The organism is Marivirga tractuosa DSM 4126, from assembly GCF_000183425.1.
GTDB classification, from domain to species: domain Bacteria; phylum Bacteroidota; class Bacteroidia; order Cytophagales; family Cyclobacteriaceae; genus Marivirga; species Marivirga tractuosa.
Window position 1 is genome coordinate 461,371 of sequence record NC_014759.1, and the last position, 57,671, is coordinate 519,041.

At 36.6% G+C, this 57,671-nt stretch carries 38 protein-coding genes (2 of these 38 only partly in view); 18 read left to right on the forward strand and 20 right to left on the reverse strand.

Going from position 1 to position 57,671, the window contains the following annotated elements; translation table 11 throughout:
• The 6 genes from FTRAC_RS01820 to FTRAC_RS19065 form a co-directional block, all read left to right on the forward strand.
• Positions 1-1,016 carry the 3' portion of a PD40 domain-containing protein gene (locus FTRAC_RS01820; RefSeq protein WP_013452519.1) on the forward strand. The gene continues 643 nt to the left of window position 1, outside the view, so the window shows 1,016 of its 1,659 coding nt (coding positions 644-1,659); its start codon lies off the left edge, out of view; its stop codon occupies positions 1,014-1,016.
• A complete protein-coding gene (locus FTRAC_RS01825; RefSeq protein WP_013452520.1) occupies positions 1,009-3,093 on the forward strand; it encodes a sensor histidine kinase in 2,085 nt (694 codons plus the stop codon). Before FTRAC_RS01820 ends, FTRAC_RS01825 begins: the two co-directional genes overlap by 8 nt.
• Positions 3,094-3,247: 154 nt before the next feature.
• Positions 3,248-3,499, forward strand: a complete 252-nt coding sequence (locus FTRAC_RS01830; protein ID WP_013452521.1) for a hypothetical protein — start codon at positions 3,248-3,250, stop codon at positions 3,497-3,499.
• Between the two features lies 1 nt (position 3,500).
• Positions 3,501-4,736 carry an NAD(P)/FAD-dependent oxidoreductase gene (locus FTRAC_RS01835; protein WP_013452522.1) on the forward strand — a complete coding sequence of 412 codons (1,236 nt, stop codon included), beginning with the start codon at positions 3,501-3,503 and terminating at the stop codon, positions 4,734-4,736.
• Positions 4,737-4,838: 102 nt separating this feature from the next.
• The gene (locus FTRAC_RS01840; protein WP_013452523.1) at positions 4,839-8,114 is read left to right on the forward strand and encodes a WD40/YVTN/BNR-like repeat-containing protein; all 3,276 of its coding nucleotides are present in this window, start codon (positions 4,839-4,841) and stop codon (positions 8,112-8,114) included.
• Positions 8,115-8,394: 280 nt separating this feature from the next.
• The gene (locus tag FTRAC_RS19065) at positions 8,395-9,051 is read left to right on the forward strand and encodes a hypothetical protein (RefSeq protein ID WP_013452524.1); all 657 of its coding nucleotides are present in this window, start codon (positions 8,395-8,397) and stop codon (positions 9,049-9,051) included.
• A gap of 172 nt (positions 9,052-9,223) precedes the next feature.
• Here FTRAC_RS19065 and FTRAC_RS01850 read toward each other — a convergent pair whose 3' ends face one another.
• The 3 genes from FTRAC_RS01850 to FTRAC_RS01860 form a co-directional block, all read right to left on the reverse strand.
• The gene (locus FTRAC_RS01850) at positions 9,224-9,802 is read right to left on the reverse strand and encodes a fasciclin domain-containing protein (protein ID WP_013452525.1); all 579 of its coding nucleotides are present in this window, start codon (positions 9,800-9,802) and stop codon (positions 9,224-9,226) included.
• A gap of 513 nt (positions 9,803-10,315) precedes the next feature.
• Entirely contained in the window at positions 10,316-13,441 is a 3,126-nt protein-coding gene (locus FTRAC_RS01855; RefSeq protein ID WP_013452526.1) for a DNA polymerase III subunit alpha, read from the reverse strand.
• Between the two features lie 20 nt (positions 13,442-13,461).
• A complete protein-coding gene (locus FTRAC_RS01860; protein WP_013452527.1) occupies positions 13,462-14,601 on the reverse strand; it encodes a DNA polymerase Y family protein in 1,140 nt (379 codons plus the stop codon).
• A gap of 155 nt (positions 14,602-14,756) precedes the next feature.
• Here FTRAC_RS01860 and FTRAC_RS01865 point away from each other — a divergent pair, with 155 nt between their 5' ends.
• The 4 genes from FTRAC_RS01865 to FTRAC_RS01880 all read left to right on the forward strand — a co-directional run bounded on the left by FTRAC_RS01865 (position 14,757) and on the right by FTRAC_RS01880 (position 18,898).
• Complete coding sequence (locus FTRAC_RS01865) at positions 14,757-15,728, forward strand: phosphotransferase (protein ID WP_013452528.1); 972 nt, start codon at positions 14,757-14,759, stop codon at positions 15,726-15,728.
• On the forward strand, positions 15,728-16,609 hold the full coding sequence (locus tag FTRAC_RS01870) for a 3'(2'),5'-bisphosphate nucleotidase CysQ family protein (RefSeq protein ID WP_013452529.1): 882 nt from the start codon (positions 15,728-15,730) through the stop codon (positions 16,607-16,609). Before FTRAC_RS01865 ends, FTRAC_RS01870 begins: the two co-directional genes overlap by 1 nt.
• Before the next feature lie 80 nt (positions 16,610-16,689).
• Entirely contained in the window at positions 16,690-18,246 is a 1,557-nt protein-coding gene (locus FTRAC_RS01875) for an SDR family NAD(P)-dependent oxidoreductase (RefSeq protein ID WP_013452530.1), read from the forward strand.
• Between the two features lie 139 nt (positions 18,247-18,385).
• A complete protein-coding gene (locus FTRAC_RS01880; protein WP_013452531.1) occupies positions 18,386-18,898 on the forward strand; it encodes a ribonuclease HI in 513 nt (170 codons plus the stop codon).
• 29 nt (positions 18,899-18,927) lie between these two features.
• Here the strand turns inward: FTRAC_RS01880 and FTRAC_RS01885 are convergent, their stop codons facing one another.
• From FTRAC_RS01885 to FTRAC_RS01895, 3 genes are all read right to left on the reverse strand, one after another.
• Complete coding sequence (locus FTRAC_RS01885) at positions 18,928-20,049, reverse strand: amidohydrolase family protein (RefSeq protein ID WP_013452532.1); 1,122 nt, start codon at positions 20,047-20,049, stop codon at positions 18,928-18,930.
• Between the two features lie 2 nt (positions 20,050-20,051).
• Positions 20,052-20,603 carry a DUF2911 domain-containing protein gene (locus FTRAC_RS01890; RefSeq protein ID WP_013452533.1) on the reverse strand — a complete coding sequence of 184 codons (552 nt, stop codon included), beginning with the start codon at positions 20,601-20,603 and terminating at the stop codon, positions 20,052-20,054.
• 96 nt (positions 20,604-20,699) lie between these two features.
• The gene (locus tag FTRAC_RS01895) at positions 20,700-22,718 is read right to left on the reverse strand and encodes an OmpA family protein (RefSeq protein ID WP_013452534.1); all 2,019 of its coding nucleotides are present in this window, start codon (positions 22,716-22,718) and stop codon (positions 20,700-20,702) included.
• A gap of 406 nt (positions 22,719-23,124) precedes the next feature.
• Here FTRAC_RS01895 and FTRAC_RS01900 point away from each other — a divergent pair, with 406 nt between their 5' ends.
• From FTRAC_RS01900 to FTRAC_RS01910, 3 genes are all read left to right on the forward strand, one after another.
• Positions 23,125-24,075 carry a DUF429 domain-containing protein gene (locus FTRAC_RS01900; RefSeq protein ID WP_013452535.1) on the forward strand — a complete coding sequence of 317 codons (951 nt, stop codon included), beginning with the start codon at positions 23,125-23,127 and terminating at the stop codon, positions 24,073-24,075.
• 135 nt (positions 24,076-24,210) lie between these two features.
• Positions 24,211-24,480 carry a hypothetical protein gene (locus FTRAC_RS01905; RefSeq protein ID WP_013452536.1) on the forward strand — a complete coding sequence of 90 codons (270 nt, stop codon included), beginning with the start codon at positions 24,211-24,213 and terminating at the stop codon, positions 24,478-24,480.
• 351 nt (positions 24,481-24,831) lie between these two features.
• Complete coding sequence (locus FTRAC_RS01910) at positions 24,832-27,039, forward strand: DNA cytosine methyltransferase (protein ID WP_013452537.1); 2,208 nt, start codon at positions 24,832-24,834, stop codon at positions 27,037-27,039.
• 5 nt (positions 27,040-27,044) lie between these two features.
• Here FTRAC_RS01910 and FTRAC_RS01915 read toward each other — a convergent pair whose 3' ends face one another.
• From FTRAC_RS01915 to greB, 3 genes are all read right to left on the reverse strand, one after another.
• On the reverse strand, positions 27,045-27,989 hold the full coding sequence (locus tag FTRAC_RS01915) for a hypothetical protein (protein WP_013452538.1): 945 nt from the start codon (positions 27,987-27,989) through the stop codon (positions 27,045-27,047).
• 184 nt (positions 27,990-28,173) lie between these two features.
• Positions 28,174-30,768, reverse strand: a complete 2,595-nt coding sequence (locus FTRAC_RS01920; protein WP_013452539.1) for a DEAD/DEAH box helicase — start codon at positions 30,766-30,768, stop codon at positions 28,174-28,176.
• A gap of 272 nt (positions 30,769-31,040) precedes the next feature.
• Positions 31,041-31,478, reverse strand: coding sequence for a transcription elongation factor GreB (gene greB, locus FTRAC_RS01925; RefSeq protein ID WP_013452541.1), 438 nt, complete (start codon positions 31,476-31,478; stop codon positions 31,041-31,043).
• A 719-nt stretch (positions 31,479-32,197) separates the two neighbouring features.
• Between greB and FTRAC_RS01930 the strand changes: the two genes are divergently transcribed.
• On the forward strand, positions 32,198-32,644 hold the full coding sequence (locus FTRAC_RS01930; RefSeq protein ID WP_013452542.1) for a TlpA family protein disulfide reductase: 447 nt from the start codon (positions 32,198-32,200) through the stop codon (positions 32,642-32,644).
• A 169-nt stretch (positions 32,645-32,813) separates the two neighbouring features.
• Entirely contained in the window at positions 32,814-33,776 is a 963-nt protein-coding gene (locus tag FTRAC_RS01935; RefSeq protein ID WP_013452543.1) for an NAD(P)-dependent alcohol dehydrogenase, read from the forward strand.
• Between the two features lie 23 nt (positions 33,777-33,799).
• Here FTRAC_RS01935 and pbpC read toward each other — a convergent pair whose 3' ends face one another.
• The 3 genes from pbpC to FTRAC_RS01950 form a co-directional block, all read right to left on the reverse strand.
• The gene (pbpC, locus tag FTRAC_RS01940) at positions 33,800-36,139 is read right to left on the reverse strand and encodes a penicillin-binding protein 1C (protein WP_013452544.1); all 2,340 of its coding nucleotides are present in this window, start codon (positions 36,137-36,139) and stop codon (positions 33,800-33,802) included.
• Positions 36,140-36,520: 381 nt separating this feature from the next.
• The gene (locus tag FTRAC_RS01945; protein ID WP_013452545.1) at positions 36,521-36,892 is read right to left on the reverse strand and encodes an endonuclease domain-containing protein; all 372 of its coding nucleotides are present in this window, start codon (positions 36,890-36,892) and stop codon (positions 36,521-36,523) included.
• 80 nt (positions 36,893-36,972) lie between these two features.
• Positions 36,973-42,477, reverse strand: coding sequence for an alpha-2-macroglobulin family protein (locus FTRAC_RS01950; protein ID WP_013452546.1), 5,505 nt, complete (start codon positions 42,475-42,477; stop codon positions 36,973-36,975).
• A 169-nt stretch (positions 42,478-42,646) separates the two neighbouring features.
• On the opposite strand from FTRAC_RS01950, the gene FTRAC_RS01955 reads away from it, so the two are divergent.
• On the forward strand, positions 42,647-42,988 hold the full coding sequence (locus FTRAC_RS01955; RefSeq protein WP_041650138.1) for a phage holin family protein: 342 nt from the start codon (positions 42,647-42,649) through the stop codon (positions 42,986-42,988).
• A 79-nt stretch (positions 42,989-43,067) separates the two neighbouring features.
• Here FTRAC_RS01955 and FTRAC_RS01960 read toward each other — a convergent pair whose 3' ends face one another.
• Complete coding sequence (locus tag FTRAC_RS01960) at positions 43,068-45,101, reverse strand: carboxy terminal-processing peptidase (RefSeq protein ID WP_013452548.1); 2,034 nt, start codon at positions 45,099-45,101, stop codon at positions 43,068-43,070.
• 72 nt (positions 45,102-45,173) lie between these two features.
• Positions 45,174-46,499, reverse strand: a complete 1,326-nt coding sequence (locus FTRAC_RS01965) for a serine hydrolase domain-containing protein (RefSeq protein ID WP_148230029.1) — start codon at positions 46,497-46,499, stop codon at positions 45,174-45,176.
• Positions 46,500-46,705: 206 nt separating this feature from the next.
• Here FTRAC_RS01965 and FTRAC_RS01970 point away from each other — a divergent pair, with 206 nt between their 5' ends.
• A complete protein-coding gene (locus FTRAC_RS01970) occupies positions 46,706-47,896 on the forward strand; it encodes a lycopene cyclase family protein (protein WP_013452550.1) in 1,191 nt (396 codons plus the stop codon).
• Positions 47,897-48,549: 653 nt separating this feature from the next.
• Positions 48,550-48,918 (forward strand): hypothetical protein, encoded by a 369-nt coding sequence (locus tag FTRAC_RS01975; protein ID WP_049783999.1) that lies wholly within the window; start codon positions 48,550-48,552, stop codon positions 48,916-48,918.
• Between the two features lie 120 nt (positions 48,919-49,038).
• Here the strand turns inward: FTRAC_RS01975 and FTRAC_RS01980 are convergent, their stop codons facing one another.
• The 6 genes from FTRAC_RS01980 to FTRAC_RS02005 all read right to left on the reverse strand — a co-directional run.
• Complete coding sequence (locus FTRAC_RS01980) at positions 49,039-50,331, reverse strand: sensor histidine kinase (protein ID WP_013452551.1); 1,293 nt, start codon at positions 50,329-50,331, stop codon at positions 49,039-49,041.
• Positions 50,332-50,673: 342 nt separating this feature from the next.
• Positions 50,674-52,005 carry a signal recognition particle protein gene (gene ffh / locus FTRAC_RS01985; RefSeq protein ID WP_013452552.1) on the reverse strand — a complete coding sequence of 444 codons (1,332 nt, stop codon included), beginning with the start codon at positions 52,003-52,005 and terminating at the stop codon, positions 50,674-50,676.
• A gap of 371 nt (positions 52,006-52,376) precedes the next feature.
• Positions 52,377-53,393 (reverse strand): tetratricopeptide repeat protein, encoded by a 1,017-nt coding sequence (locus tag FTRAC_RS01990; protein ID WP_041649415.1) that lies wholly within the window; start codon positions 53,391-53,393, stop codon positions 52,377-52,379.
• A 128-nt stretch (positions 53,394-53,521) separates the two neighbouring features.
• Positions 53,522-55,972 carry a TonB-dependent receptor domain-containing protein gene (locus FTRAC_RS01995; protein WP_013452554.1) on the reverse strand — a complete coding sequence of 817 codons (2,451 nt, stop codon included), beginning with the start codon at positions 55,970-55,972 and terminating at the stop codon, positions 53,522-53,524.
• A gap of 224 nt (positions 55,973-56,196) precedes the next feature.
• Entirely contained in the window at positions 56,197-57,453 is a 1,257-nt protein-coding gene (locus FTRAC_RS02000; RefSeq protein WP_013452555.1) for a sensor histidine kinase, read from the reverse strand.
• Position 57,454: 1 nt separating this feature from the next.
• Positions 57,455-57,671 carry the end of a response regulator transcription factor gene (locus tag FTRAC_RS02005; protein WP_013452556.1) on the reverse strand. 461 nt of this gene lie beyond the right edge of the window, so the window shows 217 of its 678 coding nt (coding positions 462-678); its start codon lies beyond the right edge, outside the window — the gene reads right to left on this strand; its stop codon occupies positions 57,455-57,457.

A 57,671-nucleotide genomic window follows, 5' to 3' on the forward strand; every position in this document is an offset into this window, starting at 1 on the left:
ATCTGCGAAAATGGTCAACTTATGAAGACCCTTTTTCCATTGTGGCCTTAAACTATGAAAACCCAAGTCCGGCTGGACATGGTTTAAGAACATCATTTCATATTGCTGCCATCAGCTTATTCAATAATAGAAAAGAAATGGTTTATGCTGCTTCTTCTAAATTGAAAAATGAAGAGGGAAATTATCCTTTGCAACTCTATTTTGCTCAAAATAAAAGAGGTAGATGGATCAAGAACAGTGCATTTGAACATAATGACCCTAATTTTGATTTAACCGAGCCTACCATCAGTCCTGATGGAAAAACCCTAATTTTTAGTGCAAATTTCAAAGAGGGATTTGGGGGGAAAGATTTGTATAGATCAGTGAAAACAGAGGAAGGCTGGAGCTTTCCTGAAAATCTGGGAACTGTTATCAATACACAAACGGATGAGCGATATCCCTACCTTCATAATTCAAATCTTTATTTTGCTTCCAATGGACACCCTGGATTAGGTGGCTTTGATGTTTATAAGGCCAAAATGATCAATGATAGGTATCAAGATCTGGAAAACATTGGATATCCAATAAATTCTACCTTCGATGAATTGTCATTTAATATTGACAGTCTTGGTCAACAAGGCTTTTTGAGTTCAAACCGGAAAAATCAGGGCTTTGATTTTGATATTTATGAGTTTGCATTGGATTTGCAAATTTATCCTCTAGAAGTAGAAGGTGTAGTAAAATTTATAGAGCATAATTGGATGGATTCCACTGAATTAAAGGTACTTTCCGATGTTCAAATGGAATTAATTGACAGAACAGGTAATGTCCTCAAGGTAGTGACCCAAACTGATCAAAATGGACGATTTAAATTAAAGGTTCCGTATTACAGCAAATATAAAATTCGTATAAAGGGAAATGATTTAGATGGATTTGTAAGTTTTGAAGTCCCAAAATTTGCAAAACAAGATTTAAGTTACGAAATAGTAGTGGTGAATGATGACTTTAAAAACAGTTTGAGGGAAGAAAATGAATAAGTTGCACTTCGGAATCTCTAAATTTTTCTCCAACTATATTTTTGTACTTACATTAATTGTAGCAACATGTTATAATATTTTTATTAATACTGCAGTTGCACAAAACAATCAAGTTGTACAAGTAAAAGCATTCTCCGAAAACCTAAACCCTTATCCTAATCTCAGCCTTTCGATCAATAAAGGTGATTATGTAGATCTTAACGAGAGTGGGGTAGCGTTTGTCAGCTTGTTATCAACTGATATACCCATTCAATCTATCAAACTAAAAGATGAAAGCCTAGAAGTAGCCTCTTGGAATTTAAGCAAAGGCATATTGGAAATTACTATTAGAAAAAAGAGTTATATAGAAAAGAGAATTAAGGTAGTGGATAAAAACGGGATAGGAGTAGCTAATATAGAGGTTCAGTATTCTGGTAATAAAAACATTTCAAAGAAGACAGATGGAGATGGGGTAATTAGTATTCCACTAGCCTTGAATGAGAAAATTCAAAAAACCGAGCAATTTAAAATTCCTGGATATAGTATTAGAGAGTTTAAAAATCAAGACATCGCCATTATTACTGTCGAAAAGATTCAATTAAAAGTTCAAGAGCCCAAATTACCAACTGTTGAATTAAAATCTGATCAGATAGAAAAAGATAATAAGACAGATGTATTACTTCAAAAAATTGATACGATTACTTCAATCAGAGTCTTTTATGATATATTAAACAAAGTAAGTAAAGACCACATAAATCAAGAAGAGCAAACAAAATTAGACCAAAAATTTGATGAATTATTGAATGAATTACAAGCTGGGAATCTGTCAGAGTCCAATGATTTCTTGGACCAAATTTCCGACAGTACAGGAGTAGAAAAAGACATTGATAGAATCTTTCAGCAAGTGAAAAGAGACAATGCCAGCATGTCCCAAAAGAGGATTGTTTTAGAGGAGAAAATTCAATTGGTTATTGATAAGCTCAATGTCGGATTTGAGAATATGACCGAAGAATCAAAGACCAATTTACTGAACGAAATCCAGGAGCTTGAAAATATATTGGAAAACAATAAAAGTGAATTTAATGAAAGTCTTAATTCTTATTTGACTGTGATTAATGAACTAAAAAGAAGATTTTTTGATCTGCAAGAATTAGAAAATAAGCTGTCAGAAAGTGAACGTGAAAGAATACGAGAAAGAAGAATATATCAACAGAGGCTAATCCTAACGATTGCGGTTGCCCTGATCTTCGCCTTATTAATTGTCCTGCTTTTCTATTTCCGTTCTAAACTGAAAAAACAGCAAAGAGAATTGATCGAGGCCAATACAGTGGTAAAGCTCACCAATGAGAACTTGGAAAATATAGTAATGGAGCGTACCTACCTATTGAATAAAACATTTAGAGAACTTGATACAGTATTGTACAAAGCATCTCATGATTTGCGCGCACCACTTAGTTCAATTGCCGGCATAAGTGACCTCATTAGCCGAGAGACTAATAATAAAGAGCTTACAGGCCTTTTGGTGAAAACCAATAGAAGTATGGATAAACTACTTAAGAAATTGAGTACCATTAGTGAAATACATCAACCTGGGGACTTTGAGGAGATTGACCTTGAATTCATTTGCAATGATGTAATTTCTGCATTTAAGACGGTTATACTAGATCGTGGTATTGAGCTTAAGGTAAATATTGCGTTAGAAAATAAGGTGCTTAGTATTTACAAGTTGATTGAGGTAATTGTCTATCATTTATTGGAAAATGCATTATTTTTCTGCTGGATAAATAATGAACAAACTGGCAAGGTGGAATTGGATGTTCATATGATTAATGATATGATTGAAATTAATATCAAAGATAATGGAATAGGAGTTGAAAGAGATATCCAACATAAAATATTTGAGATGTTTTATGTTGGAAACGAGCTTTCAAATGGGAATGGGCTAGGGCTTTATATAGTTCAAAAGTCTGTAGATTTATTAAATGGAAAAGTAACAGTTTCATCAGAAGACAAACAGAATACTATTTTTAGTGTACAATTACCGGTCAAAGGAGGAGGGAGTAATACGTTGGAGTTTTTGAGCAGTCTTAATGCTTAGTAATATCCAAAGGTCTTTTGTGAGGTTTTTATAGCTGTTCTTAGAAAATTTACTTTGTCAATAAACCAGAAATTCAGAATAAAATTCACTATTCCAACTGATTCCTCAACATATACAGTTATTTTTAAATCTTGAAGATAATCAATTTAGTAGTATGTTTGAAGGTTACGATTTCCCTAAATCTCTAGATGAAGAAAAGTTTGAAGCTTGGCTTCAATCAGGCAGAAACAGTAAAATAGGATACAAATACATGCTGATCATCTGGGACAACTATGATGATGATTACCAAGCCGTTTATGTAGAAGAAAGAGAAAGTATTCAAAGATATGAACGCTATGAAAGTTCTACGGGTAGGGAATCCTTAGTGGCAGCTTATGATTTGTATTCGGAAAGTAGGGTAAGTTAGTATGAAAGATGTAAGCTTTGATTTTGATCTGATCATTGTTGGTGCTGGACCTGCTGGTTTTGCATGTGCCTATGAGCTAAAAAATCCGAATTTGAAAATTGCTATTTTAGATCAAGGCACATTCCCACGTGATAAAATCTGTGGAGATGCCCTAAGTGCTGATGTAGTCAATCAGCTCTATAGAATGGATCAGGCATTAGGAGAGAAGTTTGAAAACTTTGCTCAAAAAATAGATTCTCATGGCGTTCGATTTGTTGCCCCAAATCACACTTCTTTAGATATCAATTACCAAAATCCTAATCATGGAAATGCAGCAGGCTATATAAGCAAACGATTAGATTTTGATTATTTCCTCATTCAAAAGATTGAAAATCAACCAAATGTTAAAATTTTTCAGACTGAAAAAGTATTAGACATTTCAAGATCACTCGATGGAATTGAAGTAAAAACCAATAAAAGACAGCTGACGGCTCAAATGATAATTGGTGCTGATGGAGCTCATTCTATAGTGAATAGAAAATTGGGTAATATTAAAATAGAGAAAGACCACTATTGTGCAGGGATTAGACAATATTATGAAGGCGTTACGGGTTTTCATAAGGATCAACATATAGAACTTCATTTTTACAAAGAACTCTTGCCCGGCTATTTTTGGATATTTCCTTTGCCCAACGGACAAGCTAACGTAGGATTAGGCATGCTTTCCAGCGAAGTAAGTAAAAAGAAAATCGATTTGAAAAAGGCTTTGGCTGATCTTATTTTATCCAAACCACATTTAAAAGACCGCTTTAAGAATTCAATAGCTTTGGAAAAACCACAAGGCTTTGGTTTACCCATTGGCTCCAAAAAGAGACCTATTTCAGGGGAGCGCTTTTTATTGTTGGGTGATGCTGCGAGTTTAATTGATCCTTTTACTGGAGAAGGAATAGGAAACGCCTTAAGAAGCGGAAGAATTGCTTCAGAGTATATTGTTAAAGCATTTGAAAAACAGGACTTTACTTCTCATTCGCTCAAGCTATATGATAATATGGTTTACCACAAGATGTGGAATGAATTACGGATAAGCAGACAAATGCAAAAGCTATTGCGTTATCCTAAACTCTTCAATTTTGTAGTGAATAAAGCTAATAGTAATTCCTCAGTCCGAACCTTGCTTACCTCTATGTTAGATAATGTGGATTTGAAAAGAGAATTGGTGAAGCCAGGTTTTTATGTGAAGCTTTTGTTTGGAGGGTAGTAAGAATTTCGGATTGCTTACACAAACATCTTTAATATTAAATTATAATAAATTTTACTATACTTGTAAGCAATTGATTATTAATTCCTAAACCATATAAAAATGCCTACATCTATTCCTAAAGTTCTGCTACTATTATGCCTAACGCTTGTTGTAAACATTTCATCTAATGCACAGTCAACTTTAAATGATATACACAAAGAAGCAGCTAAAGGCTTAAAACTTCGTGAAATTGGACCCTCCGTAATGGGTGGAAGAATTTCAGATATTATTGTAAATCCTCAGGATAAAAACAACTGGTATGTTGCGGTCGGTTCGGGTGGATTGTGGAAAACGACTAATAGCGGTATCACCTGGCAAGCCGTATTTGATGATCAACCCTCATACTCCATAGGATGTGTTGCGATGGATCCTAACAACCCCAATGTGATTTGGGTAGGAACAGGTGAAAATGTAAGTGGTCGGCATGTCGGCTATGGAGATGGCGTCTACAAAAGTTTAAATGGGGGCCAGACCTGGCAACGAATGGGGCTGGAGAAATCCGAACATATCGGTAGAATTTTAATTGACCCACGAAACAGTGATATCGTGTTTGTGGCAGCAGAAGGCCCACTTTGGTCTTCTGGTGGAGATCGAGGACTTTACAGGTCAAACGATGGTGGAAAAACATGGAATCAAACATTAAAAATTGGTGAGAATACAGGAATTACTGATATAGAATTTGACCCTTCCAATCCAGATGTGCTATATGCTGCAGCTTATGAGCGCAGAAGACGTACATGGTCATTTCTAGCAGGAGGAGCAAAATCAGGAATATATAAGTCTACTGATAATGGCATTAGCTGGAAACAAGTGAAGACAGGTTTACCTTCTGGTGATAAAGGTAAAATTGGATTGGCTGTTACTCCTGCTGACCCACAAGTTGTATATGCCACAATTGAAGCTAATGATAAGGAAAAAGGGTTCTACCGTTCAGATGACAAGGGAGAAAGTTGGACCAAAAGGAATAGTTATATTTCTGGAGGTACCGGTCCACATTATTATCAAGAAATTGAGGCTTCTCCCGTAAATCCTGACTTAGTTTACCAGATGGATGTGTTTTTGCATGTGACTAAGGATGGCGGAAAGACATTTGACTATCTTGGAACTGGTAGAGAAAAGCACAGTGATAATCATGCGCTATGGATTGATCCAGATAATGGAAAACACCTCATTGCTGGTTCTGATGGAGGCTTATATGAAACCTTTGATCAAGGATTAGGCTGGAGACATTTTTCAAATTTACCCATCTCACAGTTTTATAAGATCGCACTAGATAATGCAGAGCCCTTTTTCAATGTGGTGGTAGGAGCTCAGGATTTAGGTACCCTAATTGGCCCATCGAGAACCACCAATGTAGAGGGGGTTCGTAATCAAGACTGGTATGTGCCTTTAGGTGCTGATGGCTATGATTGCGCATTTGATCCTGTAGATCCGAATATAGTCTATATGGAGATTCAGAATGGACTTTTGTTTCGTTTGGACAGACGCACAGAAGAAGTAATGATGATTCAGCCGCAGCCAGCGCCTGGCGATGCTCCAGAGCGTTACAATTGGGATAGCCCTGTGCTCATCAGCCCACATGACCATAAAACATTATACTTTGGCTCACAGCGATTATGGAAAAGTAATGACAGGGGGAATTCATGGACTTCCGTAAGTGGTGATTTAACCACCAACGTAAATCGCTACAAATTAAAAATGAAGGACAATGTACCCAGCGTAGATGCATTATATGACAATGGCGCCATGTCTAATTTTGCTACACTCACTTCCATTTCAGAATCTCCATTAAAAGAAGGATTACTGTATACCGGATCGGATGATGGGCTTATTCATATTAGTGATGATGGTGGGCAAAATTGGCGAAAAGCTCAAAGTCTTCCCAAAGTTCCTGAATTATCATTTATAAACGATGTTGAAGCATCAAAACATGATGAAAATGTAGTTTTTGCTGCTGCAGATGCTCATAAGACAGGTGATTACACTACTTATTTGTTTACAAGCAATGATAAGGGAAAGTCGTGGCAATCAATAAAGGGTGATTTACCAGCTAATACCATCGTTTGGATGATTAAACAAGACCATATTGATCGAAACCTTTTATTCATTGGAACAGAATATGGTATATATTATTCACCAAATAAGGGGACAAATTGGATCAAACTTGGAGCAGGAGTACCAACTATTCCTTTTAGAGATATAGAACTACATGAACGTGATAATGATCTTGTAGGTGCTTCATTTGGTAGAGGGGTTTTTGTACTTGACGATTATTCAAGTTTAAGAGAAGCATCAAAAGTAACAAATAGCAATACTAATTCATTATTTCCAGTGAGAGATGCATGGTGGTATGTACCGAACGTACCAATGCAAGCCAAGGGCAATCCTACTGCTGGCTCTTCAAAATATACTGCTCCAAATCCACCATATGGGGCATTGTTAACATATTATATTGCTGATATCCCAAAGACTACACAACAGAAAAGGCGAGAGAAAGAAAAAGAATTGCAAGAGCAAGGAGCAGATATCCCTTTTCCAGGTTGGGACAAGCTGAAATCAGAATCCTTGGAAGACGAGCCTAAAGTAATGGTTTTAATCACTGATAAAAATGGTAATGCAGTACGGTGGTTGAAAGGAAATGCAAGCAAAGGCCTTCATCGCATAAATTGGGATTTGAGATTGCCAGCTCCAAATCCAATAAACCTTACTACACCATCATTTCAACCACCATGGGCTGGTTCACCAGAAGGGCCAATGGTAGCACCAGGTCAATACAATGCTCAACTGTATGTGATAGAAGATGGAGAGCTAAAAGTACAAGGAGAACCACAGCAATTCATGGTTAAACCTACACCTGCAGTAAAAGCTGATATTAACTATGAGGAGCTTGCAGCTTTTACACAAAAAACTGCGGATCTATCTAAAAGGGTAAGAGCTGCTGGAAATAAATTGGGCGAAATTAGTAATCAATTAAAGCATATGGAGGAAGCCTTAGTACAGACATCCGATTTGGATCCTGAGTTATTTGAGCAGTTGAAAAGCTTGAAAATTACAACAGCCAGTTTACGTGAAGCTCTTTATGGAAATGCAATAAGATCAAGTAAAGATGAACCTAATGAGCCTCATGTCAGCAGTAGAATAGGAAGTGTAATGTATGGGCATTGGAATACAACTCAGCTACCAACTGAAACACAGAAAAAAAGTATTGAATTGGCTGCAAAAGAGCTTGAACAATTTTATGAGAGTTTCCAGACCTTTTCAAGTGAATTATCTTCATTTGAAAAGGCTCTCCAAAAAGCAGGAGCACCTTATACACCGGGAAGAAAAATTGATTAGATTTTTCTGCTAGCTCATGCCTGACGATGTTGATGGAAAGTAACTATAAACCTGCAGTTCCTAAACGCTATTTAGTTTAGGAACTGCAGATAATTTCACAGGAGTTTAATCTTATAGAATGCTTTTAATAAATAAAATTACATTGAAAAATTAATTTCAAATCTAATTAAGCTTTCAAAGGAAATAATTTTCTAATTTAGTTAATGCTAAAAGTCAGTTTTTATCGGACAATGCGTTTTTCAAAACGCTCTAATTGTATCTAATCAATCACAACACAATCATGGCAGAAGCAAGTATACATTTATCTTATCTGCGCCTCAGGAGACTGATCGGCATTTGCGGATTGGCTTTACCAATATCGGCTGTTATCGTTACAGGAAATATTTTACCTTCAATCAGTCACTATTTCTATTCTACTGCTAACATATTGTTTGTAGGTATATTGTCAATTTTAGGCGTATTTTTGATCTCCTATAGAGGATATGATCAAGAAGAAGAATTAATTTCAGATAATCTGGCCACGACCATCGGTGGCATGGCTATCTTGTTAGTAGTCATTATTCCAGGTAAATATGTATGGACAGACTTTCCTCTTGATTGGAATTATAGTGCTAATTGCCCTACATTTTATTGCACGGACGAAGGCTCTGTTTTTAGAGTAATTCATTTTGTGGCAGCTGGTGTTTTCTTTCTCGCAATGAGCTGGTTAAGCATTTTTAATTTTACCAAAAGTAGCAATGCTAAAGCCAATAAAGTCTACGTAATTTGTGGAATAGGCATCTTTGTCATTATCTTAATTACTGTACTAGTAGAATTGATTCTAAAACTTAATACCTCTGAGTATTTTATTTTTATAGTAGAGTGCTTGATGTTACTGCTGTTTGCTATTAGTTGGTTGGTGAAAGGAAAAGCTTTGAGGAACGGGATTGAAAAGTGATGATTTTTAAATATGTGCGAGACTTTTTTGGGGAATACTAATTTCTAAACACACTCCATTTATTTAATTAAGAATACAAAATAGGTAAGTTAAGTAGGATTTCAATTAGGATTAGGTGGAAATAAAAAAGCTCCACTAGGGAGCCCTTCTAATTACAAACTTTCGGAATTAATTACTTTTTAGGAGGCATTATTACAGCATCAATCACATGTACCACCCCATTAGAAGCTTTTACATCAGCAGTTACCACATTGGCTCCATTTACTTTAACACCATCAGCCGTTTTGATAGTAACTTCAGCACCATTGACTGTCTTAGCTTTCATGCCGTCAGACAAATCTGTTGACATTACTTTTCCTGCTACTACGTGGTAAGTTAAAATAGAGGCAAGCTTCTCTTTGTTTTCAGGCTTCAATAAGTCTTCAAGCGTCCCTTCTGGTAATGCTTCAAATGCTGCATTTGTTGGAGCAAAAACCGTAAAAGGGCCGTCTCCTTGCAAAGTTTCTACTAATCCCCCAGCTTTAACTGCCGATACTAGTGTTGAAAGTGACTCAGTCTCCATAGCTAAAGCCACGATGTCTTTTGACTCTTCTTCAGCAGTAGCTTCTTTCTCTGCAGTCATCTCTTCTACAGCCATTTCTTCAGTGGTAGTCTCATTTTCATCTGTTTCTGCAGTTTTCGACTCTCCACCGCCACAAGATGCGAAAGTAAAGACAAAAGCTAGTGCGATTAAATAATTTAATTTTTTCATAGGAATAATTTTAGTTAGTGAAGCATATAAAACTGTACTGATATCAATTTGTTTAGAATATTAAATTATCCCTTTTCATAGTATCGTTTTTTCATCTTTTAAACAGGGCTTGCTTAAAAAGTCTCAAGTGCCTCATATACGGGCTAAGTGAAGGAGTATTGTAATACTTCGAGCTTTAGCCCGAGAAGTACCTGCCAGAGGCAGACAGGGATGAGGTGCTTGAGGCTAGAGCACTTGTAAATCAAATATTGATTTACAAGTGCAAACAATATGTAGTTTTAACTTAAAAAAGCTTGCACTTGCTGAAAAACTATTACTCAATAATCATTGACAAAATACCTTAAATACTCATTTTTATTACGTATTCTGTTTTTAAGCAGGCCCTAAATAACTAGGAAAAATTGGACCCCTTTGATTTGAAATAAATGGATAAATCTTTTTCTTTTTGTCAGGCTCTTCATAAAGTAGTGAAGGGAGCCATCAAAAATATAGGATACAATGCTGTTAATCCTTTTATCTCCTTCCCCCAATAGACAACTGATTTTCCGTTCCTTTTTTCTCATCGTACTTGCCCGATACTGGTTTTCTTCCATACAGCTCATCCAATTCTTCCTGATTAGGATAGGGCGCTCGGGAAGTGTAGCTATGGGCCACACGCATATTATTCCAAATATGATTATCCGGTCTGCTTTCATCACTATAACGAGGATCTGGAATCATCGGAAGTTTTTCCATTTTCTGAATTTCAACGCTAGGAAAATCATAATCCACCACCACTTTTCCCAGCAATAAATAGCAACCTAATCCTGTGAAAGGATGTTTTTTGAGTGATGCAGGAAAATGCACGGTATCAAAGTAGCCCCCATAAACATCTATCCAGGTTCCAAAATTCATTTTTGTCTTCCCGTCTTTATTCACAATAGGCACATCTTTAATGGAGATTAAATAGCCCAGCATTTTCACTGTTTTATCTTTGTTCTGGTATAATTCAGAGGCAAATACAGATCCTCGATAATTAGTTTTAAGCAGATTAAAAGGAGAAACAGAAACGGGATAGCCCAAGCCTTCCATTTCATCAAAAGCATCTTCAAACATATCTCCCTCATCAATTTCATAGCTAATCTCTTTAGGCTTGAGATCAAAAAGCTGTAAGTCTTCAGTCTTTGCTGGCTCATGCGAGAAAAACTGTTTTGCTTCAATAATCAATTGCCCTTTACTTCTGGAGATACTTCTTAATGCTCCCGTATAAATGGCATAACTCACATCATCAAAGTTCAAGTCTGTTCTATCCAACAAATCGGATAAGGAGGAAAAAGTACCTGTTTTCTCTCTTGTATTGACTATGGACTCAATTCCGCGCTTGGAAAGATGCATGACTTGATCCAATCCCAAATGGATAGTAGTTTCCTTCAAACTTGCATTGGCATAACTATAGTTAACATCTGGAGCTTCAATATGTGCTCCCAGCATTCTTGCTTCATTAATATAAACCTCAGGCCTATAAAACCCCCCATTATTATTAATAACTGCTGTGATGAATTCCAATGGATAGTAAGCCTTCAGAAATAAGCTCTGATAACTTTCCACTGCATAAGAAGCACTATGGCTTTTACAGAAGCTATAACCAGCAAAGGAAGCAATTTGTCTATATACTTCTTCTACCATCTCTTTTGGATAACCAAGTGCCGCACAATTGCTGAAAAACTGGTTTTTCACTTTATCCATTTCCCTTTGAGATCGGGACTTGCCCGACATGCCACGTCTCAGTACATCTGCATCATTTAAATCAAGCTTGGCGAAATGATGGGCTATTTTGATCACATCTTCCTGATAGACCATCACACCATAAGTATCTTTCAGCTGCTCTTCAAATACCGGATGGAAATACTTGATTCTGGAAGGATCTCTATGTCTTTCCACATACTCTCGCATCATACCACTTTGTGCCACTCCAGGGCGAATAATGCTACTGGCGGCCACCAGGGTTTCATAGCTATTACATTTCAATCTCCTCAGCAAACCGCGCATAGCTGGGCTTTCTATATAAAAACAGCCTAGGGTTTTTCCCGTGCGTAGTAATTCATTACATTTTTCGTCTTTTTTGAAGCTTTTAGTGTCTGCAATATCAATATCGATGCCTTTATTTTCCTTTACAATCTCTACTGCTTCTTTAATATGGCCCAACCCCCTTTGTGAAAGAATATCAATCTTTTCCAAATGAAAAGCTTCTGCCATGTACATATCTATTTCGCAGGTAGGCACTCCTTTAGGATAAATATTCATGGCCGTATAATTGGCAATCGGCTCTTCTGTAATATAAATTCCGCAAGAATGCATAGACAGCTGATTCGGAAAACCACTTAACATTTTGCCGTAATGTTGGATGTTCTTGACCAAATTATCCGATGGCAGATGATCTGGCGAAGTGCGTGAAAGTTGGTCGAGCTCTTCTTTTGGCAATCCGAATACTTTTCCCAATTCGCGCACGGTAGAGCGATGTTTGAAATCCGTTACCGTTCCGCAAAATCCGGTATGCTCTCTTCCGAATCTTTTGAAAATATAATCGATGATATCGTCCCGATCTGTCCAGCTCCAATCGATGTCAAAATCGGGCGGACTCGTCCGTTTGTTGTTCAAAAAACGAGCAAAGTAAAGGTTGAGCTCCAGGGGATCTACTTCCGTGATTTTCAAGCAGTAAGCTACTAGCGAGTTAGCGCCACTTCCTCTACCTACATGAAAATAGCCTTTGCTTAAACTATGGCGGATGATGTCCCAGGTGGTAAGGAAATAACAACCAAACTGCATTTTATGAATAATTTCCAGTTCATCGTACAAGCGCTGCTTAGCTGCTTTATTGTTGGCAGAAAAGCGGTCTTTAAAACCCTCCAATGCCAATGTTTCCAGAAGGATTTTATCTTCATAATAACTGGAAGTGTAGCACTTTTTATTTTTGGGCGATTTGAAATCAAAAGCAAAGCTACACTGATCAAAGAGGAGTTCTGTATTTCTGATGATATGTGGATAATCTTTATAAAGTAGCTTCAACTCTTTAATTGGGATCATAAATTCTCCCTTAGCTGCCTGCTGATTTTCCTTCAGATGGCTTAATAAGATGTTTTCATCAATGCACCGCAGTAGTTTGTGTAGATTAAATTCCTGTTTTGTAGAAAAAGTGACAGGGTAGAGGCATACCAACTTATCCGCTTTATGAGCAAATGCGGGCTTGTATCTTTTCAGTTCTGCAGGCCTGATGCCAATATATTCATGCTTTTGCAGGATTTGAGGAACATTATGAGTAGGATAAATAACGCAAACATGATTAAAATGAGGCGATTGCAAGGGCAGGGGCATCTCCGATAAATTGGTTTTGGTCAATAGCTCATTGATTTCCCTGAAACCTGCCAGATCTTGAGCAATCGCAACATAAAGCAAGGTGTCATTTTTCCTAATCTCTACACCTGCTAGTGGTTTTATGCCTGCTTCAACGCATTTACTGGCAAATTCTGTTACTCCAGTGGTACTGTTGATATCCGTAAGTGCTAAACTCTCCACTCCATTAAGCACAGCCTGGTTTACCAGTGCTTCCACTGACAGAGTACCATATCGCAAGGAATAGAAAGAGTGACAATTTAAATACATACTGTGATTTCAATTAAAAATTATAGACTTAATGCTCTGTGTACTATAGCTGGATTATCATAGCGATTCTTAAGCTTATCCATGGCCTGATACAGCTCAATCGTTTTTAGATTATCTGTAAATAGATTGATCTGGTGACTACCATGCACCAAATGTGAGAATTTGACTCCTATTAGCCTGATGAGCATTCGCCTGTGATAAAGCTTTTTAAACAGCTCAAAAGCAATGGCCATCAACATTTCATCATTAGCACAAAAAGGAATTCTCTTTTGCATGGTTTCCGTATCATGATTGGAATACCGAATCCGAACCGAAACGCAAGCACACATTTGATTGAGCTTGCGCAATTGAAAGCCAAGGTATTCTACCAACCTCAATAAAGTAGCCTTGAGCAATTTCATATCCTGTGTATCTTGATCGAAAGTAAAATCCTTTCCGATTGATTTTTCAGCAGAATAGGGGACTACCGGAGTGGGGTCTATTCCATTGGCTTTTTTCCAGATTCCAATGCCATTCTTTCCCAGTAGCTCTTTCATAGCTTCCGGAGGCAATGACCTGATATGCTTAATGAACTTGATCCTGATTCTTCTTAATAATTTAAAAGTAGTAGTTCCCACGGCCGGCAGTCGTCTGATGGACTGAGGATCTAAAAAAGGCTGTACAAAATCTCCTATGACCTCATATCCGCCCAAAGGCCTTGCATGAGCTGTACAGATTTTAGCTACGGTCTTATTGACGCTTAAACCATAAAGCAAAGAAAGTCCTGTTTCAGATTTAACCTTATTCACAAGCTCGCGAGTAAACTTAGAGGAGCCATAGAATCTGTCCATACCCGTCATATCCACATAAAACTCATCAATCGTGGCTCTTTCGTGTAGCGGCACGTGTTCCGTCAGTATTTCATTCACGATGTCAGAATATTTAGTAAACAGATCAAAATCTCCCTTTAACAATACTGCGTCAGGACATCTTTGTAGCGCTACACGAGTAGGCATACCTTTTTGTACACCATATTTTTTAGCCTCAGCAGAAGCAGAAGCAACTATTCCACGGTTATTTAGCCCCCCAATGATCAAAGGCTTACCTTTGAGATCGGGAAGCTTCAATAAGGTGCAATTGATAAAAAACGCATCTAAATCTATGTGAGCAATCTGTCTCATTAAATACTAAATTATTTAGCAAATATAATATAAATACTAATTTTATTAGCTAATGTTTTGCTAAATAATTTTTATTGTTGGATTGCGAAGAGGAAATTTTTCCAATCTCATAAACCCTTGTCGATTTCACCAAAAAAAGCCAACTTTGAGCTTCTATGTTAGAGGTGACAAAGGAAATATTAGCGATTACAAAGGCTTTAAAGATTATTCGTTCGGAATCTGTACAAACGCTCTGGAGTGGCTATGGAGAAATCAAACGATACTTTTTGGAAGGAGGGAAGGACCCTAGCATAATTGTCAAGCATATTCAATTACCGGATGCCTGCCAGCACCCCAAAGGTTGGAATACGCCATTATCACATCAGCGAAAGCTTAAATCTTATCAAGTAGAACGCCAATGGTATCAGTCATACGCTCATAAAACAGATGCAGATTGCAGAGTTCCTCAAAGCTATCATGCTGTTGAAGCAGAAAATGAGCTTTTATTGATCATGGAAGACTTGGATGCTAGCGGTTACCCCATTCGCCTACATCATGATAAAGTGAGTCTGAATCATGCTAAAAGTTGCTTAAGCTGGTTGGCATACTTTCATGGGAAGTTTATGAATAGTAAAGCCGATGGTCTCTGGCCAGTAGGCACTTACTGGCATTTAGAGACTCGGCCACACGAATGGGAGAGGATGGAAAACACCTCCTTAAAAAATGCTGCAAGCGCTATAGATAAAAAGCTTCAAAACGCTAAATATCAAACGATTATACATGGAGATGCCAAGTTAGCTAATTTCTGTTTTGCTGAAGATGGCACTGTAGCAGCTGTTGACTTTCAATATGTAGGGCAGGGGTGTGGAATGAAAGACGTTGCATATTTTATTAGTAGTTGTTTTGAGGAAGAAGAATGTAAGCAATTTGAAGAAGAACTGCTTCAGCACTACTTTGAGAAACTTGAAGAAGCAGTTGGTAATACCGTGGATTTACAGAAAGTTAAAGAGGAGTGGAGTACACTTTATCGATATGCATGGGCGGACTTCTACAGATTTTTAGATGGTTGGAGTCCCGGCCATTGGAAGATGCACGAGTATAGCAAAAGACTAACGGAAGAGGTTTTAAAAGAATTAAAGTTCATATAATGCTAAAAGCTAAAAATCTATCTGCGCTATGTCAGATTGCAGAGAAGGCAGCAATAGAGGCAGGAGAATATATTCAATCGCAGTTTGATCAACATTATCAAAAGGAACAGAAAACTGGAGGTGATTCTATGGCCTCGCAAATTGTAACTGAGGTAGATTATAAAGCTCAGGAAATCATTCTTCAACATTTGAATGACAATATTAAGCAATATGATCTGGGGGTATTGACTGAAGAAGCCTCAGATGATGCCTCTCGATTGGAAAAAGACTATTTTTGGTGTATTGATCCAATGGACGGAACTTTAGCTTTTACGGAAGGAAGAACAGGCTATGCCGTATCCATTGCTTTGGTAGCAAAATCTGGAGATCCTTTGATTGGAGTAGTCTATTTACCCGATTTAGATGATGTTTATGCGGCAATTAAAGGAAAAGGATTACAATTAAATAATGAAGTATTCAAACGAAAAGCGCTTGACGCTGAACTTTTACAAGTTTATATGGATCGCAGTCTTCTCGCAGCAACTTATTTTGATTCCCTAAAGAAAGAAATTCAAAATTGGGCAGAAGAGAAAGAAAAAGAACTTGTTTACCAAGTGGGTTATGGAGCCGTACGAAATGCCATAGGAGTGTTACATTCTGCTTCGGCTTGTTACTTCAAGTTTCCTAAAGATCAAGAAGGAGGCGGCAGTATTTGGGATTTTGCGGCCACTCGTCTATTCTTTGAGGAACTAGGTCTCATTGTTGCGGATAGTTTTGGAAAACAACTCCATCTTAATAATCCTGAATCAAGCTTTATGAATAAAACAGGTGTACTCTATGCCACCGATAGTGCTTTATTTGATTTTGTTATCAGACTGGGGTATCAATTCAATGAGCTTTAATTATAAAGCTTTTTTATATTTAGCCAAAGATAAAAATTAGTGAAGATTGATGACTACTTTTGCGCCTTCAAAATTCTTATATGACAGAAATTCAGGAAGAAGGCAAACCCACCGCTTTCAGTGACGAACAAATTGATCAATGCATCTCGCTTTTGGAGACATTGAATTTGAATACCAATCAGATATTTGACATCCCTAAAGAGAAGAGAACAGCCTTACTTATGGCTGCTGGCTTATTTTCTAGGCCTAGCAGAGAAGAATTTCGAAGAAGAAAGAAAGAAGCAAGGAAGTCTGAAAGAAGAAAAATCAAAGAAAAGGATAAAGCCGCTAGAAATGGGACAGGCATAAGAAGCGCTAGAGAAGCCTTAGTCTTTGAAGCTCCAAAAATGATCTCTTTGACAGGTGAGATTCCCAAATCGGATGTGAAATTGTCAAAGTCACGTGAGTGCTATGTTTGTAAGGATCAATACGACATGTTGCATCATTTTTATGATACGATGTGCCCAAGTTGCGGTGATTTCAATTATGCGAAGCGCTACCAAACTGCAGACTTAACTGGTCAAGTAGCCTTAATCACCGGTTCACGCTTGAAAATCGGCTATCACATTACCTTAATGATGCTGAGAGCTGGCGCCACCGTTATTGCAACTACTCGCTTCCCAGTCGATTCCGCCTTACGTTTTGCAAAAGAAGAGGATTATCATAAATGGGGTGACCGATTGAAAATTCATGGCTTAGATTTAAGGCATATTCCGAGTGTGGAGATTTTCTGCAATTTCATTGAGCAGCAATACGATCGACTAGATGTATTGATAAATAATGCCGCACAGACAGTTAGACGTCCTGCTGGTTTTTATGCGCATTTGATGCCCAATGAAGAAAAAGCCATTTCTGAATTGCCAGCATTTGCACAGGAATTGCTTTCTGACCACCAAGCGTGTGTCAAAGAACTTCAAGAACTCAGTGAAGGTGTTGCTGATGGACAAAAGAACCTACCTGTAAGTTGGCATGGAAAAAGACTAGGAGTGGGGCTCAGTAACTCCGCTAAGCTATCTCAAATCCCTTACAGTATAGATAATTCTTTAAGTGCCGAGGAAGTATTTCCTGAAGGTAAATTAGATGCAGATTTACAGCAAGTGGATCTAAGAAAAACCAATAGCTGGAGATTGAAGCTAGGCGAGATCAACACCATTGAAATGGTAGAAGTACAATTGGTGAACGCTGTAGCTCCTTTTGTATTATGCAATCGATTAGCCGATTTGATGAAGAAAGATGATACTGGGAAGAAACATATTATCAATGTATCGGCTATGGAAGGAAAATTCCATCGTTATCATAAGGAAGATCGTCATCCGCATACGAATATGGCGAAAGCAGCTTTAAATATGATGACGCATACTGCAGCCTCTGATTTTGCTAAATATGGAATTTACATGAATGCAGTAGATACCGGCTGGGTAACGGATGAAGATCCTGCTGAATTGGCGAAAAAGAAAGAAAAGGAGCATGATTTTCAACCGCCTTTAGATATTGTAGATGGTGCGGCTCGTGTGATGGATCCTTTATTCGATGGCATTAATACTGGAAAGCATTGGTGTGGAAAGTTTCTGAAAGATTATAGACCTATTGATTGGTAGCCCCAGCCCCAGCCCCCTGTCCCCCAAAGGGGGAACTATCACACAGATTATAAATTGAAGGAAATAACTAGATATGTCTCTCTTTTGTTAATTTATAATAAGAAAATTTGCTTGTGAAAATTAAAAATATCAAGATAAAATGAAGGGGGAAATCTGTGCGTCTTCCCCGCCAACTGGCGGGGTTAGGGGGCTCTTTATTGACGGAAGCGTAAACAACCATCTCAAAGTGGGCTATGGTGCTGCTTTATTGCTTAGTGAAAATGAATATTCTCTACTCAACCTAAAGGAGAGAATTGTGATTCAAAAGTTTGTAGATACTTCTTCTACGAAATTGGAGCTGCAAACTTTTATTTGGGCAATAGAAGAACTGGTGGATAGCGCACAGAAAGTCGTGATTTACACTGATTCTCAAAATATTATAGGTTTACCAGGCAGACGTAAAACCTTAGAAGAGAATGATTTTCATTCTAAAAAAGGAAAGCTTTTAAATCATCATGCACTTTATCTTGAATTTTTTGAAGTTTTAGATAGCATTGATTGTGAATTTGTCAAGGTCAAGGGGCACAAAGTTGGCAGAGATAAGGACTTTATTGATGATATCTTTAGCATGGTAGATCGTGCCGCTCGAAAAGCCATCAGAGACCTTAATTAAATGAACTTGAGATCGAAAATTTAGATGTACTATTCAAATAATGTTCTATCCAATCCAGGAATAAGATTCAGCGAATTCTCATAGTACACTTTTCTCAATACAGAGTCGGGTAAGCCTAAGCCATACATTTTCCAATGGGCATGGCGTTTTCTGTAATAATCAAAATACTCATCTTGGGTTTCCAGCACTCTGAAATAAGTATAATATTCCTCTTTGTTGTAGGCGTCTTTTCCCATCAATACACGATCTTGATAGTCAATCATGAATTTTCTAGCTGTAATCGGTTGGCGACCCAGTTCTGCCAATACTGCGCCAAGCTCAGTATAAACATTGGGTAATTCATCCAGCAAATCACCCAGTCGCTCCAAATCATTGCCAAACCAACCCAAGTGAGCGGCTATAAATTTAGTATTCGGATGATTTCGAAAGATATTATGCTGCTCAGCCATCACTTCTTCAAAAGAGGGTTTTTTTTGAGGATCTTTATAGCGACTCGGATATTGCTTTAGCTCTAGCCAGCGTTCATTATTTTTATCTTTAGGTAACCAAAAAGCAGCCGGTTCTCCAGTATGAATCAAAACCGGAATCCCTAATTCTCCGCATTTCTCCCAGATAGGCGCGAGGCGCGGATCATCCACTTTGATGCGATTTCCTTCATTATCTCTATCGGTAAGTCCTAGACTTTTATATACTTTGAGGCCTTTTGCACCCATTTTTACGGATTCTTCCATAATGGCAAGGGTTTCAATCGGCCAGCCTTCATCATCCAGTTTCTCAAAATCAAGATTCATAAAGAGTACGAATCGATTACCGTACTTTTCATTTACATTTTCCATTGACCATTCTAAATAGCTTCCTCTAAATCCACTCAAATTCACCATTATGGCCATATTCAAGTCATCCATATCGGCCACCAGCTTATCCAGATCCTGAATGGGCATCGTCCATTGATGATTGTGTACATCTATAAAAGGAAACTTAGCTTGCTTAAGGAGATGCTGCTTGACTTTGAGTGTAGATACTGGTTCGTATTCTTCAACATCCATCACATTCAGACGATATTGAATTTTACCAATGAGCCAGTAGGTGAGACCCAGAAAGATTAAAATAGAAATGGGCCATAAGACCCATTTCTTTGCTGAAAATGCCATAATTATTGTAGGGCTACTGGTACTTTAAACATGGTGTCAGCCCACTTGAAGACGATAACCGCTCCTTGAGCTGCTGAATTCACTTCAATGGTGAAAGTCTCTACTGTGGAAGCAGGTTGTTCAACTGGGGCTTCAATAGTTACCACATCCAAATCATAATCTGGTTCTGCTGCTCCAAAGAAAACATCTGTTTCGCTATTTAAGGTAAGCTCGAAAGTATCAGGGCCTGGAACAGCATACATACGGTAAGTTCCCGCATCCACAGCTTGACCAGCAAAAACAACATCTTTATTAAAACTGATTTCCGTGGCTGCATTAGCACCCAATCTCCAGTATTTACCATAAGGTTGTAAAGCTTCCTCGCTTTCTTCACCGAATATCAATCGCCCTTTTTTGGAAGGCTGACTATAATCAATGGTGATTTCCAGTCCGTCTTCATTATAACTAGTTGTGGCAGGTGGACTTACGGGTGGGGCAAAAAATAGGCCGTACACTGACCAAATAACAAACAGGAGTACTAAGCCTCCTAATCCAATTAAAATTTTCTTTTTCATATCTTTTCTTTTAAATGCTGAATTACACTTTTTTTTAGGGAAGATATTCAAAAAGTTGATTGAATGCACTCTTTTTTAAAAGAAAAGCTTTAAATCTTATAAAGACAATATAGTATATTCCACTCGTCTATTCTGCCTTCGCTCTATTTCTGTTCTACCGTCCGTTACAGGTTTGGACGAGCCATAGCCTTTGGTTTTAATTCTTTTCTGGTCTATACCAGCTTGCACTATATAAGCTTTCACAGCATCCGCTCTATCTTGTGATAAAATCCTGTTTAGCCTTGGGGAACCTCTTCGCTCGGTATGCCCTCCAATTTCTATTTGCATAGTTTCGGAAGATCGCAAAAGCCTTATTAATCGGTCCAATTCAGGATGTGAGGCTTCTAGAATTTCATAGCTCCCTTGCGCAAAATAAACATTATTCAAACTAATAAAGGAACCTTCGCTTAGTGGACTCAAATAGATGTCTCGGGTAATTTCTTGATAATTCTCTTTCTGCTGCAAATCGATATTGTCATGGGTCGACAAATAACCCTCTAGCTGCGTATAATAGCCATAGTGTTTACCGTAGGGAAGAATGATTTGGTAGGTCCCATCGCTTGCTTTAGACTTTACGGCATTCTGTCTTCTTCCTTTCGGTAAAGATTCAAAATAGAGCTGTGCATGTAAAGGTTCTTTTGTGGCAGCATCTAACACCTTGCCTTTTATCAAAACTACAGGATCGGGTTTTAGCGCCTCGGGTAGTTTTATTCTGTAGATATCTATTTGAGCAAGGCTATCGTTAGCGGACACCATATAAGCCCAGTTTCCATGGGCTGGAATCGTAAAATAACCGTCCCATTTCGGGGTGTTAATTTCAGAACCTAAATTAATGGGCTCACTCCATTCATATCCTTCATCATCCAACATACGGCTCATAAAGATATCCATATCACCATAACCAGAATGGCCTTCACTAGAGAAATAGAGTGTTTTACCATCAGCCGCTAGAAAGGGCGTAATTTCATTTCCGAAGCTGTTGACTACTTTCCCTAAAGTTCTGGCTCCTGACCAACTTTTGCTGTAGGATCTTGCAGTAGATAGGTATAAGTCGTTCATTCCCTCATTATATCCGGTTTTTATGGATAATATCATGCTTTTACCTGTGGCCGAAAGACTCGTTTCAGCAGAATTAGAAGAATTCATATAACTAGATATTTCAATTTTTTCAGGAATAGACCACTGTTCACCATCCCAATTCGATACAGAAAAGCCATTATGAGTCAAGCTTAAGCCATCTTCGGAATACGTATTGCTCAAAATCAGTTTTGCATTATCTGTTGAAATCCCCATCACATTATTGTGACCTGGCGTATTCAATGGAAATCCCAACTTTATCGGAGCTCCCCATTGCTCATCTTCTAAGGTAGATTTCCAGATTTCTTGTGCCTTCTCATCGTGTTCATTTCGGGTAAAGTACAAGCTTTTTCCATCATAAGAGACAATAGGCACTAATTCCTCAGCCTCGGTATTGATCGGATAGGGTAGTTTTTCTTTGATTATTTGCGACTGATCTGCCAATTCATTAATGGCAGGCTTATCCTGTAATACATGAAAATAATCCACGCTTATGCCAATATCTCCATTTAAAACGGTACCAATTCTACCTCCTTGAAAATGGACCTTACTAGCTCGTATTTCCGCTACTTCCTTCTCATTAATGCTGAAAAAGATCGTTTCCTTTCGCTTATGAATCGTCAGTTTATTGTTTTGGCCTTTGCCTCGAATGGCAGCAGACTTTCGCCAGGCTGTGAATTCCTTGATTCTAGAACCCCAGCTTGAATAAATCTTAAAGCTTCCTGATGAATTAATGATAAAAGAGAAGGTTGATCTGCTCTCAAAATGAGAACCCCAATGGATGCCGTAAGAACCCGTATTTCCACCTTTTGTCTGCTTTACTAAGGCTTCGATTTTGTAGTCTGTCTTAGGATTCATGGCGATATGCGAATAGATCGCAAACCTCTCGGTGTGACCAGATCTATCGATATGTATGTGCTGACCATCATAATCAAAGCGGGCATTGCTATCGCTTTTGAACTGCCATAAATAAGAGGGAGATGTAAAATCTTCTTGCATCAAATAGTTCGTTTGTGCAGACAGGAAAAGGGGAGAAGTGCAGCATAAAAATAGCAGCAAAAAGTACTTCATACGTTTATTTCAGTTCAATTAGCGCGCTAAACTAATAGAAAGTCGTTAATTATACCAAATTCAAAACAAAAGGAATTACCACCTCGAATTACTAAAGGAAAAGGAATATATCTAAAGTGTTGAGTGAATAGGGTTGTGATACTTCTCTCAATCCTCCCTAGCATTCAAACCTCTAAAATACACATAACTTTGGAACAATTTTCCAATACAATGACAGTACTGTAAGCATATAATATTTATATTCGGTTTCTTGATTTTAAAAATCTATTCTATTTATGGTCAAGTTATATAAGTCTATTTATATAAGTAGTAAATCATTAAAAGACAGTTGAAGATGGATAAAGTACTATGCATAGGATTAGATATTGCTTGGTTTGGAGGTTCCAAAAATAATAAGGCTTCGAAATATGATTGCTTGGTGTCACTAATTCATGATCCAAAAGCAAACTCTGTCCAATTTAACGAACCAATAAGGGTCTCACTTCATGATAAAGACTTGAATAAAGATAGAGATCCTAGTGCTCAATTGTTATCAAAATCAATCGATGAATTGCTTGAGGAGCATTCAGATTGGTCCAAAGTAATATTTGCTATTGATGCTCCTTTACAGGCAACTGAAAGAAGTTTAGGAGATAGGAAAGCAAAAGTTACAAAAGGATCCATTCAAAGAAGGGCATGCGAAAACCATCTTAGTAAGAAGCGAAAGTGCATCGATAAAGGCCAAGAGGATATCGCTGGCTGGATGTTTAGAATACAAGCAGGCGCACCCCTTGCCCCAAGGGTTAAAAATCTACTGACACATTTAGAATCAGTTGGATTCTCTATTTGGGACGAGCAGCATTGTAATTCAGACAAGTTGGTAATTGAGTGTTTTCCCGCTGAGGTAATTTGGTTTACAAAGCGTTCCGGAGGTTACAAAGACAAGGACCAGAATAGCGGGAAAGTAAAAGCTTATAAAAAAAAGGAAAAGAGACCGCTTTCGGAAGAAGAATTCAAAGACAGGGTACATCATGTCTTGGATGATGTAGCGCCTTTTAGCGGTATAGGGAATTCATGGAATAAGGTAGTAGACAACACGATTAATTGGATGATTAAGGATAAAACATGGCAAACGGAGAAAGGCTTTCGGTCAGGTAAAATGCTAGACGATGTTGTTGATTCCTGTCTCTGTTTGGCTTCAGCTGTTAGTTATTCGGCCAATAACTTTCATGTTTGGCAGGATCGTACAGATAAATCCGATGGACATATCATTGGTCCTGGTAAGTTAAACTCCTTACCTCAGTAAATCTAAATTCAACTTTGATCAAGCATATTAGGGCATTTTGAGTCGTTGGTATCAATTTTTAAGAAATTCATCCTTAACACAACTGGTTATTTCATCAATAGCTTTTGAAGTAGTTTTGCTGAAAACGAGATGAAAATGAAAAAAGAGGACCCTTTTTTAGACAATGCAGATGAATGGAAAAATCAAGCCTCATTTGGCAGTATTAGTATTATCACCTATGAAGAACCTTATCTTCCTGATTATGCAAATAGAATTAAACATGAAATAGATATAACATGTCATGGGCTAAGTAAAGAAGAATTTGATCAATGGAAATCCGAGATTGTTAGACATCATGGGCTTATCGGAGATGCTGATAATAAATTGATTTTTACTTCTTTTTCTGAAGAACTAAAAAATATTTAAAATTTTGTACCGAGCTATAATTATAATGATCATTCGTAATTTTACTTCCCAGTAAGGAAATTGTAGGAACTAACCTCTTTTTTGAACATGTAATTTGAATGTATTTGCTCATATATGACAGTATCAAATGAGTCGGTGCAGTAGGGGAGTGATACTTCTCTTAATCCTCCCAACCACAAAGTGTTTTCTTAGATTCTTTAGCATCGATTAAGGTCACTTTTACCACCTTTATCCAAAAAAATTAAAAACATTAATCAATTTTAATTAATTGGTTCAAAAATTATTGGCTTTTCTTGCATATATTAATATTGTCCGTAATTTTGTCCGTGTCCGTAAAAATGTCCGTATAAAATGGCTTCAATAAATTTATACCTTGATTCAGCAGATAAAAAGGGATTATCTCCAATACATTTAAGAATTAATAATGGAGGGAATCAAGTTAAAGTTTCTACAGGTGAAAAGATTCAAGCAGAATGTTTTGATAAAACAACACAGACTATCACCGATGAGGTTGAAAATGCCACTGCAATTAATTATTATCTGAAATATTTAAAAGATAGAGCTGAAGAAATATTCTCAAAATCAGTTAAAAAGACTTATACAAATAAGGAAATAAAAGAAATTCTCCACAAACATATTGAAGCTTATAAGGAAGACAATACAGTAAATATGGTGAAGGAACAACTTCCGATATATGGTAAGCAATTTACTTTTGTTGACTTCTTTGCTGGTGCTGGTGGTTTTAGTGAAGGTTTTTTGCAGGCTGAACACAATAATAAATTCTTTAATTTTTTATTGGCTAGTGATATTAATGAGAATTGCGAATTAACGCATTTAGTAAGATACAATCACCAATTGGGGTTAGACGCTGAATTTATTAAGCAAGATATAACAGAACCTGATTTTGTCGATAATTTACTAAGTAAACTGGGAGATAAAAACGTAGATGTTGTTTGTGGGGGACCTCCATGTCAAAGTTTTAGTTTGGCAGGTAAGCGCAAAAAATTTGATAGAAAAGATGACCTGTTTTCAAATTATTTAAATGTCATAAAAATTCTTCGTCCTAAGTATTTTGTAATGGAGAATGTGAAGGGAATACTGACTAAAGAGGAAGGGAAGATAAAGTCGATGATTCTCCGGGAAATTAGATCAATATTAGATATTAATGAACTCCCAAGTCTAATTCATTTTATTAAAAAATTAAAGAGAACCTCTCCACACCAAAGCTTTATCTTAGATTGTCTATCCAGAAGAATTGATTTTGAAGCTAAAAGCGAGAAAGAGTTAGATGATGCAAAAGAACAATATATCAAGGCTGTTGAATCTAAGTTTCGCACTTTAACTCCCAAAATTATTGATTACAAAACCAGTAAAACTAATTCAGATATTAGTACCATCAGGCATGGTTTGAATATGTTAATCAGGAGTAAAGAATTAGCTAAGCTCAAAAAAGATATCATAAGAGAAAAGGATGTAAATTATTTGGATAATGACCTTTTTGTTGATCATTTCAATGAGTTCGTTGGATTTTTAGAACCAGAAACGATTATTAAAAATATTAATAAAGCATTTGATAATCTTTCTATAAGTCAGGAGTTTGAAAATGAGTATATTGATATTATTGAAGCATTAAGAATCTATATTGCAAACTTTGATGAGTGTATTTCCCGAATTGAATCAAATTGTCAAGAAAAGGATTTAAGTTCATTATCAGAAATCATGGAGAGCATTAGGCTCTACAGAATTGAAGACGCTTATGTTGCTAATTCCTCAAATTATGGAGTGCCTCAAAATCGAGAAAGGGTATTGTTCATAGGATGCCGTAAAGATCAAGAACTAATAAAAGAAGTACCTGCAACTGTCAGTGCTAATGAAAAGGTTACAATATTTGAAGCATTGCATGATTTAGATTTCATTGGTAATGATCAAGATATAAAGCGTTATGAGCATGTTGATTTAGAGATGTATTACAATGGTACTTCTGATAAGATGAAATCTTTAATAAAACAACGTGATATTAATGGTAAGCCATCTAAAAAAGGAATTTCATATTCCGATTGGAGTAGAAAAGGACGATTAAATGGAAGATTTCCGATGACAAAAGCATTTTATGTCAAAAGTGAAGAAGCTTTAAATGAAGGTAAAAGGGATTTCAATGAATTAAATAACCATAGAACAAGCAAGCAAAATGACGATGTTGTAAAACGTCTTCAAATCATAATTGAAGCCGGTAGCTATAAGCTTGCTAAAGAACGTTTAGAAAAAGAAGGAGTCGGATCTCAAAAGCGAAACTACAATTTATTGAAGCCAGATGAACAGAGTTCAACTATAATGACGATCCCTGACGATTACGTACATTATAGGGCTCCACGGGCTTTAACAGTTCGAGAAATGGCTCGACTTCAGTCTTTTGATGATACTTTTGTATTTCAAGGTAAACGTTCTACTGGAGGAAATAATCGTAAAAATGAGGTGCCTCAATATACATTGGTGGGAAATGCTGTTCCTCCTTTAATGGCACGAGCGATAGGGGTGGAAATCCTTAAAAATATTAAGTAAACAAACTACAATATATCAAAATATCTGAGATCATTGGATAAACTTTGAATTGCATTATTCAATTGTGACCGTTGATTAGTACCGTGGTAAGCATTGCGAAAATTATTATTAAATATTTCCTTAAGAGAACTTGCTATACCACTTTTGGATGGATAACCCCAATAATTTCCACCTGTAAGATTTCTTACTCTATTTACAGCGGTAGAATTCTGTTTATAATTATCCAAAGAGTTAGTAGGAACAGTACAAAAAGAATAACTGAATCTTGATAAATCATGAATTGTAAATCCATTTTTGCCTACAGAAATTGACGTGCTTGCAAAAGCGGTAGCTTCATATATCATACTCCATAGCATTGGAATCTGCGAATTATCGTTCCAGTTTGTTTTACATTGAATAATACCAATTTCAAAATCATCAAAATGAAGCTCAGCAAGCCTATTAAGTATTTTTTTGCAATTATAATTACCTCGGCTTAGATTCGGAATTACGTTTCCTCTTTGGTCATGAATTGTTAAATTGTCTTTATCATTAGTAAATTCTAATCTATTTGGAAATACAACTACTGTTATATCTGATTCCGTATTACTTTTAAAATTACCATAATTGACAGATATAGAATCTCTTAATGGGTCAGGTAAATCACTTATTTTTCGTAGAGCAACAGCATTACTTCCCACTAGACAAATATTAAGATACCAACAAATTAATCCTTCCCAACCATATCCACCACCTGAAACTTCGCTCTGTGATCTTCCAGAGGATCCTGTTGTTGCAAATATTGAAGATAGATTGTCTCCAATATTTAAAATATCAGATCCCTGTGGAGTATTTCCGATATGGTTTTGAATTTCGCTTTTCCAAATTGGCCATCCATTCCTAAAAGCAGACAATTCAAAACAGCTTTCAACAGATTGTTTTCTTAAATATTCAGGTATTGAATTATACATTGGATTAGATTTTTTTCTAGAATAGAATGATTGTTGTGCAAGTATAAGTTAAAATATTTTTCCAAAAAAACTATGTTATTCTATACAATGGTTATTTTACTACTCTAAATGAAGATAATTAACTATATACCTTTAGAAGCTGAAACCAGTCTATTATAAACATCAACCATCTAAACATATTTTTTTAGACATCTAAATATTTGGACGCTACGTTATCTTTAAAATGATTTATCAGAGACATCATATCTAAATGATTTTTCTCCAGTATATTAACAGCTTCGGACCTCCAAGAGAGATCACCAGCCTCCACAAAGGATTTCCTCATTTCCCTCAAAATACTTAATGCATTATGCGCCCATTTTTTGAATTCTTTCAGTTCCCAGTAAGAAAAATTCTTCGTGAAGGATTCTCCTCCGATGGAGACTTTCTTAACGGGAGTAATTAAAACTGAAATTATTATAGCAGTATCATCTAAATCTGTATTTTTAATAATCCAATCTGGATGGCTACTAACTTGTCTAGCTTTGTTAGCGGAAAGTGCTGAATTTTCGTCAGCGCCTGCATGATCTTCAAATACAATACATAGGTTTTCTATTATCCAGTATGGATCAGGTGAAGCATCATTTTCTACCTTGTAAGAATCAAAACCTAGGATATTTCCTAATTCTTTATGTGCATTTTCGAAAGTCTGGTTAGATTCTAATCCTGATAATATTTCACTCTCTTTCTGTGCATATTTACGGTCATGAAGTGTACCTAACCGCACAAAGTTCTTTTCTATATTCTCTATCTGATTTAAGATTATATCTTTATCTTCATACTCTTCTACGACTTTTGTAGGTTGATATTTTGATAAATTTACGAGCCAAGGAATACCAGTTGTAGCTTTCTTTGACGTAGAATAATGATCTCTAGCTTTTTGCATATAAGATTCATTTCCTGAGCTATATAATGCATTGAAATATGCACAATTTCCACCTAAATAATGCCACAATGCTCGGTAACCTTTCAATTCGTCTGATAATAGCTTACCAATCACTTTTTCGGAATAATATAGTGCATCTGTATAATCACTTTTCCACATTGCTTTTTGGTAATTTATCTCATCAGAAACAACCTCTTGTAATTCAGCCATTGCTGGGAAATTCTTTTGTATTATATCTGATCTATCTTTAATTATCTTTTTATTTACCTTTTCCCATTGAGCATCATTTTTAAGAAAAATTTCGAAGTTTTCAATAAAATTATCAGCATCAGTGTCTATGGATTCTTTGATTCCAAATTTTAATTCTGACTGTAATTCAGGGTGTAAATAAGACCTCCTCTTTTGGCTGGAAAAATAGTCTGGTAATTCAGAACCTGTAATAACAACTGCCGAATAGTCTTCCATTGACCTAGTGCATCTGCCTATAGCTTGTAGTACTCTAGTTTGAATTCGATCATTAAACAATAAATTTGCGCCCATTTTAGACATTAAAAACTTTTCTTGAGCATTTGTTGCTTTGGGTAGTCCATTAACAAAAAGCAGTCTGCTACTATTTCCTGGAAAATCAATTCCATCATAGCGGTTTGCAACTACGACAACTGCATTATCTGATTCAATAAATTCACTTTTTGATTTCTCAATTTGAAGAGCATTAAAAGTGTGAAAGCCCAATTCTTTCTGTATCTCACTTTTGATTTCTTTTTGTATTCTATCATTTGGAACTAATATTACACTTCTTCCAGCCATTTTCATTAGTTTATGTCTCAAAATTTTATTTTGATTTTCACTTAATGACATTTCAGGAAACATAAAAAACCTTCTTCCTATACCTTGTTTTTCCCATCCTTCGGGAATAGGCAACCTCAATATCTTGTTTCTACCTGTAAGTCTTTCTAAATCGCCACCTTGACCCAAGGTCGCAGACATAAATATTCTTTGGTTAGCATTTTGAAATGGAAAATGAGACCATGTAGGGGGAATAAGAGGTCTAATTAAAATATCGGAAGTTGACACATATAATTGACAGGCATCCAAATGATCTTTTAGCATGCTCCAAGGATGAATAAGGTCTGTATCTCTAGTTTGTGCGTCCAAGACCGATGCTAATTCCTCTCTTATATCAAACAAATCAGGACCTGGTATTTTATCCACCCAACTTAAATCATAGATACTATCACTTTCACCAATTAATCTAGCATGATTAGTAGCTTTCATTTTTGATTTTAAGATGCTAGAGATGCTACTATGTACTATTTTATGTTTGGGGTTTTCTCTCTCAATCTGCAGGGTCCACAGTGAAGCAATATAATTTTCCGCGGAATGTGCATCATCAAGAATAATGGTATCTGGGTCATTGAAAAAAGGATTCGAATTAAACAATGCACTGTATGTAGTAACAGCAACTTTTAACCCATTGTTATATTCAGCTCTTTTAGTTGGATCATACTTTGAACTTGGCCCTGTAAATCCATTAACGGTTAGTCCGTATTGCTCATTAGCTTGTTCCACGACTTGATTAACCAATTGAACAGTAGGGCAGATATAAACTACTTTTTCTGCATATTTTCTTTTTCTCCATTCAGCAATTAGCAAGCCAACAAGAGTTTTCCCACTTCCAGTCGGTAGCTGCAAAGCTACATCGGCTGCATTTGCTCCCGTTTTAGCATAGCTTTTCATTATTTCACCTTGATGATGAAGAACATCAGGTATTTTCCTTCTGGGTAAATCTCTTAATATTTGATCTGGACTATTAGGAACATTTTCTTCAGACTCATCGAAACTTTTAAATGCCATAATTTGATTGAATTTTAAAATTTGGTTGTAATAAAGATGAAGTTAACTTTTATCAGGGAAATCATAATTATAGGTGTTAATTTTTTTCAATTAAAGCATTTCATGGATAAGAATATGATTCAAAATACCTTTGCACGGTGGACAGGTTTTAACCAAAACAATGGGAGAGAGGTGAGTTTAGAAATCAGATTCACCACCTTTTTCATACTCAATCTTAAGTATTCGCCAGTTGAATTCACCGGCAGGAGTTTTTACCATGACTTCATCACCTGCTATTTGTTTAAAAGCGCCTGTGCCAGCGGTGAGTCCATCGAAATATAATCTTTATTGCCAATAAGCTCTTCGTATCCCACAATACGTAGTCGTTTTTTTAGTCCTCTATCAATGTTCTCAACTTCAACCCAAGCGCCAAACATTACTTTGCCTTCCTGATGAGGATGATAATGTATTACTTTAAAGTTATCTATGCATTTGCGTAGGTAACGAATGCGACCATCAATTTCACGTAAACGTTTTTTATTGTAATGATAATCAGCATTTTCTGATCGGTCGCCTAAACTGGCGGCCCATGAAACCTTGGCCGTAACATCTGGACGTACAACTTTCCACAAATGATCATGTTCTTCGCGCAACTTTTGAAATCCTTCAGCAGTAATCATTTGCGAACGATTAAGTTTAGACAGTGTTGATTCTGGAATTTTACGTCTCATGTTTAGATGATCTTATTATAGCGCAGTCGAAAAATAATAGATTAATATCTGTTACAAAAGGAAGTCAAGTGATAGTTTAAATCAAACTATACGTATTGGAGTTATATAATTTATATTATGTTAAGGTCATGCATTTAACACTCACCTATTCTTTATTGTCTTCTCTTCAAATGGTTGTGATCTGAGCAGCTCCCTATCTTGATCATTTTGTTATTTCTCTTCTACACTGCTTAAGCGGTCCAAAGCCTAAAGCGCTATTTTTAATTGTATGTCCTGTAGTGAAGCGCTCTTCATTTTAAGCGCTGTATTTGGCTTAATTTTTAGTTATGCTACGGCCTCGTAATTCTAAGCGCTCCATTTTCTTTTCAGTCTGGCCATTGTACAGCTTTGTAATGCTATGAGAAAATAGCGCTTTGGGAAATCAGACTGTCCTGCTCAAGATTGCAAGCATCTTCATGAAGCCTAATCTCCTGATAGATGCTATCCTGTAAATGAAATCCCTGGCTTCCATTTTATTCCTAGTAACTAATGCGTGTCTCAACTTAACATAATATTTTATGGGATGGAATTCTACGGCTATTAGATTTTAACAGCTTCCTATCCATTATCTATCAAACATATTTGAACACATTGAAATCACACATTTGTATTGGGTTAATATCGATCAAATCAACGATAAAGAGCTTGGAAATTTCTATCTTTGTGGATTAATATCAAGCATGGAAAAAGAAATAACCCCTATCTCATCCATAAAAGTGCAGGATTTTGACGATCATGAGGTCAACTTGCTTGAAAAGTACAAAGGAAAGCCGCTATTGATCATCATTTATAACAATCAATGTTTAGGATGCACTGGCAGAGCAATTCCTTTAGCTTATGAATATCAACAGGAATATCCTAATCTACAAGTAGTTGGGATTCACAGCATTTTCAATAAGAAAGCAGTTACCGAAGAAGACATTAAAAGCATTTTCACTACTAAGGAACTCCCCTTCCCTATTTATTTAGATCAAAATCATCAGGTCTATGATCAATTTGAATCAGAAGGAACTCCACAATGGCTACTTATTACGTCCGAAGGCTATTTGTATCGATCTATTTTCGGATCACAATTGGGTGCCCAAAATAGATTGATGTACGCATTGGATGCGCTTTGCGCTGTATAAAAGCAAGTTAATTTAAATAGGCAGTACAAATTGCTGGCTATTAATTATCTACATTACCGTGCAATTCAAATTTTTAATCAGAATCTACTTATTTTGTCTGTAACTTAAAGAAGACTCGCTCGTCTCCCTTGTAGTTTTAAAACTGCCCTAATTAAGCATTATACAAAAGATGAAAGCTGCAATACGTACACACTACGGTTCTCCGGATCAGATCAAGATTGCCTCCCTGGACATCCCAGCGCCTAAAACGGATGAGGTTTTAGTGAAAATTCATGCAACGACAGTCAATCGAACCGATTGTGCAAACCTGACCGCTAAACCTTTCATCATGCGTTTTATTTTGGGCTTTTCGAAACCTAAACAGCCCATTATGGGGACAGATTTTGCAGCTGAAGTCTTGGAAATCGGGAAAAATGTGACCGAATTTAAAAAAGGTGATAAAGTCATGGGCTTTCTTGATACGGGAGCTGAATCGCAAGCCGAATACGCCTCCGTATCCACAAAAAATCTATTCCCAATGCCGGACAATATCAGTTATACCCAAGCTGCAGCCAGTTTAGAGGGCGCACATTATGCTTATTCTTTTATTCAGAAAGTCGACATAAAGCCCGGCCAAAAGATTTTGATCAATGGTGCTTCGGGAGCTATCGGCTCTGCCCTTCTACAATTTGTCAGACAATATGAGGTGAGTATTGCCGCAACTTGCCATACGAAAAATATGGAACTCATAAAATCTTTAGGGGCTGACAAGGTCTATGATTATACTTCAGAAGACTTTACAGCAGATACAAAGGCACAATATGACTTTGTTTTTGATACCGTGGGTAAAAGTACATTTGGAAAATGTAAACCGATCTTAAGTAAAAATGGAGTTTATATTTCTTCAGAACTGGGTCCCTATTCACAAAATGTATTTCTTCCCTTGGTCACTGCCATTTCCAAAAAGAAGGTAATTTTCCCAATTCCTTTCAGTACGCAGAAAACGATTCCGTACATCACCAATCTATTACAGCAAGGCCAATTTGATCCTGTAATTGATCGAGCATATACTTTAGATGATATTGCTCAAGCTTATACCTACGTCATGACTGGACAGAAAACGGGGAATGTGATCATTAATTTGGGAGAATAAAGTGTAATTAGCTTTATTTGGTTTTAAGACGCACCATTAGCCACTACTTCAAATGTAAAACTTAGATATTCTCCTTCACTATCAGCCAAATAGAGCTTGTGTTTGCCTTCTCGATTGCTGTTGATTTCCATTTGATGTGTGCCTTTGGTCTTGCCCAGGTATTGATCATCCAAGTACCAAAAGACTGTGGCTTCAGAATTTTGATGTGCTGCTTCAAATATGGCGCTTCCTATCTCACCTTCCAGTTCCATAGGAATTAAAATACTGGTGCTATGCCTTGGATACACCATTTCAATGGGATTCTCACGGTTTTGTAAACAAGCTGATAGCCATTCAGGTGCTTCCTTAAAATCTGCATTATATTTTTTATAGTAACGTGCTTGTGCCGGTGGCAATAACAAATAATTCTCCGATTTCATTTTGCTAACTGGATAGCAATTGCTGTTTACTCTTTTCTCACCACTATTGGTCACAAAAATTTGCTGGTGATACGGGCAGATCTCCAACATTTTGGGTGGCATGTTAACATAATATTTGGATTGGCTATTACAATGCTCTCCTGCCAAATAGCCCGTTTCTACACAAAAATCCTTGGTTTTCATCTCTCTAACCGGCATTGGGAAGTCTTCTTCGCCTCCATTAAGTAGTTTTAAAATCTGAAAAAGCAAAGGAGCGGCTGTTCTAACGCCTATTAAGCCCGGTCTGCCCTCCCCGTCTGCATTTCCTGTCCAAACTGCCACGGTATATTGCTGATTAATACCTACCGCCCAAGCATCTCTAAATCCAAAACTGGTACCTGTTTTCCAAGCAATATTCTGTGCTGACCCAAATTGTTCCCAGCCTGTCTCCTCTCCTGGTCTGGCCAGGCCTTTCATGGCTTTTAAAGTCAGCCATGCCGCCCCCGCACTAACGGGATGTTTTCCTATTTCGCTTTTATCTGATTTCAATAGAGATATTTCCGCTTTGCTTTTTTGATGGGAATTGATGCTGCGGGCCAGTTTTACATACATGGAAGCAATTTCCCAAAGGCTAATATCGGCTCCGCCCAATATCATGCTAAGTCCGTAATGCAAAGGCGTTTGATTCATACTGTAAAAGCCCATTTTCTTTAGTTCATGGTAAAAGGCTTCATAACCATAGTCTTTCAGTAAAGTAACAAAAGGAATGTTAAGTGATCTGGCTAAGGCCTGGTCGGCTTTTACGGCTCCATAGTAATTGTGGTCAAAGTTTTTAGGGCTGAATCCTTCGTAGAATAAAGGAATATCCGGCAGCATTTGCTGAGGGGAAATAACGCCTTTATCAACCGCATGCGCATAAAGAAAAGGCTTTAGCAAGCTTCCCGGACTTCTTCTGGCTTGAATAATGTCCACATCTTGTTGATGATCATCTCCAGTAGCCACATTGCCCACATATGCGACAACTTCCTCCGTCCTCCAGTCCATCACTAAAACGGCCGCATTATGGATTTCATTGGTTTTCAGGTTTTGGCTATAGGCATCGGCCATTTCTCTGATTCTTTCCTGTAAATGGCGATCCAGCGTACTCTTCATAATTTCGCCTGCATTTTTTGTTTGCAGCTCATGCAAGAGATGTTGCGTTTGCTTTGGGAAAATATATTGTCCTTGCGGGATTTTTTCAGATTTAGCCAGTCTGAATGTGGTACTATCGAAATAGCCTTCTTGCATTAATTTTGCCAATAATTGGTTGCGTTTCCTTTCCAGCGATTGGGTATTTCGCCCTGGGTAAATCATAGAAGGCTGATTGGGCAAAACGGCTAAAGTAGCGGCCTCTCCCCATGATAATTCGGAAGATTCCCTTCCAAAATAGCGCCATGAAGCAGCCGATAATCCTTCAATATTGCTTCCAAATGGCGCATGGCTCACATATAAATTCAGAATTTCTTCTTTGGAGAAATGCCATTCATAGCGCAAAGCCATGCCGATTTCCTTTATTTTTTGTGGGATGGTTCGGGCTTGGTTGCCATCTGCCATTCGGGCCAGTTGCATGCTTAAAGTACTGCCCCCTCGTACTACCTTTCTCTGTTGAATATTTTCAACTAAAGCCTTAAAAATAGCAACTGGATTAATGCCTGGGTGTTGGTAGAAATAGGCATCCTCATAAGTCAAAAGCGCTGTTTCAAATCGTCTTGGAATGCTGTCGATGACAGGAAACCGCCAGATCTCATCCTCAGCCAACTTCACACCTAAAAGCTCATCTTTTTTATCAAATAATACAGTGGAGTAGCTCTTATCAAATACAGGCGTGGAAATAGGCCAGCTTAAAAAAACCAATAAAGCAATGATCAAAATCCCGAAAGAGAATTTGATTTTATGGGAGGATATGGTGGTTAATATATTTCTCAATTTGTTTTCAATTGGTTTACTATTTCACATTCTAAGAATTGTCATTAAGTTTTGTAGGATACTCAAAAAACACCCCTATAGTCCCCTCAAGGGGACAGCCCCATAGATTTTAATAAATGCAGAATAGTTAAATGCATCACTTTTTTCATTTTCATAAAACAATAAACAAAATAAATTATAAACTTGAATTTCTACTCAAAAGGAGATCCGTGCGGCTCTCCGCCAGCTGGCGGAGGGTTGGGGGGTGTTGTTTTGCTCTCTAGATAACCCCTCCATTATTCTCTAAATGCATTTTAAATCACCTTTAAACACCCCTGTAGTGCCCTCAAGGAGACAGCCTCACAGATTTTAATAAATGCAGAATAGTCAGATGCATAACTTTTATTCTATTTCCCTGATATATTCCTCAATATACTTAACTACATTTTCAACATTATTTTTAATATCTACATCTTCAAATCTCAAGAATTTCACCCCATAGTTTCCTAGCTTCTGTTGTCTTTTAAGATCCAGTTGTACCGCTTCTTCATCGTCATGTGTGCTACCATCCACTTCAATTGCTAACATGAGCTCATGACAATAAAAATCCACAATATAATTATCCATAGGAACTTGTCTATGGAATTGGAATCCTAATCTTCTTGCCTTAATCTGTTCCCATAGTAATACTTTCGCTATTGTACTATTTTTCCTTAACTCTCTTGCTAATTCTTTCAAATACGGTTTATAAGGGATAATTTTATTTTTGGTCAAAACTTAATATTCCATTAATTGAGTTTGTAGTAAATATGTATTTCATTACCAATAGATGTCTGACATAAGCAATTTCAAAATCAATCCACCACCTCAACCCATTTTCCTTCCAAATTCGCATAGATGCTATTGTCATACATGGCCTCGGCCTGAACGGATGGTAAATAGTACCTTCCTTTGTAGGATGCATTCAGTAAAACCGTAAAAGATTTCTGTTCACCGGCTTTCAAATCAAAATAAGTCAATACCCTGTCATCACGGATATCCTTATACTTTGCTTTATCCTGATTGCCAGCTCCTGTGTCATTCAATCTAGTGTTGAGGATTTCCCAGCCTGAAGGGAAAATTTGGGTCAGTGCCAGCTCTTTCAACTCTCCTTTTGTTCCCGGATTTTTGACTGTGACAATGGCTTTAAAATCGGTGCCTTGTTTCATCTTTTTGATATCCACTTGCGCACCATCATTGTCATAATAATTCACCGATATAGATAGGTTTTTAGCATCACTTTTTTCACCGCCTTCCAATGGAATTCCCTGCCGGATTAAACGAACATAAAGCGGAGCCCCACTTTTATTACTGGCTTCAATTTTCATGCTTTTATCTGCGTCTAATAGGTTAACCTGAGTAAAATATCCTAATTGATTGATGTTAATCACTTGTTCATCAATTTTTACTGAGGCATTCAAATTACCGGAAGCTGGGAAGCCCTTAGTGTATTCCGCCACAGCGATGAGACAATAGGCAGTCGTTTGGGTACTCATCCAGTAGTCAGAATCACCTAATTTCTCTGCTATTCCTTGGAGCATGTCAAAGGCATCTTTTTTTCTTCCGAGCTTCACTAAAGTCTCCAAAATGATGGCTTCATCACGAGTGGAAGAACCAAAAGTACCGCTTAATTCTCTGTAGTCTTTTACCTCTTTGGTTAAATTCGTGATCATCTCCTCTCCTACATCCTGATAAGAAGATTGCGCATAGGCATTCGCTAATAACCACTTGCTCAATTCCGAAATTCCAGTGTTTTCCCGCATACGGTTCATAGGTGCCATATCGGGTTCTCCTGCAAGGGCTAAAGTATATAGTCGGTAAGCCTGATATAAATCTGAACGATATCGCGTGCTGGAATTCCAATTGTTGGCCATTTCACTTTGGAATTTTTGGAAATTTCGTAGCATATCTTTTGGTACTGCATATCCCCTACTTTGTGCTTCCACTAGAAAGTGACCCGCATAACTGGTGCCCCATTCGTTAGCCGTTTGCATCCCTGGCCAATAGGAAAATCCGCCTGAAGGCAACTGGAAGTTTCGTAAGCGCTCGATGGCAGCTTCAATATTCCGTTGGATCTCATATTTCTTTTCCTCTTTCAGACTGATTAAATCAGATAAATACAGCTGCGCAAATACGGAAGATGTGGTTTGTTCTATGCATCCATGCGGATAACGAATCAGATAAGACGTACGCTGATCTAAGTTTAATGGTGGCAATGTAGAGAGTTCTAGAACACTTTCATTAGTGCCTAGCATGCCTAAAGGCTGGTAATCTGCCGTCCATGTTTCCTGATCTTCCAAAAGCTTATCCTTCACCGAAATCATTCTTGGATTGGATGGTCTGACATCCATATTAACATCATAAACCGCTTTATTTTTACCTGAAGTAGCCGTAATGTGTACTTTGCCACTTCCCAAGGCTTTTTCCGCTTCTACATCCACATATACAATGGTTTCGCTGTCAGGATTTAACTTCACCTGCATTTCTTTACTGCTTTTCAGTTTTCCAGTCGAGGATACTTTTACATTAGCCGTTTTAATGGATGGATCATTGGCAAATAGGGTAATCGGCATCTTGGTGGTTTCGCCTGGCCCCATTACTCTTGGTAAAGTAGCCAACATCATCAAAGGTTGGTTAATGCTGATGGATTTTTCAAATGACCCATAAGTACCTGATTTATCAGCTGCGACCAACATCATTCTCAGTTCTCCAATATATTGAGGAATCGTAACGGTATGAGTTCTTTTATCTCCTTTATCCAGGTAAAAAGGCCCTAAGTATTCTACTACAGGTTTAAATCTGCTTTCGCTTTTTTCCTCCATAGGTCCCATCTCATCACCCCCAACAGCCAATAATCGACCGTATTTCCCAGCAAAGGAGCCCAATACGTCTTCGAACATATCGTATGTTCTTACACCCAATGCTTCCCGAGCGTAAAAGTGATCCCATGGCTGAGGCGTTTTATAATTGGTTAAACCAAGCAGACCTTCATCCACCAATGCGATGGTATAAGCCATAGGTTTTCCATTTTTCTCATTAACAGTTAATTGGATGATCTCTTTAGGCTGTGCATTCTTCGGAGCTTGAACTTCAGGCTCTAATAAAGTAGCCTTGTTTTCCACCATCACATTTCTCACGCCATACATTCTTAGTGGAAGGTCATTGTATTGATTTCCGTGTGGTTGAATTAAGGAAACATGCACATAGATATTTGGCGCCATTTCTTCACTCAAAGTGAACTTATAGATCGTCTCTTGGTCTTCCAAAGAGATATATTCTTTCTGAATTAGTGCTTTTCCCGTTTCCACCGTAACATAGGCATGACCTACGCCACTTGAAGGGATTTTTACAGCAACTTCTTCACCCACTTGTGCTTCTTCCTTGCTCAGTGAGAAATTTAAAACATTGGCACCGCCCATTTCTTTGGCCATGGTGCCATACCAATCCGATCTTCTAAAATAAACTACTTCACCTGTGCTGTGTCCGGAACTATTATCCTTAATCCTAATGAAATAACGACCCCAATCATCATTGTCAATATTAAGATTCCAATCCTTTTGCCCATTTTCCAAATTAACGGTATAGGTTTTTTTAGGATTATTATATCGGCTACTTACATAATTGCTGATATTATCATCTCCATAATCCCACCACCATCTCCATTCTAATTTGTAAAGCTCAACCGTTACGGACTTATTGTTAGTCTTATTCCCTTCTTCATCCACATTTACCAGCTGAATCGAATTGTTTTTGCCTGTATAAAGCACAGGTTTTGCACTATTTTCCTCTACAGAAGGAACATTGATTCCTACGTAACTTTTATAGGGAGAATACAGAACGCTGCTAGTATGAATGCTAAAGTCCCCTCCTTCTTCAAATACTTTTCCGTTAAGCACCAATCTTAACATTCCAGGGGCTTCGGATTTATTTTCCACCTTAATAGGAAAGCTAGCCTCTCCTTTTTCATTAATTCGGCTTTCAAATATCTTCTTGCTATCCGTATAAAACTCCTTTCCAGGATCATCGAAATTATAACCGTAGAAATCCTTAAAGGAAGTTTTAGTGGCTTTGGTAAATATATCAAAATCTGCTTTTAGGTTTCTGGCAACAGCTCCATGCATCCACCTCACGGAAAGATTGGCATAATTTCCTTCAGATTGCTTTAAGATCTCTTTTCCAAAGTCTACATCAATTTTTAATCGATTAGGCTTAATGGTCTCTATTTTAATGTTCTTGGTAAACTCGGCACTTCCAGCACGGACTTTACAGAACCAATTCCCGGTTGGAGATTCGGAAGAAGTAGAAGGTCTAAAGCTGTAAATAGGGCCTTCTTTTTTATAAGGTAGATAGCTCTTATAAAGCTGTCCTTGCGGATTGAATAAATCCAACACTACCTTTTGCCCTTCAGGAACTCGCTGATATGTATCCTCTAAAATAAAGCTTAAGTTTAACGTGTCTCCTGGCCTCCAAACCCCTCTTTCTCCATAAATAAAACCTTTTAGGCCTTCTTTCGCAGTGGCACCGCTTACATCAAAATTACTTAATGATAAGGCATCACCATCTTCTAATTTTAGATAAGCAAACTCCTTTTCTTTTTCTGCAACTAGTAAAAATGGCTGGCGATGAAGAGGTAATTCCGCCATACCGCTCGCATCGGTTTTACCTTCACTAATCAGCTGATTTTGATAATCATATAGTTTTAAGTTTACACTTTCTACTGCATCAGTAGTCGGAATATCTGTACTTAAAACATGCAATTTGTTGTTCTCAGCTTTTTTGGCGGTTAATCCAATGTCAGAAGCAAAAAGCATCTTGGATACGGAGGTGTTACTTCTGTAGTACATATCATGGCAAGGATTATCCCTTTCGTTCCAATCATATTCCCCATAATATCGATTTCTATTATTGTCCCAATCCACCGTTTTAGGATCATAGGTGTACTCTTCAATGTCGGCTTCGTCAGACATGCCTTCACAATTATAAACCGCCATATCCTTAGTGAAATCAATATTCACCTGATAGAAAGCTCCTTTTTCCGCTTCGAATAAGTCTTTTAAATCCAGTGAGATTTTTGACCAGTCGTAATAATCCGTAATTCCCGCCTTCACAAGTGGAATGATTTTCCTCACGACCGGGCGACCTACCCTTCTTAGTCTATAAGTGCCGCCCAACTCATTATCTTGAAAATACTGCCCCATGTTGTTGGGAAAAATCTTCACTACCTCAACCTCAATCGCTTTTAAGCCCACTACTCGAATAGGCAAAACCAGTTCATTGGTGCTCGGCAGAATATTTCCCTGACCAGCCATTAGTTTGACTTGTGGTTTAAAGGTAGAAACCTGAAGAGAATATTGGCTTTCCTTATCAAGACCTAAACCTTTAGAGTTTTTTAGATTTTTATGGACCGTTATATCTAATTCACCATGAAGCGAGCCATTTTTACCAAAAATCTTGAGCTCATTATTATCGACTGTGAAGCTGAGATCAAACCGTTTGACCTCTACATAAGTGTTAAAATCCTGATTATTGAGAATTGGATCCGAAAAAACTAAAGAGATATAAGCCTCTCCGTCCCTTTTCACATTGGCACTCATAATTTTGAAGCTGTCCACCGAAGGAATTTGGTAGTTTGTACTTCCACTCTCTTTTATTCCAATAGGCGTTCCATCCCATTCAATTACCAAATCTTTATCCTCTTTTACTCTGGTAATATTTTGAATTGTAAATTCATGTTCTTTTGAATTGGCACCATGCGTCCAGCTAATATCCAGGTCCTTTCCATTAAAATTAGCTTTTACCACCTCATTTACTTTCTCTTTATCAATCCAATCCGATGCGTTCAAAGACCCCTTTAAAGCTACTTTCGAGAAGTCATTTTCGTCTGTATTGCTTAAATGATGAAGTTCAACTGCATAACTTAAAGGGATGGTTTTTACATTAAAACTAAAGTTAGCAAGCTCTTCAGGAACGCTTATGAGATCAGTTAATTCAAGCGAAATAGTATATTCTTTATTGCTCTCTAGATATTTTTCAGGTGTAATAACAATGCTTGAAGGACTAGTCCAAATTGCTTTAGCATCAACAGAAGGCGAAATGTCATAATAGGAGGAAGATAACTCATCACCAGCTTTTACGCCTTCCACTTCCGATTTTAACTCAATCACGAAAGGATCAGTTTTGGAAATGATACCGGACGAGATACTGTTGATGTATTCAGCATAAGGTCCTAGGCTGGAAATAGAATCGGATTTCTCTTCTTTTTTGCTACAGGCTGTCAACAATAAGACAAATGGAATTAGGGGGAGTAAAAGTCTTCGCATATCTCTACATTTGGATTTAAATAGGAAAGTTAATTGAATTTTTACAAATGAGCTTGTTAGTTTTATTTTTTTGAAAATTTTTTCAAGGTATTTCAGTATGGCTGGTATTGAATTGGTTTTAAATCCTAACAAAATCAGCTATATTGTTATTGAATTTAACTTTTACACTATGGATTTAACAGAATTTATTATTCGCTTACTCCTTTCAGCTGGGGCAGTATTTTTAAGTGCCAAATTACTTTCCGGAGTAAAAGTGGACAGCTACGGACAGGCTATAGTTGTGGCTATAGTGCTAGGACTAATCAATGCGGTGGTCAAACCCATTTTAGTATTTCTTACTATCCCGATTACCATCATTACTTTAGGATTGTTCCTATTGGTAATCAATGCACTCATGATTATGCTGGTAGATAAACTTTTGAAAGGATTTGCGGTAAAGAGTTTTTGGTGGGCCTTTTTCTTTAGTATTATACTTTCCGTATTGAATGCTATTTTGCAGTCGCTTTTTTAGCTGTATAGAGTAGTGGGTATTCAGTGGTGAGTAGTGGGTAATAAGACTAAATCTCATTACTCACTACTCACTACCGTTATCATCCGATTCCCATCGCAATCAAATCAGCCAAGACTACAATCCCTTCTCTTAAATACGGATCCTTAATCTCGCCATCGGTATTGATTTTATTAATAAGCTCCGGATCTGAAGTTATGTTATCTCTTAGTTCATTGGCAGCATTTCTTCTTTCCATAGCTGCTTCATTCTCCGCTTTTCGGGCTTCCAAATTAAGGCTAACTCGGTGCATGCTTTGCTGATTTACCGCTTCATCTACATCATTCTTAAGGTTTCTAAGGTACTGCTCGTCCTTTAATCTCTTCTCATGCTTTTCATTCAAATCAGCAATTATTTGTTCATTGATTTGATTGCTAGGCTCATATTCTGAACTTTCTATCTGATCCCATTCCAGAGCTCTTTCATACGAACTTTCTCCGAATGCTTTGGCAGTGTAAGGTGAAGGCATTTTGATATCAGGGATAACGCCTTTGTGTTGCGTACTGCTACCATTTACTCTGTAATATTTAGCCAGCGTTAATTTTACCTGTCCTAAAGTGTCTTCTACTTTAGGAACAAACTGATTAAGGGAGATCAAATTTTGCACGGTTCCTTTTCCAAAAGTATTCTCTCCTATCACTACTCCCCTTTTATAATCTTGAATGGCTCCTGAGAATATTTCAGATGCTGAAGCACTGAATCTATTAGTTAAAACGGTTAAAGGCCCATCATAATAAATGGTTTTATCATCATCTTTTCCCATTTCAATTTTACCATCTGAGTCCCTGATTTGAACAATTGGCCCTTCTTCAATAAATAAACCGCTTAATTCAATGGCTTCTTGCAAGGATCCTCCCCCATTGGATCGTAAATCGATTACAATGCCATCCACTTTGCTTCTGATAGAATCCAAAATAGCTTTTACGTCTTTGGTAGTACTACCATAATCCTCTCCTTTACGCATGGTTTCATAATCTAAATAAAAGGAAGGAATGGTAACTACACCTATATTGTATTGATTTCCATCTCTGTAAACCTCTTTAACTTCAGCATAAGGTACTTGATTTTCCAGTTTTATTTTATCCCTAACAATTCTAATTTCTTGCGGTACGCCCGCAGAAATAGAAATTCCAGCTTCAATTACTTTAAGTCTCACAACCGTGCCTTTTGGTCCTCTAATTTTTTGCACAACATCATCCAATCTCCATCCAGTAATGTCCACAAACTCACCATCATCACCCTGAGCTACTGCTAATATTTTATCATCAGTATTAATGACTTTACTTTCAAATGCAGGGCCGCCAGGCACAACAGAGGCTACTTTGGTATAAGTGCCATCAGAGGTTAAAGTAGCACCAATTCCTTCCAGAGACTGGCTCATCCTAATTTTAAAGTTTTCAGAAGTGATAGGTGAAAAGTAGCTGCTATGTGGATCAAAGCTTTCAGCAAAAGTATTCATGTATAACTGAAATACATCACGGCTTTCATATTCACTTATGGTTTGCTCTAAACGATCATATCTTTCCTTTATAAGCCTCTGAATAGTGGTATCCGCTTTTTCATCCAATTTAAGATCTAATGCTTGGCTTTTCACTATTTTTCTCCATCTGTCATTCAGCTCTTCTGTGGTAGCTACATAATCAAGAGAATCGCGATTCACGGTCAAATATTCTTCTTTTTCATAATCAAAATTATATTCCAATTCGTTTTCAATGAAATTCATTCTCTCTTCGAATCGCTTACGGAAGGTATTGAAAATTTCATAGGGAGGCAGTAAATAACCCAATTTCATATGGTCGTCTAAGCGCTCACGATATTTTTGAAAACCCTCAATGTCTTCTTTTAAGAAATAGTGCTTATTGGCATCTAAGGAAGACAAGTATTCATCGAACACAATTTTGGACAACTCATCATCAATACCAATTTTTTCATAGTGATATTGCGTCAAAAGTCCCGCTACCAATCGTGCTTCCATTGACTGATCTTGGGTAGGGCTTAGCTTTTGAAGTTTTTCGGTTTGTGCAAAACCTGAAATGCTCCAAAAAATGATTAGGATGGATACGACTACTTTATTCATATTATAAAATTATTAGGGTTCTGAATTTCAAACGGTGAAATCCGCATATATTTCACAGAATTTGATAAACGGTCAAATTGCTAACGGCAACAGGTTCTTTTGGATTCCATTTTGGTAAAATAGGTTTTGGTTTGTTAAGTCTTCTAAATGCGTAATGGATTTATCCATCATCCATTTAATATATTTATTGAATCTATGTCCCATCCAGACGCTGGAATTCAAAACAACAGCATAGCTGTAGCCATTATCTTTTCGATATATAAAACAAGCAGAACCTGCTAATGTTCCAGTTCTCCACCAGTTTTCGCCCCTTGCTCCTTTCCATCCAAAAGCATCTTTATAACTTTTTCCACTGACCATTAACGCTTGACTTTCTTCAGAAAGAAGTTGGTATGAAGGATTTTCTGGGTCAACTAAGGAAACTATTTTTGCCAATTGGGAAGCATTTGCAATCCATCCTCCGGCAGCTCCTAATGTGGTAATATCGCTCCCGCCATAGGGCTTTTCAACTGATTCAAAATTTCCATCAAATGATTCGAATTGATAAGCTCCCGGATGGTTATAGTAATGTGTTTCAAACGGTTTTCGTTCCCATTCGTAATTGCCAGCTATTCGCATTCCATATATACCATTTGGCTCTAGGATGTTCTCATTTACATAACGCTCATATTTTGTACTAGATTTACGCTCAATAATTTTCCCAAGAAGCATATAGCCAAAATTTGAGTAAGCATATTGTGTACCTGGCTTATATCTTAACCTCCTGTGTCTTAATACAAAATCTATAATATCATCTTCTGTGGGAGGTCCTTGGAGTTCCATGATTCTTTTAATCTTAGCTGCCTGAAACATAAAATCACCATCTCTCCAACTCCAGCCACCTTTATGGTTCAATAAATGACGAACTTTTACCTTGTGATGGTTAATATCCTTCATTTCTGAAAAATCAGATAATATACCATTTGGCCCAAATACGTTTTCATCTAAATTCAACACCCCATCATCTACCATTTTCATGATAGCAATGGCAGTGATCAGCTTAGAAGCACTAGCAATTCTAAATAAATGCTTGGTATTAGTTTCTTCTTCCTTTTCAATATTAGCATAACCGTAGCCCCTTGAATAGATGAGCTTATTATCCTTCATGACAGCCACACTAGCTCCCTTGATATCCCATCTGTTTAGGAATTTATGAATGTCAGCATCAAATGCTGAGTTGATTTGACTGGAATCCATTTCAGGTGCAGGACTCACCAAATTGAAATTGAGATAACTTAACTGATTGTGAGAGCTTTCATCCATGGAGCGCGTAAAAGCGACTTCTGAAGTAGTATAAAAGGCCAAACTAATTGCCATAACCCCCATTACTATTGCAATAATTGATGTACTTTTCTTCAATTTTAAAATCAGATTGGTTCTTTTATGTATTTAAACTTTAAATAAGTGAACATTTATTTAAATAGCCAAATATAGCATAAAATAAATGATCTGACATCTAATTGTCAATTTAAAGCATCATTAACAGCAATGGTTAGAAATAATTCCGCTGTGTAAGGAATTCTTTTTACTTTAGCTGAAAATTATAACGGTCAAATCACTTTCCATTGAATAACATTCCATCATATGATTACATAATAGGCGGTGCGGGTCTTGCAGGCTTAACTTTAGCCTGGCAAATGCTGGATAGTGGTCTATTGGATAATAGAAAATTACTTATAATTGATCGTGACAAAAAGAATACTAACGACAGAACCTGGTGCTTTTGGGCTAAGCCCGATAATTGGTTGAAGGCCTTACCCATTTCTAAATCGTGGAAGGATGCTAGAGTACAAGGAAGCGATTTCGATTTAAAGCAAAGTCTTGAGCCTTATGAGTATTTCAAAATTGAAGGGATCGACTACTATAATTTCATCTTAAACAAATTAAGTAGGAGTACTCAAATTACTGTTATTCAGGATTTTATTGTGGATGAGGACGCTAAAAATAAAATGGTTAAAACGCAAGCCGGACAATACCAGTTCACTGAATATTTTTTTAAATCTTACTTTATAGCCGATGAACTGTCGGGAATTAAAGATCCCAACAAGCACTTCATTTGGCAACATTTCTTAGGCTGGAAGATAAAAACCAAATTGGCTTGTTTTGACCCGGAGACTATTACTTATATGGATATGCGAGTTCCTGAAGTAAAGTCAGGATTGAGTTTTGGCTATGTTCTTCCTGAAAAGCCTAGTGAAGCCTTAGTGGAATACACCTTGTTCTCAGCTGAACTATGGAAAAAGGAAGATTATGAAAGCTCTTTACGTTATTATATCGAGAAAACACTCAACATCACGGATTATGAAATTGAGGAAGAGGAATTCAATAAAATCCCGATGACCAATACAGTTTTTGAGCAAAGAAATAAAAGTATAATCCCTATAGGTACTTTAGCTGGTACAGTAAAGCCAAGCACTGGTTATTCATTTGTTAGAAATTATCAGCACATCCAGCTGATTGTAGATAGTTTAAAAAACAATACCCAATGTTTTGAATCTGCTAACTCGAAGCGTTTTAGATTTTATGATGAAGTATTAATGAATGTGCTAGTTACTGAAAAAAGCAGCGGACATGCTGTTTTTGGCAAGCTCTATAAAGGCAATACTTTGGCAGCACTATTAAAATTCCTTAATGAAGAATCTTCACTGTGGGAGGATTTAAAAATTATGAATACAGTGCCTAAATGGGCTTTTATAAAAGCAGTGGTTGAGGAGTTTAGTCGTTTCTTAAGGGGCAACAATAACAAAGCAAATTAGTACACCACAATTTGGTCTTCCTTAGCAAGGAAGTGATTCTGAATATCCTATGGAATGCGTAGTTCAGTACCGAAGGTCAGACCGGATCTAGAGTAAAGCATTAATTATTTTGTAATTATCAGCTTTTTGTATTTTTGGTTTAATAAAACTATTAGCCGGCCGAATTCACCATGTTTATAATCAAGGGAATAACAAGGAGGTCATATTCAAAGACCATGATGATTATATTTCTTTTTTGAGAAGAGTTCGAAAAAGGGTAATTCCAAATGCAGACATTCTCAGTTATTGTTTAATGCCCAATCATTACCACTTTCTAACTTATACAAATCAGAAATCTATAGAATCAGTTTAATTAGGGCTTGCTTAAAAACAGAATACGTAATAAAAATGAACATCTAAGGTATTTTATTAATGATTATTGAGTAATAGTTTTTCAGCAAGTACAAGCTTCTTTAAGTTAAAACTACATATTGTTTGCACTAGTAAATCAATATTTGATTTACTAGTGCTCTAGCCTCAAGCACCTCATCTACTTCTCGGGCTAAAGCTCGAAGTATTACAATACTCCGTCACTTAGCCCGATTGTATAACTTGTCCCGTATGCATCGGGATGAGGCACTTGAGACTTTTTAAGCAAGCCCTAATTAGGTTTGTTGGAATCTCAAGTGCTGAAAAATAGCTTTAGATTAATAAATAGTGGATATTCTACCGAATACAATAATAGATATAGTCGTACTGGCTCATTATTTAGACAAAAAACAAAATTTAAAAACCTAGATGATGGAAAAGACAATTATCCATTTTTATGCTTTAACTACATTCATCATAATCCTTTGAAAGCAGGTTTAGTTAATAAAATGGAAGATTGGAAATATTCTTCATTTCAGGATTATTTAGGAATAAGAAAAGGTACGCTTTGCAATTTTGATTTGGCTGAACTATTAATTGATATTCAAAAAGATGATTTTTACAAAATTTCTTGTTCCGTTATCAATGAAAAAATGGCTGACAACCTTTATTAGTACTGATTAAAAATGGCAGCATATTTTATAGAAATAAAACCGGTCCGACCTTCGGTACTGACCTAATTGAGTGCTTAGATCAGACGATAATTCCTGTGCGATTCCCCGCCAGCTGGCGGGCTAGAGGCCTATAGGAATAGAAGTCTTAAACTCGGTTTCTTTCTCTTTAGAAGAGTAGTTTAAGGAAATATCACCATTTAGCTTTTTGGTGATGATTTTACAGATATATAATCCTAAACCAGGACCTTTAGGCAATTCAGAGCCTACATAAAAAAGGTCAAATATATTTTCCTGTTGCTCTTTTTTGATTCCAATACCATTGTCTTTAACACTGACAACCAGCTGCTTATCAACTATTTCAATGTTTACTTTAACCCACTTCTTTAATTTTAAAGGATCATAAAAACGGACGGCATTACCTATTAAATTCTTTAATATCAAATGAAGTAAGCTTGGATCAATTTGAACTTTATCTTTAACTAAATTATTAACTTCAATGGAAACATTATTCATGTTCTCCTCACCTTTTAACCTTTCAAAGACGGTTTCCATTATCATGTTTACATCAATCATTTGTGGACTGATCGGTCTGGCGCTAATTTCATATACATTGCTTAATCTCTTAAGCATATTGTCCATATGGTTAGCAGAATGATTCAAATGCCGCAGATGATCAGAAATATCATTATCCTGATCATATTCCATTTGAATCAGTTGACTTAAACCTTTGAATCTGGCTATTGGTCCCCTTAAATCATGAGCAGATTTATAAATGAATTCATCAAGTTCTTTGTTCTTCTCCAATAGAAGATTGTTGGAAACTGAAAGTTCTTTTGTTCTCTCTTGAACTTGCTGATCAAGATTTCTAGCGATTCCCATGAGCTTTTTATTCTGACCCTGAATAATCCTCTTGGCTTGTTCTAATTTGCTTCTTTCGTGATCTAAAAGCTCATTTTGGGATTGAATTTCTTCAAAAGCTTCTCTTAGGTCTCTGTTTTTTACTAAAAGATCTTGCTGAGCAGTTTCAATTTCCTCTTTTTGGTCATGAATTAGTTCTAAAGCTTCTTTGTAAGCCTCATTCTGGGCTCTTAGTTGTTGGTGCTTTTCTTCTAAGGTTCGAGTTCTATCTTTAACGAGATTTTCTAAATAATCATTATGCTTCTTAATTCTCTTGGATCCTACATTAACAAAACTAAATGCAATTCCGAACATGCCTAAACCCAATAAGGATATGAATACTGCTTGAAAAATATTTGTAAGGTTTTCGCTCTCAATATTAAAAAAATATGTGAGCAAATTTACATGTTGTGATGTAAAAATTGGATCTATTGCTGCATCAATTGGCTGCACGGCAACCAATAGCAGAAAACTGATCATTGAAAGAATAATAGAATAGTTTAAATAGTTTTTCACAAACACCTGTCTTATTATAATACTATTAAAGATAAAAAGTTTAATAGTTTTGAATCAAAATGTAAAACCTTTAATAATCAGTGATTTACACTTCCTTTATTCAAGTGACAATTTAATAAAATAATATATTTAAAAACAAGAAATACTTATATAAAATAATATTCTAGATTAGATGTTAAGACATTTAATGAGTTATGAAACGGTCACTTTAAAGGCTACTGTCCTGAAAATAAACAATTTAGAACTTGATCACATAAAAAAACCGATCTCAAAGTTTCTTCTTTAAGATCGGTTCAACTACTTAATAAAATATAATAATGTAAGAAATCTGCTTTAATTAAATTATTTCCCAAATGGATTAAAGCCTGCTAAACCTCTTTTACTTCCACTCATTTTATTCATGGTCTTCATCATCTTCCGCATATCCTTAAATTGCTTTAGTAGGTTATTGATTTCTTGTACAGAAGTACCACTACCTTCCGCAATTCTTTTCTTGCGGCTGGCATTCATTAATTCTGGGTTGCTACGCTCCTCATAGGTCATTGAGCGAATAATCGCTTCAACTGGCTTAAAAGCATCATCATCAATATCTAAATCTTTAATTTGCTTTCCCATTCCTGGCAGCATTCCCAAGAGGTCTTTTACATTACCCATTTTCTTGATTTGCTGCAATTGAGAAAGGAAATCCTCAAAATCAAACTGGTTTTTTCTTATTTTCTTGGATAGTCGATTAGTTTCTTCCTGATCGAAAGTTTCTTGAGCTTTTTCAACCAAAGAAACGACATCACCCATGCCCAAAATCCTTTGCGCCATCCTATCAGGATAGAAAAGATCAATAGCTTCCATTTTCTCACCACTACTGATAAACTTGATAGGCTTCTCAACTACCGTTCTAATGGATAAGGCAGCACCACCACGTGTATCACCATCTAATTTGGTTAGTACTACCCCATCAAAATCGAGCTGCTCATTAAAGGTCTTAGCTGTGTTCACCGCATCCTGCCCTGTCATGGAATCCACTACAAATAAAGTTTCAGAAGGATTTAGCTCTTTTTTCAAGCTGGAAATCTCTTTCATCATGACTTCATCCACTGCCAAACGACCTGCAGTATCAACAATTACAATGCTTTTGCCATTATCCTTGGCAAATTTTATGGCATTCTTAGCTATTTTAACAGCATCCTTATTTTCTGGTTCGGCATAAACTTCTACTCCAATTTGCTCACCTAATACTTTAAGCTGATCAATAGCAGCAGGCCTATAAATATCACAAGCAGCTAACAGGACTTGTTTTCCTTGTTTTTTTAATCGGTTGGCTAACTTTCCTGAAAAAGTAGTTTTACCAGATCCTTGAAGTCCAGAAATCAAAATGGTAGATGGAGAGCCTTCGGTGCTGATATCTACTTGCTTCTCCCCCATCATTTTGGCCAACTCTTCTTGAGTAATTTTAACCAAAAGCTGTCCTGGAGATACTGAAATCAAGACATCCCGACCTAATGCTTCTTCTTTAATTCTGTCTGTAACATCTTTCGCTACCTTGAAATTCACATCGGCATCAACCAATGCCCTGCGGATTTCTTTAACAGTAGTGGCTACGTTTACTTCTGTAATTTGCCCCTGACCTTTCAGGGTTTTAAAAGCGCGATCTAATTTATAACTGAGATTATCGAACATATCTGAATTGATAAAATTTTGGGCAAAAGTAAGGAATTTATTGTTCTATTCCGAAGAAATTAACTGCAGAGTTTTACAGATCGGTAACAGCCATAGGCTGTAAATATTTAACCACAAGAGAAATAGAAAGACAGCCATAGGCTGTGAATGATTAATCGCAAAGTGGCACAAAGTCTTTCACATAGTGGCACAGAGATTTACAAAAAAATAGTCAAGGTGAATTGTGAGATAAGAAATTTGGTTTTTAGGCGAATTTATAGAATAATTCAGTAATCAATCAACAGTTTTTGCTATCACTTTGTGTTCTTTGTGTAAAACTTCGTGCAACTCCGTGGTTAAAGTAATAGTAGCCTTTGGATACCTGTAGGTGTTTATTTGCAGAATTGTTGATAGGCTTTAATTCCTTTCTCTTCTTCTAATTCTTGAGATTTTTTGTAGGCTTCACATGCTTTATCCATTTCATCTGATAATCGGAACGCTTCTCCTCTATAGTAATTTAGTGAGGCTAAGTCACTTTTTCGCTTATAAGCATTTTCAAACTGACGGATGGCTTCTTCGTAATCCTTCTGCTTCAAAGCTAAAATCCCTAAATTTCTATAGACGTAAGGATTATTTTCATCCCTTACGATGCTTTTTCTTAAATCTTCATAAGCTTGTTCATACTTTCCCATGAAAGTTAAGATATATCCCTTATTATTGAGAAAATAAGGCTGGCCAGGTTGTAATTTCAGGGCTTTGTTGACCGATTCCAATGCAGACTCATATAATTCCTGTTCTGATTGGATCAATGCCAATAAATTCCATGCATTTGCTTCTTCTGGATTAAGCTTCAAGGCATTTTCCAAGTGGATAACTGCAGCTTCATTATTCTTTTGATAATAATCCACCGCTGCCAAATTTGTGTGGATTTCAGCATTTTCCGGATTTAAGGATAAAGCCTTATCAAAGGAGATTTTTGCTTCAGGATAATTTTCTAAACCCACTAAAGCCAAACCATGCGCCATATGAGCAAATGCTGAATCTTGATAATCTTCCAAAACAGGTTCTAAATCATCCAATGCCCTATAATATTCACCCGTTTGATAGAAGGCATTGCTTCTATTATAATATGCTCTTGTATAATCTGGTTTATACTGGACTGCTTTGTTAAAAGCTTGAACAGCTTCATAAGGATGACCATTTTGATAATGTGCTACACCCAATCCATTCCAGGCAGAGGCATTCTCTTCATTGATATCAATGGCACTTTCAAAATAATTAAATGCTTGTTTTTCTTGACCTTGCTCTAAAGACTGATAGCCTTTTTGAATTAGACTTTCTTGCCTCTGCTCTTTGTTTGAACAAGCAAAAATGATAGGAATAAGAAGCAATAGTATGTAGTTTTTCATTGGTATAGATTCGTATAATGTAACTTGACGGAAAATTGCAGTTTTTGGTTGAAACAAAAAAGCACGGATTTAAAAATCCGTGCTTTACTTAAAATTAAGCTAAACTAAACTAAACTAAATTATCTTTATTAATATTCATCTCCTCCGCCTTCATAATCACCGCCTTCTCTACCTTTTTCTTTATTTCTTTTATTGGAATTGATTCTGTAATCGAATGAAAGCGTTACAGTTGTAGTTCTCCACTGAAACTCTGATTCATAATAGAAATCTTCACCTGAGGTTGTGGTTCTCCATTTTCTGGAATTCAATAAATCTCTGACATTCAATGCCAATGTCCCCTTCTTATCCAACACATCCTTACTAAAACCCAAATCCACCATATAAAAAGCCTTTCTAGTTCCTTGAGTAGTCTGTTGCGGTGCTCGGTAAAATGCACTTAATTGAAAATTGAAATCATTATCAAAACTCATTTGAGAAGTAGCTCTTCCGGATGCTGTAAAGGTTTCTGCTTGAAAAACTTGTTCATCTACTACACCATAAGTCTCTGAATAGAAGACATTTAAATTTCCATTTAATCGCCACCAATCATTCAAGTCATGAGAGTAATTATTTTCGATACCTATTGAATTTCTTTCAGCTAAATTTTGCGGTTGCGCATAAGTTATTCCATCGATCACTGTATTGATGCGTTCGGTTACTCCAGTAGTTCTTCTATAATACAGACCACTGTAAAGCGTTGCATCGTTAAAATTATTTACCAATCCCACTTCATAGGAATCCGTAAACTCTGGGTTCAAATTAGGATTACCAATTCTTATGTTCCTATCATCATTAAAATTAGAAAATGGGTTTAGGGATCTGAAGCCTGGACGGTCAAACCTTCTGCTATAACTAGCCTGCAAAGAATGTAATTTAGTGAATTCATAAGTCATAAAAACACTAGGAAATAGATTTAAGTAATCTCTGGCATTAGTAGTGTCTACAGGAGATTTTAAACGAGTTGTGATATCAGTTAACTCTGCTCTTAGTCCGAGTTGGTAAGTAAACTTATTGAATTCACTATTATAAATGGCATATAAGGCATGCACATTCTCATTGTAAATAAAATCATTGGTAAAATCGCTTAAAACACTATCCGCTTCCTGTCCCTCAACATTCTGGGTTACTTCATATTCATTCGTGATGGTTCTGAGTGTACTTCTCCAACCAGTCTCAAATGATCTGTTTTCACCTATAGGCTTAACATAATTAGCCTGCATTAAGATGTTCTCTGAAAACTCGTCAATCAAAGATCGTTGTTGAATACTATCAACGAATTGATTCTGAGAAATTATAAATCTTTCATTTCTTAAATCTGAATCTTCAGTTTCTGTATTATTTCGGTATTGAAAATCAGCGGTAAATTTATGGTCATCATCACCTCCGAAAGTTTTGGTGAAATTTAATTCATATTCCAATACTTCCTCGTCTTCTTTTTCATCTTGAATTCTAACAGAACGTCTTACCAATTCTCGAGTATCCCTATTAATGCCGTTATAATCATCGTAATAATTATAGCTCAAATTGTTTTCATCAGAAATTCTATAAAGGAAGGAACCCGTTAAAGTAGTATTTTCATTGAAACTATAATCTAATCCAAATCTTGCATTTTGAGAAATACCACTTCTTTCTCTCTGTCTGTCAACATAGGTGGAATAGGTGGTGTCTTCAGGGGTAAATTCTTGATCAATGTAGCCACCTCCAAAATTCTCTCGGTAGGTTATCCCGTATGCACCAAAGAGGTTAATGTTTCCTTTTCTGTAGTTGACGTTGCTATTTACTCCACCAATTATAGGATACCCCAGGTTTGTACTTACACTTCCATTAAAACCACCTTTTTTCTCTTTCTTCATGATAATATTAATGATTCCTGCATTTCCTTCAGCCTCATAACGTGCAGATGGATTGGTAATGACCTCTACTCTTTCAATTTGATCAGCTTGTATCTGTCTTAATGCGGACCCACCACTGATACCTACTAAACCTGATGGACGACCATCTATTAAAATTCTTACATTTCCGCTTCCTCTTAAAGAAACATTTCCTTCGATATCTACCGTAACGCTAGGGAGATTATCTAATAAGGATTCCGCATTACTTCCAATGTTACTAAGATCTTCGCTGACATTAAAAACTCTTTTATCCAGCTTCATTTCCATTTGTGGTCTTTTAGCAACCACCTCTACTTCTGATAACTGATTGACATCTTCACTTAGCTCAATAGTACCTAAATCTATGCTATTTTGATTGGCATTTAATTTTCTATTGATCGTTTGATAAGATATAAACTGAATTCTTAAGGTGTACTCTCCTCTTTCCACTTGCAATTGAAAAACTCCTGATTCTGGTGTGACCGTTCCGGTCACCAGTTCATCATTATTATCAAAAACGCTTACATTGGCGTAGGCCAGTGGCGCTTCGGTTTTCCCATCAATCAGTTTACCGCTAATGGTTGTATTTTGTGCCCAAGAGGCTTGGGAACTGAAACCTAATACAGTCAGAATTAATACTTTCAGAAAAATTTTACTTGTATTGAACATGTTTTTGCTTTTCAATCTTTATTTTAACTCAAAATTAGCACCCAATTCTGAAGGAAATTTGAATTTCCCTCAGTTTGAATAAAAATTTAATGTATCTACAAGTATTTTTTGAAGTAAATTGTTTGAATAAAGAATAAAGTTGAAATAATTGGAAATATTTCTTTGATATAAATGGAAATACAATTGTGAACTAAGGCATCAAATTTTGCAATTTTGTCTACTGTCTACTGTCTTTCAATGGTAATTTGATGTAGCTGTTCTTTATTGATATAATTTATTTTTAAACCGCTAACTATACAGATTTTTTGAATAATTGCTAAACCAAGACCTAAAGATGAACTACTTTGGTTTCCTTTTTTAAATCGGGCAAAAAGTAGCTCTGGTTTATAGTTTAGGGGTTTTCCAGAATTTTCAATTATAAGTTGATTATTTTCTAAATAGACTTTTATGAAACCACCCTCAGATAGATTATGCTTTATTGCATTGTTTAAAAGGTTCGTAATCAAAATTTCTAGCAGCACTGGATGAATGTTCCATTCAATGTCAGCTTCTGTTTTTTTGCTTAACGTAATGCCTTTTAAATAAATCAGTTCTTCATACTCAGCTAGTAAATCTTCCAGCGTATGGCTAACATCAACACTTTCTTTTTGCTCAAATTCTTGATTATCAATTTTTGCCAAGAGTGTTAAGGTATTTCCTAATTTTGATAAATTAGATAAACTTTTAGAAGCCTCACTCACTAATTGCTTCTGTTCTTCATTTAAGTCTCCGTCTTGTAAAAGCTCCAATTTCCCTTTGGCAATACTTATGGGTGTTTGAATTTCATGACTGGCATTTTCGGTAAATTCTTTCAAAGATTGATAATCTGCCAATACTTTTCGTGACATTTGATCAATAAAAGCATTCAACCTTTTAAATTCCTTTGTTCCTGTTTCAGGCAATTCGAATGACTCATTTTCCTTTATATCAAACTTTCTGATTGCCGAAAGTGTATCTTCAAATGGCTTCAACAACCTTCTTGAAAGCAGCCAACTGCCTAACAGCACCACTACTAACAAAAGAATATAGGTTTTCACCAATGACTCAATTACGCCATCTACTATGTCGTCTTGCTCTATAATAATATCGTAAAGGGTAATCTTATAAAATCTTCCATTAATTTTTTTACCTACATCTAATTTATTGTGTTTCTCTGGCCTCTCTAATGTGCTGTGATAGACTATTGTGTCAGAAAAAATAATATTATCAGTTTCAATGGAATCTTCTTTGGGTAAAATGATGACTTTATCCCGAATTATATCTTTAGTAGGCTCTCTTTTTTCAATGTATTTTTCAGTGGATCTTAGCCTTTCTTGTAGAAACCATCGTTCTTCTTTTTTTACTTCATTGGAAATAATTTGTACTGTTACTAGCGCGCCAATTATAAATACAATCAATGACAGCCCAAGGAATATCAATACTATTTTGGTAATTAATCTCATATTATAATTTTTTGAGCTTATAGCCTACTCCATACACAGTCTCCAATAAATCTGATCCTGTTGCTTTTTGAATTTTCTTTCTTAAGTTTTTAATATGTTGATATACAAAATCAAAGGAATCGCTTTGATCAATAAAATCTCCCCAAAGGTGCTCTGCAATATTCTGTTTGGTTAACACTCTCTTGGCATTATTGGCAAAAAATAACAGCATTTCATAT

Coding starts and splice junctions, on each gene's coding strand:
- FTRAC_RS01935 (WP_013452543.1), top strand. CDS start 32,814: ATGAAAGCTGCAATACGTACACACTACGGTTCTCCGGATCAGATCAAG.
- FTRAC_RS01840 (WP_013452523.1), top strand. CDS start 4,839: ATGCCTACATCTATTCCTAAAGTTCTGCTACTATTATGCCTAACGCTT.
- FTRAC_RS01900 (WP_013452535.1), top strand. CDS start 23,125: ATGGATAAAGTACTATGCATAGGATTAGATATTGCTTGGTTTGGAGGT.
- FTRAC_RS01830 (WP_013452521.1), top strand. CDS start 3,248: ATGTTTGAAGGTTACGATTTCCCTAAATCTCTAGATGAAGAAAAGTTT.
- FTRAC_RS01885 (WP_013452532.1), bottom strand. CDS start 20,049: ATGGCATTTTCAGCAAAGAAATGGGTCTTATGGCCCATTTCTATTTTA.
- ffh (WP_013452552.1), bottom strand. CDS start 52,005: ATGTTCGATAATCTCAGTTATAAATTAGATCGCGCTTTTAAAACCCTG.
- FTRAC_RS01860 (WP_013452527.1), bottom strand. CDS start 14,601: ATGAGACAGATTGCTCACATAGATTTAGATGCGTTTTTTATCAATTGC.
- FTRAC_RS01865 (WP_013452528.1), top strand. CDS start 14,757: ATGTTAGAGGTGACAAAGGAAATATTAGCGATTACAAAGGCTTTAAAG.
- FTRAC_RS01875 (WP_013452530.1), top strand. CDS start 16,690: ATGACAGAAATTCAGGAAGAAGGCAAACCCACCGCTTTCAGTGACGAA.
- FTRAC_RS01825 (WP_013452520.1), top strand. CDS start 1,009: ATGAATAAGTTGCACTTCGGAATCTCTAAATTTTTCTCCAACTATATT.
- FTRAC_RS01850 (WP_013452525.1), bottom strand. CDS start 9,802: ATGAAAAAATTAAATTATTTAATCGCACTAGCTTTTGTCTTTACTTTC.
- FTRAC_RS01910 (WP_013452537.1), top strand. CDS start 24,832: ATGGCTTCAATAAATTTATACCTTGATTCAGCAGATAAAAAGGGATTA.
- FTRAC_RS01995 (WP_013452554.1), bottom strand. CDS start 55,972: ATGTTCAATACAAGTAAAATTTTTCTGAAAGTATTAATTCTGACTGTA.
- FTRAC_RS01915 (WP_013452538.1), bottom strand. CDS start 27,989: ATGTATAATTCAATACCTGAATATTTAAGAAAACAATCTGTTGAAAGC.
- FTRAC_RS01990 (WP_041649415.1), bottom strand. CDS start 53,393: ATGAAAAACTACATACTATTGCTTCTTATTCCTATCATTTTTGCTTGT.
- FTRAC_RS02000 (WP_013452555.1), bottom strand. CDS start 57,453: ATGAGATTAATTACCAAAATAGTATTGATATTCCTTGGGCTGTCATTG.
- FTRAC_RS01950 (WP_013452546.1), bottom strand. CDS start 42,477: ATGCGAAGACTTTTACTCCCCCTAATTCCATTTGTCTTATTGTTGACA.
- FTRAC_RS01835 (WP_013452522.1), top strand. CDS start 3,501: ATGAAAGATGTAAGCTTTGATTTTGATCTGATCATTGTTGGTGCTGGA.
- FTRAC_RS01930 (WP_013452542.1), top strand. CDS start 32,198: ATGGAAAAAGAAATAACCCCTATCTCATCCATAAAAGTGCAGGATTTT.
- FTRAC_RS01960 (WP_013452548.1), bottom strand. CDS start 45,101: ATGAATAAAGTAGTCGTATCCATCCTAATCATTTTTTGGAGCATTTCA.
- FTRAC_RS01920 (WP_013452539.1), bottom strand. CDS start 30,768: ATGGCATTTAAAAGTTTCGATGAGTCTGAAGAAAATGTTCCTAATAGT.
- FTRAC_RS01855 (WP_013452526.1), bottom strand. CDS start 13,441: ATGTATTTAAATTGTCACTCTTTCTATTCCTTGCGATATGGTACTCTG.
- greB (WP_013452541.1), bottom strand. CDS start 31,478: ATGAGACGTAAAATTCCAGAATCAACACTGTCTAAACTTAATCGTTCG.
- FTRAC_RS01870 (WP_013452529.1), top strand. CDS start 15,728: ATGCTAAAAGCTAAAAATCTATCTGCGCTATGTCAGATTGCAGAGAAG.
- FTRAC_RS01905 (WP_013452536.1), top strand. CDS start 24,211: ATGAAAAAAGAGGACCCTTTTTTAGACAATGCAGATGAATGGAAAAAT.
- FTRAC_RS01955 (WP_041650138.1), top strand. CDS start 42,647: ATGGATTTAACAGAATTTATTATTCGCTTACTCCTTTCAGCTGGGGCA.
- FTRAC_RS01880 (WP_013452531.1), top strand. CDS start 18,386: ATGAAGGGGGAAATCTGTGCGTCTTCCCCGCCAACTGGCGGGGTTAGG.
- FTRAC_RS01895 (WP_013452534.1), bottom strand. CDS start 22,718: ATGCAAGAAGATTTTACATCTCCCTCTTATTTATGGCAGTTCAAAAGC.
- FTRAC_RS19065 (WP_013452524.1), top strand. CDS start 8,395: ATGGCAGAAGCAAGTATACATTTATCTTATCTGCGCCTCAGGAGACTG.
- FTRAC_RS01890 (WP_013452533.1), bottom strand. CDS start 20,603: ATGAAAAAGAAAATTTTAATTGGATTAGGAGGCTTAGTACTCCTGTTT.